The organism is Methanocellales archaeon (genome assembly GCA_028715985.1).
In the GTDB taxonomy this organism is placed as follows: Archaea; Halobacteriota; UBA148; order UBA148; family UBA148; genus UBA148.
Genome location: JAQUQR010000004.1, coordinates 1 through 57671, shown reverse-complemented (window position 1 = coordinate 57671; position 57671 = coordinate 1). Strand labels below are relative to the sequence as shown.

The 57671-nt window shown below is 42.7% G+C and carries 60 protein-coding genes and 4 tRNA genes (1 of these 64 running past the window's edge); 28 read left to right on the top strand and 36 right to left on the bottom strand.

Features of this window, described 5'->3' with window-relative positions; all coding sequences use genetic code 11:
• The 5 genes from PHI74_05015 to PHI74_04995 all read left to right on the top strand — a co-directional run.
• On the top strand, positions 1-497 hold the 3' portion of the coding sequence (locus PHI74_05015) for a hypothetical protein (protein ID MDD5485362.1). 355 nt of this gene lie to the left of the window's left edge; only the last 497 of its 852 coding nucleotides appear in the window; its start codon lies off the left edge, out of view; its stop codon occupies positions 495-497.
• A gap of 169 nt (positions 498-666) precedes the next feature.
• Positions 667-1170, top strand: coding sequence for a 3-isopropylmalate dehydratase small subunit (locus PHI74_05010; protein ID MDD5485361.1), 504 nt, complete (start codon positions 667-669; stop codon positions 1168-1170).
• Positions 1157-2290 carry an isocitrate/isopropylmalate dehydrogenase family protein gene (locus PHI74_05005; GenBank protein ID MDD5485360.1) on the top strand — a complete coding sequence of 378 codons (1134 nt, stop codon included), beginning with the start codon at positions 1157-1159 and terminating at the stop codon, positions 2288-2290. Before PHI74_05010 ends, PHI74_05005 begins: the two co-directional genes overlap by 14 nt.
• Positions 2276-2359: transfer RNA gene (locus PHI74_05000), tRNA-Arg, on the top strand. The genes PHI74_05005 and PHI74_05000 overlap by 15 nt, the downstream gene beginning before the upstream one ends.
• Positions 2360-2819: 460 nt before the next feature.
• Positions 2820-4316 carry a PAS domain S-box protein gene (locus PHI74_04995; GenBank protein MDD5485359.1) on the top strand — a complete coding sequence of 499 codons (1497 nt, stop codon included), beginning with the start codon at positions 2820-2822 and terminating at the stop codon, positions 4314-4316.
• 187 nt (positions 4317-4503) lie between these two features.
• Here the strand turns inward: PHI74_04995 and PHI74_04990 are convergent, their stop codons facing one another.
• From PHI74_04990 to PHI74_04980, 3 genes are all read right to left on the bottom strand, one after another.
• Positions 4504-5082: a hypothetical protein gene (locus tag PHI74_04990; GenBank protein ID MDD5485358.1), complete on the bottom strand. Its 579-nt coding sequence runs from the start codon at positions 5080-5082 to the stop codon at positions 4504-4506.
• 176 nt (positions 5083-5258) lie between these two features.
• Positions 5259-5786: an archaeosortase/exosortase family protein gene (locus PHI74_04985; protein ID MDD5485357.1), complete on the bottom strand. Its 528-nt coding sequence runs from the start codon at positions 5784-5786 to the stop codon at positions 5259-5261.
• Between the two features lie 201 nt (positions 5787-5987).
• Positions 5988-6710 (bottom strand): helix-hairpin-helix domain-containing protein, encoded by a 723-nt coding sequence (locus PHI74_04980; protein ID MDD5485356.1) that lies wholly within the window; start codon positions 6708-6710, stop codon positions 5988-5990.
• 673 nt (positions 6711-7383) lie between these two features.
• Between PHI74_04980 and PHI74_04975 the strand changes: the two genes are divergently transcribed.
• Positions 7384-7671 carry a signal recognition particle protein Srp19 gene (locus PHI74_04975; GenBank protein MDD5485355.1) on the top strand — a complete coding sequence of 96 codons (288 nt, stop codon included), beginning with the start codon at positions 7384-7386 and terminating at the stop codon, positions 7669-7671.
• A gap of 4 nt (positions 7672-7675) precedes the next feature.
• Here the strand turns inward: PHI74_04975 and PHI74_04970 are convergent, their stop codons facing one another.
• Entirely contained in the window at positions 7676-8014 is a 339-nt protein-coding gene (locus tag PHI74_04970) for a helix-turn-helix transcriptional regulator (GenBank protein ID MDD5485354.1), read from the bottom strand.
• Between the two features lie 83 nt (positions 8015-8097).
• Between PHI74_04970 and PHI74_04965 the strand changes: the two genes are divergently transcribed.
• The 3 genes from PHI74_04965 to PHI74_04955 all read left to right on the top strand — a co-directional run bounded on the left by PHI74_04965 (position 8098) and on the right by PHI74_04955 (position 9984).
• Positions 8098-8238, top strand: coding sequence for a hypothetical protein (locus tag PHI74_04965; protein MDD5485353.1), 141 nt, complete (start codon positions 8098-8100; stop codon positions 8236-8238).
• Between the two features lie 4 nt (positions 8239-8242).
• Positions 8243-8896 (top strand): histidinol phosphate phosphatase domain-containing protein, encoded by a 654-nt coding sequence (locus PHI74_04960; GenBank protein ID MDD5485352.1) that lies wholly within the window; start codon positions 8243-8245, stop codon positions 8894-8896.
• Positions 8897-8988: 92 nt separating this feature from the next.
• A complete protein-coding gene (locus PHI74_04955) occupies positions 8989-9984 on the top strand; it encodes a transcription initiation factor IIB (protein ID MDD5485351.1) in 996 nt (331 codons plus the stop codon).
• On the opposite strand, the gene PHI74_04950 is transcribed toward PHI74_04955, so the two are convergent.
• Positions 9979-10578 (bottom strand): small multi-drug export protein, encoded by a 600-nt coding sequence (locus PHI74_04950; protein ID MDD5485350.1) that lies wholly within the window; start codon positions 10576-10578, stop codon positions 9979-9981. The two genes, PHI74_04955 and PHI74_04950, sit on opposite strands and share 6 nt — an antisense overlap.
• Before the next feature lie 146 nt (positions 10579-10724).
• Between PHI74_04950 and PHI74_04945 the strand changes: the two genes are divergently transcribed.
• Positions 10725-11459 (top strand): glucose-6-phosphate isomerase family protein, encoded by a 735-nt coding sequence (locus tag PHI74_04945; protein ID MDD5485349.1) that lies wholly within the window; start codon positions 10725-10727, stop codon positions 11457-11459.
• 517 nt (positions 11460-11976) lie between these two features.
• On the opposite strand, the gene PHI74_04940 is transcribed toward PHI74_04945, so the two are convergent.
• Together PHI74_04940 and PHI74_04935 are read right to left on the bottom strand one after the other, a co-directional pair.
• Positions 11977-12417 carry a hypothetical protein gene (locus PHI74_04940; protein MDD5485348.1) on the bottom strand — a complete coding sequence of 147 codons (441 nt, stop codon included), beginning with the start codon at positions 12415-12417 and terminating at the stop codon, positions 11977-11979.
• A gap of 213 nt (positions 12418-12630) precedes the next feature.
• Positions 12631-13368, bottom strand: a complete 738-nt coding sequence (locus PHI74_04935) for a YkgJ family cysteine cluster protein (GenBank protein MDD5485347.1) — start codon at positions 13366-13368, stop codon at positions 12631-12633.
• 199 nt (positions 13369-13567) lie between these two features.
• Here PHI74_04935 and PHI74_04930 point away from each other — a divergent pair, with 199 nt between their 5' ends.
• Positions 13568-14233: a DUF4145 domain-containing protein gene (locus tag PHI74_04930; GenBank protein ID MDD5485346.1), complete on the top strand. Its 666-nt coding sequence runs from the start codon at positions 13568-13570 to the stop codon at positions 14231-14233.
• Positions 14234-14306: 73 nt separating this feature from the next.
• Here PHI74_04930 and PHI74_04925 read toward each other — a convergent pair whose 3' ends face one another.
• Complete coding sequence (locus PHI74_04925) at positions 14307-15101, bottom strand: NAD+ synthase (protein MDD5485345.1); 795 nt, start codon at positions 15099-15101, stop codon at positions 14307-14309.
• Positions 15098-15664 (bottom strand): adenylate kinase, encoded by a 567-nt coding sequence (locus tag PHI74_04920; GenBank protein MDD5485344.1) that lies wholly within the window; start codon positions 15662-15664, stop codon positions 15098-15100. Before PHI74_04920 ends, PHI74_04925 begins: the two co-directional genes overlap by 4 nt.
• A gap of 291 nt (positions 15665-15955) precedes the next feature.
• Here PHI74_04920 and serB point away from each other — a divergent pair, with 291 nt between their 5' ends.
• Positions 15956-17446, top strand: a complete 1491-nt coding sequence (serB, locus tag PHI74_04915) for a phosphoserine phosphatase SerB (protein MDD5485343.1) — start codon at positions 15956-15958, stop codon at positions 17444-17446.
• A gap of 123 nt (positions 17447-17569) precedes the next feature.
• Here the strand turns inward: serB and PHI74_04910 are convergent, their stop codons facing one another.
• Positions 17570-18445, bottom strand: a complete 876-nt coding sequence (locus PHI74_04910) for a CBS domain-containing protein (protein ID MDD5485342.1) — start codon at positions 18443-18445, stop codon at positions 17570-17572.
• A gap of 131 nt (positions 18446-18576) precedes the next feature.
• On the bottom strand, positions 18577-19440 hold the full coding sequence (locus PHI74_04905; GenBank protein MDD5485341.1) for a presenilin family intramembrane aspartyl protease: 864 nt from the start codon (positions 19438-19440) through the stop codon (positions 18577-18579).
• Between the two features lie 82 nt (positions 19441-19522).
• Here PHI74_04905 and PHI74_04900 point away from each other — a divergent pair, with 82 nt between their 5' ends.
• The 3 genes from PHI74_04900 to PHI74_04890 all read left to right on the top strand — a co-directional run bounded on the left by PHI74_04900 (position 19523) and on the right by PHI74_04890 (position 22108).
• Entirely contained in the window at positions 19523-19840 is a 318-nt protein-coding gene (locus PHI74_04900; GenBank protein MDD5485340.1) for a hypothetical protein, read from the top strand.
• Between the two features lie 180 nt (positions 19841-20020).
• Positions 20021-21040, top strand: coding sequence for a flap endonuclease-1 (gene fen, locus PHI74_04895; GenBank protein MDD5485339.1), 1020 nt, complete (start codon positions 20021-20023; stop codon positions 21038-21040).
• A 312-nt stretch (positions 21041-21352) separates the two neighbouring features.
• Positions 21353-22108 (top strand): hypothetical protein, encoded by a 756-nt coding sequence (locus PHI74_04890; protein MDD5485338.1) that lies wholly within the window; start codon positions 21353-21355, stop codon positions 22106-22108.
• Here the strand turns inward: PHI74_04890 and PHI74_04885 are convergent.
• Complete coding sequence (locus tag PHI74_04885; protein MDD5485337.1) at positions 22105-22746, bottom strand: protein-L-isoaspartate O-methyltransferase; 642 nt, start codon at positions 22744-22746, stop codon at positions 22105-22107. The two genes, PHI74_04890 and PHI74_04885, sit on opposite strands and share 4 nt — an antisense overlap.
• 43 nt (positions 22747-22789) lie before the next feature.
• Here PHI74_04885 and PHI74_04880 point away from each other — a divergent pair, with 43 nt between their 5' ends.
• Positions 22790-23227: a DUF371 domain-containing protein gene (locus tag PHI74_04880; protein MDD5485336.1), complete on the top strand. Its 438-nt coding sequence runs from the start codon at positions 22790-22792 to the stop codon at positions 23225-23227.
• Here the strand turns inward: PHI74_04880 and PHI74_04875 are convergent.
• Positions 23195-23572 carry a hypothetical protein gene (locus PHI74_04875; protein ID MDD5485335.1) on the bottom strand — a complete coding sequence of 126 codons (378 nt, stop codon included), beginning with the start codon at positions 23570-23572 and terminating at the stop codon, positions 23195-23197. The genes PHI74_04880 and PHI74_04875 overlap by 33 nt on opposite strands.
• A gap of 222 nt (positions 23573-23794) precedes the next feature.
• Here PHI74_04875 and PHI74_04870 point away from each other — a divergent pair, with 222 nt between their 5' ends.
• Positions 23795-24886 (top strand): hypothetical protein, encoded by a 1092-nt coding sequence (locus tag PHI74_04870; GenBank protein ID MDD5485334.1) that lies wholly within the window; start codon positions 23795-23797, stop codon positions 24884-24886.
• Here the strand turns inward: PHI74_04870 and PHI74_04865 are convergent.
• From PHI74_04865 to PHI74_04845, 5 genes are all read right to left on the bottom strand, one after another.
• The gene (locus tag PHI74_04865) at positions 24879-25469 is read right to left on the bottom strand and encodes a hypothetical protein (GenBank protein ID MDD5485333.1); all 591 of its coding nucleotides are present in this window, start codon (positions 25467-25469) and stop codon (positions 24879-24881) included. The genes PHI74_04870 and PHI74_04865 overlap by 8 nt on opposite strands.
• Before the next feature lie 156 nt (positions 25470-25625).
• Positions 25626-26273, bottom strand: a complete 648-nt coding sequence (gene deoC / locus PHI74_04860) for a deoxyribose-phosphate aldolase (protein ID MDD5485332.1) — start codon at positions 26271-26273, stop codon at positions 25626-25628.
• 4 nt (positions 26274-26277) lie between these two features.
• Positions 26278-26814 carry an aldolase gene (locus PHI74_04855; GenBank protein MDD5485331.1) on the bottom strand — a complete coding sequence of 179 codons (537 nt, stop codon included), beginning with the start codon at positions 26812-26814 and terminating at the stop codon, positions 26278-26280.
• A gap of 12 nt (positions 26815-26826) precedes the next feature.
• Positions 26827-27840, bottom strand: a complete 1014-nt coding sequence (locus tag PHI74_04850) for an alcohol dehydrogenase catalytic domain-containing protein (protein ID MDD5485330.1) — start codon at positions 27838-27840, stop codon at positions 26827-26829.
• A gap of 258 nt (positions 27841-28098) precedes the next feature.
• Positions 28099-28509, bottom strand: coding sequence for a hypothetical protein (locus PHI74_04845; protein ID MDD5485329.1), 411 nt, complete (start codon positions 28507-28509; stop codon positions 28099-28101).
• A gap of 151 nt (positions 28510-28660) precedes the next feature.
• Between PHI74_04845 and PHI74_04840 the strand changes: the two genes are divergently transcribed.
• Positions 28661-29200, top strand: coding sequence for an Hsp20/alpha crystallin family protein (locus PHI74_04840; protein MDD5485328.1), 540 nt, complete (start codon positions 28661-28663; stop codon positions 29198-29200).
• A gap of 274 nt (positions 29201-29474) precedes the next feature.
• On the opposite strand, the gene PHI74_04835 is transcribed toward PHI74_04840, so the two are convergent.
• The 6 genes from PHI74_04835 to lsrF form a co-directional block, all read right to left on the bottom strand.
• Complete coding sequence (locus PHI74_04835; protein MDD5485327.1) at positions 29475-30380, bottom strand: M48 family metallopeptidase; 906 nt, start codon at positions 30378-30380, stop codon at positions 29475-29477.
• Positions 30381-30397: 17 nt separating this feature from the next.
• On the bottom strand, positions 30398-30961 hold the full coding sequence (locus PHI74_04830) for a LemA family protein (protein MDD5485326.1): 564 nt from the start codon (positions 30959-30961) through the stop codon (positions 30398-30400).
• Positions 30962-31393: 432 nt separating this feature from the next.
• Positions 31394-32533, bottom strand: a complete 1140-nt coding sequence (locus tag PHI74_04825) for a toll/interleukin-1 receptor domain-containing protein (protein ID MDD5485325.1) — start codon at positions 32531-32533, stop codon at positions 31394-31396.
• Between the two features lie 209 nt (positions 32534-32742).
• On the bottom strand, positions 32743-33756 hold the full coding sequence (locus PHI74_04820) for a hypothetical protein (protein MDD5485324.1): 1014 nt from the start codon (positions 33754-33756) through the stop codon (positions 32743-32745).
• A gap of 137 nt (positions 33757-33893) precedes the next feature.
• Positions 33894-34316 (bottom strand): hypothetical protein, encoded by a 423-nt coding sequence (locus PHI74_04815; protein ID MDD5485323.1) that lies wholly within the window; start codon positions 34314-34316, stop codon positions 33894-33896.
• Between the two features lie 273 nt (positions 34317-34589).
• A complete protein-coding gene (lsrF, locus tag PHI74_04810; GenBank protein ID MDD5485322.1) occupies positions 34590-35387 on the bottom strand; it encodes a 3-hydroxy-5-phosphonooxypentane-2,4-dione thiolase in 798 nt (265 codons plus the stop codon).
• An 85-nt stretch (positions 35388-35472) separates the two neighbouring features.
• Here lsrF and PHI74_04805 point away from each other — a divergent pair, with 85 nt between their 5' ends.
• Positions 35473-35637, top strand: a complete 165-nt coding sequence (locus tag PHI74_04805) for a hypothetical protein (GenBank protein ID MDD5485321.1) — start codon at positions 35473-35475, stop codon at positions 35635-35637.
• Positions 35638-35739: 102 nt separating this feature from the next.
• Here PHI74_04805 and PHI74_04800 read toward each other — a convergent pair whose 3' ends face one another.
• From PHI74_04800 to PHI74_04790, 3 genes are read right to left on the bottom strand one after another with little or no spacing between them, the layout of a single operon-like run.
• Entirely contained in the window at positions 35740-36507 is a 768-nt protein-coding gene (locus tag PHI74_04800) for an ABC transporter permease (protein ID MDD5485320.1), read from the bottom strand.
• On the bottom strand, positions 36492-37478 hold the full coding sequence (locus PHI74_04795) for an ATP-binding cassette domain-containing protein (protein ID MDD5485319.1): 987 nt from the start codon (positions 37476-37478) through the stop codon (positions 36492-36494). Before PHI74_04795 ends, PHI74_04800 begins: the two co-directional genes overlap by 16 nt.
• A complete protein-coding gene (locus PHI74_04790; protein MDD5485318.1) occupies positions 37479-37970 on the bottom strand; it encodes a PadR family transcriptional regulator in 492 nt (163 codons plus the stop codon).
• Between the two features lie 185 nt (positions 37971-38155).
• Here PHI74_04790 and PHI74_04785 point away from each other — a divergent pair, with 185 nt between their 5' ends.
• The gene (locus PHI74_04785; protein ID MDD5485317.1) at positions 38156-39919 is read left to right on the top strand and encodes a DUF262 domain-containing protein; all 1764 of its coding nucleotides are present in this window, start codon (positions 38156-38158) and stop codon (positions 39917-39919) included.
• 289 nt (positions 39920-40208) lie between these two features.
• On the opposite strand, the gene PHI74_04780 is transcribed toward PHI74_04785, so the two are convergent.
• Together PHI74_04780 and PHI74_04775 are read right to left on the bottom strand one after the other, a co-directional pair.
• Positions 40209-40403 carry a YwbE family protein gene (locus PHI74_04780; protein MDD5485316.1) on the bottom strand — a complete coding sequence of 65 codons (195 nt, stop codon included), beginning with the start codon at positions 40401-40403 and terminating at the stop codon, positions 40209-40211.
• A 9-nt stretch (positions 40404-40412) separates the two neighbouring features.
• A complete protein-coding gene (locus tag PHI74_04775; GenBank protein MDD5485315.1) occupies positions 40413-41360 on the bottom strand; it encodes a Fic family protein in 948 nt (315 codons plus the stop codon).
• 244 nt (positions 41361-41604) lie between these two features.
• Here PHI74_04775 and PHI74_04770 point away from each other — a divergent pair, with 244 nt between their 5' ends.
• Positions 41605-42075 carry a hypothetical protein gene (locus tag PHI74_04770; GenBank protein MDD5485314.1) on the top strand — a complete coding sequence of 157 codons (471 nt, stop codon included), beginning with the start codon at positions 41605-41607 and terminating at the stop codon, positions 42073-42075.
• A gap of 152 nt (positions 42076-42227) precedes the next feature.
• Here the strand turns inward: PHI74_04770 and PHI74_04765 are convergent.
• The 4 genes from PHI74_04765 to PHI74_04750 all read right to left on the bottom strand — a co-directional run bounded on the left by PHI74_04765 (position 42228) and on the right by PHI74_04750 (position 44311).
• Positions 42228-42350 (bottom strand) — tRNA-Leu (locus PHI74_04765).
• Between the two features lie 393 nt (positions 42351-42743).
• Positions 42744-42815 (bottom strand) — tRNA-Thr (locus tag PHI74_04760).
• 28 nt (positions 42816-42843) lie between these two features.
• Complete coding sequence (locus PHI74_04755) at positions 42844-43824, bottom strand: class I SAM-dependent methyltransferase family protein (protein ID MDD5485313.1); 981 nt, start codon at positions 43822-43824, stop codon at positions 42844-42846.
• Between the two features lie 46 nt (positions 43825-43870).
• A complete protein-coding gene (locus PHI74_04750) occupies positions 43871-44311 on the bottom strand; it encodes a hypothetical protein (GenBank protein MDD5485312.1) in 441 nt (146 codons plus the stop codon).
• A gap of 393 nt (positions 44312-44704) precedes the next feature.
• Between PHI74_04750 and dph5 the strand changes: the two genes are divergently transcribed.
• The 6 genes from dph5 to PHI74_04720 are packed head-to-tail and all read left to right on the top strand — an operon-like array spanning position 44705 to position 50625.
• Positions 44705-45481 carry a diphthine synthase gene (gene dph5 / locus PHI74_04745; protein MDD5485311.1) on the top strand — a complete coding sequence of 259 codons (777 nt, stop codon included), beginning with the start codon at positions 44705-44707 and terminating at the stop codon, positions 45479-45481.
• Positions 45481-46989 (top strand): ATP-binding protein, encoded by a 1509-nt coding sequence (locus PHI74_04740; protein MDD5485310.1) that lies wholly within the window; start codon positions 45481-45483, stop codon positions 46987-46989. The genes dph5 and PHI74_04740 overlap by 1 nt, the downstream gene beginning before the upstream one ends.
• Positions 46968-47306: a DUF555 domain-containing protein gene (locus PHI74_04735; protein ID MDD5485309.1), complete on the top strand. Its 339-nt coding sequence runs from the start codon at positions 46968-46970 to the stop codon at positions 47304-47306. Before PHI74_04740 ends, PHI74_04735 begins: the two co-directional genes overlap by 22 nt.
• Complete coding sequence (locus PHI74_04730; GenBank protein MDD5485308.1) at positions 47306-48190, top strand: carbohydrate kinase family protein; 885 nt, start codon at positions 47306-47308, stop codon at positions 48188-48190. Before PHI74_04735 ends, PHI74_04730 begins: the two co-directional genes overlap by 1 nt.
• 22 nt (positions 48191-48212) lie before the next feature.
• Positions 48213-48881, top strand: coding sequence for a TIGR00289 family protein (locus tag PHI74_04725; protein MDD5485307.1), 669 nt, complete (start codon positions 48213-48215; stop codon positions 48879-48881).
• Between the two features lie 10 nt (positions 48882-48891).
• Positions 48892-50625: a DUF2070 family protein gene (locus tag PHI74_04720; GenBank protein MDD5485306.1), complete on the top strand. Its 1734-nt coding sequence runs from the start codon at positions 48892-48894 to the stop codon at positions 50623-50625.
• A gap of 684 nt (positions 50626-51309) precedes the next feature.
• On the opposite strand, the gene PHI74_04715 is transcribed toward PHI74_04720, so the two are convergent.
• A tRNA-Arg gene (locus PHI74_04715) sits at positions 51310-51384 on the bottom strand.
• Positions 51385-51397: 13 nt separating this feature from the next.
• On the opposite strand from PHI74_04715, the gene PHI74_04710 reads away from it, so the two are divergent.
• Positions 51398-51751, top strand: a complete 354-nt coding sequence (locus tag PHI74_04710; GenBank protein ID MDD5485305.1) for a DUF5611 family protein — start codon at positions 51398-51400, stop codon at positions 51749-51751.
• A 339-nt stretch (positions 51752-52090) separates the two neighbouring features.
• Here the strand turns inward: PHI74_04710 and PHI74_04705 are convergent, their stop codons facing one another.
• Positions 52091-54937, bottom strand: coding sequence for a PGF-CTERM sorting domain-containing protein (locus PHI74_04705; GenBank protein MDD5485304.1), 2847 nt, complete (start codon positions 54935-54937; stop codon positions 52091-52093).
• Between the two features lie 387 nt (positions 54938-55324).
• A partial coding sequence (locus PHI74_04700) for a PGF-CTERM sorting domain-containing protein (protein ID MDD5485303.1) occupies positions 55325-57671 on the bottom strand: 2347 nt, incomplete at its 5' end.

Below are 57671 nucleotides of genomic sequence, written 5' to 3'. Positions count from 1 at the left end.
TCATCTTATATCTGGCCGAACTTCTCCGACTTGGAGAAGGAGAAGAGGTCGATAAGATGCTGAGCGAGTTATTTTCTGAGGAAAGCGACGTATTTAACGAACAGGCACTGATCGTGCCGAATGGAACCAAGATCACTCTCGACATGATTCGAATCCCAGAAAAGGCGATCATTGGAGACAGCTGTCGAATGGTAGGCAATATCAGAGCCCATTCGATCAATGTCAAAGATAATACAACGCTCTTCGGCAGCATCAGAGCGAGGGGTGAAATAAGGATAGGACAAAACACCGAGATATATGGCGACTTGATCACAAGAGGGGAGGTGTATGTTGACAAAGGTAGCAGAGTTATGGGCGAGATCAATGCTGATGCCATAATAGTCCATGAAGAGGCCAAAATCGATGGGGCTATGAGAGCGTTAAGAGGGGTGTCCATCATGCGCGACGAAGAGGAGGAGCGTGAGATTGAAGTTACAAGTCAGCTGCTTTTCCATTAGAGCACCATAACAGGTCCTGTTTTTACGCTGACCATTTGAACTCCAAGATTGCTTTAAGGCTCTGCTAATTATCGCGGATAACTCAAAACTTCTCTATGGCAGAGCGCGTTATTTCATGAAATTCTTAAGATGAATTTAATAGGGTTTAAACACAATAATCTAAATCATTATGAAAAGAGGGAACGTTTGGAAATTTGGAGATGACGTTGATACAGATGCTATCATTCCAGGTAGATATCTCACCATCAATGATCCCAATGAGTTAGCAAAGTATGCATTTGAAGGAATACTTCCAGAATTTGCACAACAAGTGAGATCGGGAGACATAATCGTTGCTGGAAGAAATTTCGGATGCGGGTCCTCCAGAGAGCATGCACCACTAGCACTGAAGGGTGCTGGCATAAGCTGCATTATTGCAAAGTCATTTGCCAGAATCTTTTTTCGTAACGCAATCAACATTGGACTGCCAGTGCTTGAGTGCGATGAAGTCGATCAGATTGAAACGGGAGATCATCTCAAGGTGGACCTCGAAAAAGGCATGATATGGAACCAGACGAAAGATGAAAAATATCCTGCCACGCCACTACCAGAGTTCATAAGAAAAATAATTGAGCATGGCGGATTGATAGGATATACGAAAAACATATTAGGAAAATCACATGACCACGTATAAAGTACCAGTCATAAGCGGAGACGGCGTTGGTCCAGAAGTCATCGCAGAAGGCAAGAAGGTGCTCAGCGCCGCAGCAGAAGTTCACGACTTTGAGGTAGAGTGGGTCGATTACCCCCATGGAGCCAATTACTATTTAGAAACGGGCGAGCTAATATCAGAGGATACCTTAAGAGAGCTAAAAAAATATAAGGCGATATACCTTGGCGCAGTAGGCGATGAAAGAATCAAGCCAAGCATTTTGGAAAAGGGCATCCTGCTCACCATAAGATTCTACTTGGACCAATACATCAATCTCCGCCCTGTAAGGTTATTGGAGGGCGTCTGGACACCCTTGAAGAACAAGGGACCTAAAGAAATTAATTTCAAAGTCGTAAGGGAGAACACCGAGGACTTCTATATTGGAGTCGGGGGCAGGGCGAGAAAAGGGCTCAATAAGTATGAGTTGGATATCATAAGAGAGTTGTACAGCGTTAAATTCGGACTTGATATCGATTCCGACAGCGACGAGATAGCGTATCAAGTCGGAATGATCAGCAAGGAAGGCACAGAAAGAGTTGCTCGCTATTCGTTTGTGCTGGCTCAGAATAGCAAAAAACACCTCTCTAGCGTAGATAAAGCAAACGTGATACCGATGTATGGGTTCTGGAGAGAGATCTTGGAGAGGATAGCAGTTGATTATCCTGACGTCAAGGTCGATTTCAACTATGTGGATGCCATGGCAATGTGGTTCGTTAAGAATCCAGAGTGGTTTGATGTCGTGGTGACGCCAAACATGTTCGGCGATATTCTAACTGACCTCGGGGCGATGATCCAAGGAGGCATGGGGCTAGCTCCCGGAGGTAACATCAACCCCCAAGGAACGAGCATGTTTGAGCCGATTCATGGCTCTGCTCCAAAATACGCTGGAAAGAGCAAAGCAAATCCCATCGCTACGATATGGGCTGGAGCAATGCTTTTGGATTGCCTGGGAGAAAAAGAGGCGTCGAATACAATAGTAAGGGCAATAGAGCAGAGCATAAGCAAGGGCAACGTCAAGACCTATGACATGGGAGGCTCATCCAAAACGTCTGACGTGGGAGATGAAATTGCAAGGATAGTCCTAGAAGCCCCAGTAGGGTAGGGGATATCCTTTGGGCCTGCGGTAATCTGCAGAGAGCCTAAGACCTGGGTTCAAATCCCAGCTGGGGCATATTGGAAAGTTATGTTATGGTATGGATAACACTATTTAGCAGTGTTCAAAAGATTCCTTCTGCTTAACCCTTACATTTTAAGGTTTAAATAATCACATACTCTTCACATAAGGTTTAAATAATCATATACTCTTTACACAATATACTCTTTACACACATTTTCTAAAATCAAGAAAGAGGTATTAAATGCTATGTAAATGGCGATCAAGCCGATAACTATGCTGCCACAATTATGTAAGAAGAAGTTCTGCGAAAATCGATGTCAAAAAATCACCCATAGTTTGTTGTTCCAAAGAATAAGTAAATGTAAAATAATAATGACAAATAGTTAAAACAATAATGACAAATAGTCTAATATATAGCCAGTCTGATGATGATATTTGATGGTAGTAATTGAGTGATAAGACCAAAAACACGACCAAAATTAAAAGGCTAGAAAGACAAAAGGATGGGTATGAAATGACAAAGAATCAAACTGACGGCACTATCATAAATCAAAGTGATGGGCCCACAATAGATGACAAGCTCATCCAGCAGTACAAGGACATATTCTCCGCTTACATTGAAAATGGAGATGGGTATTCTCTATATGAGCTTTCAAAGTTGGTCCGAATGTGCATGGAACAGAGCTTTGGTCCTGAGAGACTGCTTGATTTGCATTTTTCTGTCGTAAGCGAATTCATGGAGGAGAGAAAGAAAAAGATTCCAGATTTAGTGAAAAGACTTGCAACTTATGACCTGATCTACTGTGAGCTTATTAAAGGGCTAAGCGATAAGGTAAAGGAATCGATGAAGGCACTTCAAAAGAGCGAGCAATACATTCGCTCCTTGGTTAGCTCAATGGATGATTTGGTTTTCGTCATTGGTATGGATGGCACTTTTAGGAACTATTACCAACCTTCACGTGAACGGGATTTATATGTCCCTCCAAGCGAATTTCTTGGAAAAAATTTCAAAGATTTGCTTCCACCAGAGGTCTCTCAATTACTGCAATCCGCTATGAAGCAAATTGAGATCTCGGGCGAGACCCAGCAATTTAGTTATGCCTTAGAAATAAAAGGTAGGAGGTCATGGTACGACGCAAAAATCTCACCCATCAGAGACCAATCGGGAGTCGTTACAGAGGCTATAAGTGTAGTTCGAGATATCACCGATCGCAAGCATGCGGAAGAGGCGTTAAGCGAGAGTGAGAGGAGCTACCGTCTGCTAGCCGAGAACGCTTCAGACGTTATTTGGACCGTGGATTTGGACATGCGTCTCACCTATGTCAGTCCTTCTGTTACCCGCCTGCTGGGCTACAGTGTTGAGGAAGCTATGGCCAACACTATGGAAGAAGTATTTACACCTGCCTCGTATGAGCGTGCCGTGAATGCTCTTGCAGAAGAACTTGAAATAGAAAATAGGGATCAAAAGGACCCGAACAGGTCGCGTAAGCTGGAGCTGGATTTATGTCGTAAGGATGGGTCTATAGTTACAGTTGAGGGTAATTTTAGTTTCCTACGTGAACCTGATGGGCATCCTGCCCAAATTTTGGCGATAGTCCGGGACATCACCGAGCGCAAACAGGCGGAGAAGACACTTAAAGAAAGTGAGGAGAAGTATCGCTACTTAGTGGAGTCTACCGACGATAATATATATTTGTTAGATAGAAATTGCAGGTTTATCCTCGCGAACAATAGGTATCTGTCAAGGCTTGGCGTGCCAAGAGATCAAGTCATTGGTAAGAGTTATGGCGAAATCCATCCTGCAGCATCAACGACGGTTAAGGCCGTGGAAGAAGTATTCAAAACAGGCAAGTCCATCAATCATGAACACAGGAGCCACCGAAACGGTAAATGCTTCCTCCAAACTTTTAGTCCTGTTAAAGATCCAAAAACAGGCAACATAATTGCAGTAACAGTGATTTCCAAAGACATCACAGGGTACAAGCAGGACGATTTCCATCAAAAAGGTTGAAAAAGAGAGGCTTTTTCACCAACATTTCCTGTGAATGTTTCAGTAAGTTTCAGTAGATCGCCCCCTATGTCTATAAAAAAACAGGAATACCTGCGCCGTTTTTGAGAGTTGCATAAGCAGAATAAATAGCATAGCAATGATGAGCAGAATAGATAAATAGATACTTTGAGTTGACCCGATAATTTTTCTAAATTAATTTCCTGACTTCCTCGCTTTTAAGTGCTTCTTCTCCGTGGGCATCTTTGATATGGTCAAGGATGCCAATCTTCTCTACACCGCAGAAAGGACAAAGATAAACATTTTTATCTGCCCCTTTTCCAGGGAACAACTGCTTGTACATGAGAGCGAGCCAGAGCAAAAAGGGTAATGCAACCCTGAAGGTCCCTGATAGGAAAATAACGAATATGGAGTAAAGCTCACCCTTGGGCGGGAGCAAGAGATAAACATAAGAGATTTGCAATATCACATGAAATATAAAAAGTATGAGAATGCCAATAATCACCCCTTTTAGAAAAATCTTTGATGGAAGATATAAGCGGTAAGCTCTACTAAAAATCTTTGGCGTATTGGTCCTTGGTAAAGCCTTCTTTTCCAAACAAAGATTAGTTGCCAACATCAAAGCGACAAAAGGGGGAATGCAACTTCTGATTCCTTGAGAATAGATGAAATCCTGAGAGGGGTTTGAAGATATCTCAATTCCAACAATTTCAAAATATGCGGCTGTTATCCTTAATATCAACGAGAAATAAGCTGAAGCAAATGGCATCCATAGGATATAAAGAACAGTGGACAAAACGAGGAATTTAATCAGGAAAGGGAGATATTTACCACTGCCACTTTTCTTTGGTTTATGAAGCGGAAATCTGCCCTGCTTAAAACTTTTACAAAAAGAGGTGACTGAGGATATGCTCCGCCGAATTATTTTAAAGAACATTTGTGAATTCACTCCTTTGGCACCTCTACCACCCTATCTCGCCAGATTAGAAAGAGAAGAACAACGAAGACTATTAGGAAAACCTGCCAGAGATAAGCATGAAAGAAATCAAGCAAAGAAGGCATAAAAATACCAACCAACGCAGTGGAGACTAACCTGACCAACGTAATTCCATATAATATTGGGATGCCAACCATTCCTATTGCTTTTTTCCTTAAATCCGTTGGATATGCAAATATGACCGAACAATAAACGATGATGGAAAAAATCCCAGTGCACTCACCAATTACGTCGATTGAAACATCATTCATCAGAACAAAAGTTCCATTTGATTTGGCAGGTAACCCAAATAAGTTCAGTAAAAAAGCAACCAAGGAAGCAGTAAAAGACCTTTGGGGTATTTGCTCTTCGAAAAAGAAGAAATAAGCGAAGTTTAGGATGAAACAGAGAATCAGGAATAATAAGATCGTTTTCAATATTTCTTTTTTTGCCTCTGACTGCCCTCTAAGGTATTTAAACTCTCTTTTTTTCCCCATATAAGCCACCGCATAACCAGCCCCTATCTGTCCATTCCAAGTTCCTTTCAAAGGGCCCGCTCTTAATCTTGACGTTCTCTCTAACTCTCAGCCAACATTTTCTGTCCGCAAGCATCAAAAGGATGCAAAATCTTACTTTTTTATCTTATCGTTATAAACTCCCTTCCATCCCATCATAAAAACGATCAGGATATAATAAAATCACTGTGAGTGAAATATTTCGTATATCTGAGCTGCCTTTTTCTTCCCAATTCCATGTACCTCTTGCAACTCCTCTTGAGATGCATTTACGATATTCACAATCGAGTGGAAATGATCCAAGAGACGCTTAGCCAGAGAGTCCCCGATCAAGGGTAATCCAGCCAACAGAAAGCACCTACTATCCTTTACAGGCAGATCAATTCTCTTTCTCTTCCGATACCATCTTGATTCTGGTATTTTAACGTTCTTACCATCCTCCTCCCTTTCCACCACCGTCTTCAAAAAGGCATAAAAAGCCTCATCATTCTCCACAACCAATAAAGGGGTGTCATAGACGAATAGTGTCTCAAGCTGAGCACCCATCATGCTCGACCAAAATGCCTGTAATGCCCTCTTGGGATACATCGGCGGGATAAAATCCAGATAGTTTTCGAAATCTCCCTGTATCACAAGTATGCGACGTTTGATCTCATACCCCCAGATTTCATCGATTTTCAGGAATCTGAGAAGCTGCTCCCAAAGCCTGTTCGATCTGACAGAGTTCACGAAGTCTGCGGAAGTTTTCCGCTCGATTACAACGGCACCGTCAACGCCAACTATCAAGATGTCTCCGATTGGAAGCTGCACTATCTCTAACTCGCATATCTGCTTTACAAAATCAATCACCCTATTGCCTTCCCTATGATCGATGAACACCTTAATTTCTGACAATTTGTATCCCATTTATTACTTTTACTTCTCTCTTTTTATTTCTCCCCTGCATACTTGGTCCAAATAGTTCTACTTAACGTGATATCAGATCGCCGGAAATCTGAGACTCACTGAGGAGGCGAAGTCACTAACTATATATTAGTGTGCCTCTTCTGTCCAGAAGTCCGAGCATAGGGGATTATGACCGTGTTCGGTTCTAAGTCTGCTCTGATGGAGCTTTTCAACATAAGAGCTTTCACCATATCTAACATATAAATGTTAACAAATACCCACACAACACGCTTATAGACCAAAGCCTGCAATTCTACCCAGCATTATCGACATCAACTCTGGACTTTATTCATATTTTTCATCGAAGTGTTCGAAAAATGCTGTAGGGTGTTGTCAAACCCAGGATAAAGCCTTTTGTGACCAGTCAGAACAGAAGATGACATTTTTAGGTATGCCCTTTTACCAGCATTCCATTCATCATTGGAGGCTCTTGATCAAAATCACCAAATTCAACTCCCGTCTAGCTCGCAATCAATATATCTACGTATGTTGATAGAAGTGGTAACTAAAATTTATCCTCAGATCTCATTTTCTTATGTCATGGTACTTTAAAATGGCTTGCATCGAATAGCCATCAAAACGATCTTTATCTTGACCAAACGCTTATTATGGTGGATAAACGCCATAGTTATGTATGAAAAATAAGGGAAAACGGATCATCTGGCCCGCTAACATCGATGGGACCAAGTCCAAAGGCCAAGGTAGAATTATTTCAAAAAAAGACTCCGTCCAATCGCCGGAACTAGATGAAATTAAAAGGTCTGCCGAAATGTTAGGTCTCAATCCAGAAATGGAGCCGGATAAAGCATATCCAAGATCTTGGTGGGAATTCAGAGGAAGAGTGCTCGTCGACGATAAAGGGTCAAAATCCTCAATCGCGAGGAAGATAGCGGATAACATTAAAAAATGGAGAGTGAACTAATAAATTAAAACTCAGATAACTTTTTATTCCTCGCTCCCCTTGATGCAACACTTTCACTACGCAGCAATCCGATGGTCATAACCACCATGTCATCGGATGCTACGCAGGGAACAGCATTGCTATCAATGTAACCTAGCAGTGCATCTCTCACCCGTATCATGGTCTTCACAGTAGGATCTTGTCTATCGTTTTCTATGTTGGAGATGCTTGAGCAACAGATCCCTGTAAGGGCTGCAAGCTCCTTTTGGGTTAATCCAAGAGTTTTTCTGATATTTCTGAGGCCTTTTCCATACAGGCTCTCCAAGCTCAGAAAACGATGGCAAATGATTTTTGCTTGGGTCATCACATCACGACACGAATACATATCCCTTTTAATAATACAAACTTTCGGTGCGGTGCAGGAGAGATGCAAAAGATTAAAATCATATGAAGTTCAAGTATGGATTGGGATGGGTAGCATGTAAGTCCACATCACCTGCTACACTATCAAAGTGTGACAAATTGGGAAATCTGATTGGCATTGCGCCAGGAATCCCATCGCCTGCCCATCCCATTTGGCTTATGTGATATCATGATAGATTTGCATACACATACCCTTTTTAGTGACGGAGAGCTGATACCCAGCGAGTTAGTTCGGAGAGCAACAGTTCGCGGATATACCGCCATCGGACTGACTGACCATGTGGATTTCACGAACATAGAGTTCGTATTAAAAAATTTGAAGCAAGCGAAATATCTCGAAAAAGAGCTGAATGTTCATGTGCTAGTGGGAGTTGAGCTGACACATATACCTCCAAATAAGATAGAAAAGCTGGTCAACAAGGCGAAACAACTTGGCTCAGAAGTGATAGTAGTTCACGGAGAAACGATTGCGGAGCCTGTCATTCTGGGAACCAACAGTGCCACTGTACGCCTAGAAGGCGTGGATATTTTAGCTCACCCTGGATTCATCTCAATCGAGGATGCGGAAACAGCCAGTAATAATGGCGTCTATCTGGAGATAACTTCTCGTAATGTACATGCCCTAACCAATGGCCATGTTGCAAAGATTGCTAAGGAAACGTCTGCAACATTAATAGTTTCCACAGATGCGCATGGTCCAGAAGACCTTGTAACAAAGGAGAGGGCAATAGATGTCGCCAGAGGTGCAGGCCTAGATAAAGAAGATGCCGATAGAGTGGTCAGCGCCAACTCCAGAAAATTATTAGAAAGGATTATAGGTTAAATCTATTACGAAATCTTTATATATAAAGATCATACCTCATATATAATGATTCCGAAAAGATTTTTGGTAGGTATTCACTGAGAGATGAAGCTATGTACGCTTTACAAGATGAACAAATGGAAGAGACCAAAAGGTCGAATGAAATAAAAAAAGGACGCAAGGGTCTGGGCGAATACGAGGAAACCAAGACGGAATGCCCGGAATGCGGAAGCACTCAACTTGTGCATGATTATGAGAGAGCCGAGCTAATCTGTGAAGAATGTGGTCTCGTCATCGAAGAGGACTTCATAGATATGGGACCTGAATGGCGAGCCTTCGATTACGATCAACGAATGAAGCGTTCCAGAGTAGGAGCACCGATGACCTACACCATACATGACAAAGGGCTGAGCACGATGATCGACTGGAGAAACAGAGATTCATACGGTAAGTCGTTATCATCGAGGAGTAGAGCCCAGTTGTATAGACTGAGAAAGTGGCAACGCAGAATAAGAGTGAGCAACGCAACAGAGCGTAACTTAGCTTTTGCGTTATCAGAATTGGATAGGCTCGCATCAGCCTTGGGACTTTCCAGAGATGTTCGAGAGGCTGCTGCAGTTGTTTACAGGAGGGCAGTAGACCAAAATCTGATCAGAGGTCGCAGCATTGAGGGAGTTTCAGCAGCCTCATTATATGCAGCCTGTAGACAATGCAACGTGCCCAGAACATTGGACGAAATATCAGAGTTCTCACGAGTTGGAAGAAAGGAGATCGGGCGCACTTACAGATTCATATCAAGGGAGCTTGGACTTACTCTCATGCCGACCTCCCCCATAGATTATGTTCCAAGATTCGCATCAGGTCTAAATCTGAAGGGGGAGGTACAATCCAAGGCAGTCGAGATCCTAAGACAGGCAGGAGAGAAAGAGCTGACCTCAGGAAGAGGGCCGACAGGTGTTGCAGCAGCAGCTATCTACATCGCATCCCTTCTTAGCGGAGAAAGAAGGACGCAAAGAGAAGTAGCAGATGTGGCAGGCGTTACTGAAGTCACGATAAGAAACAGATACAAGGAGTTAGCAGAGGAGCTTGGCATTGAGATCATCCTATGAGCCGGGGATGGCAAGGTATGCGCCATAAACAGGAATTGCGACAAGTAAACATCCTAAAACCGAGCCCATCGCTACTGCTGACCACGCATACCATGGCTTCATACCAATGATCCTGCCGATAATAGACCCTATCACGGCATTGGTTCCATTGAAGGGAAGCGCTATGAAAAGTGCGATACCTAAAAAGGCTAATCTACTGATAAAAGGATATTTTTTCAAATACTCTCGCCCTTGTCTCTCTGCTTTCGAGATCAGCTTGCCCAGAAAGGGAATTTTTAGGGCTATATCAAAGTTCAACACCATAAAAAGGCTAGTAATTAAATCTACGAATACGACTGCAATCATGGCTTCCCATAGGCTTAGGCCCAATCTCAAACCGAAGGGTATCGCCCATAGCCTACCCAACAGGGATGTAGGCGGAAAGAAATAGCTTAGAACTACACCACCAAATTCAAAAGAATCAGTCCAGATGATCAACAGGGCAACAATGCCTGCTATGCCGAATGGAGCGAAGAACTTAGCGAGAGTTAACCAAGCATACTCTGACTTCTCGACAAAATACTCTTTCCGTTTAGATAGTTTTATCAGGTCCATGTACCAAGTCCACAGGTCTTGATTTGTTTATATCATCTTACAACACCATACATAATATTAATTATCTGTGAGTTAAGCAATGTTTTATCCCCATCAGATACTTAAGAGGAAAGATTTTTCTACAGTGCCATTTCAGTTTATATAACATGGTAAGCTTAGAGTTTGGAGGCAGGATAGCAGAGCCAAGCGTAAGGCGAGTAGATGACATGAAAGAAGTCATCTACGATAAAAGATGGTTGAAGAGCGCTGGAAATCTTGACCTGTATTATATGTATAGAGACCTGTCCCTGAGCAGAAGGGATGGGGAGATCATAAAAAAAAATCACCTGAGATATGATATCACTATAATCCCACCACGTGTTTTAGGCGTGGAGTATGTGAAAACAATCGGACATTATCATCCCCCTTTGCCAGATGCAAAACTGTCCTATGTAGAGGTCTATGAAGTGCTTAATGGTGAGGCGCATTATCTGTTGCAAAAGTGCCAAAATGATGATGTCAGGGACGTCGTGCTGATAAAGGCTGAAAGAGGGGATAAGGTGATCATACCGCCCGATTATGGCCATGTGACCATAAATCCCTCCAACAAAGAGCTTCGAATGTGCAACTGGGTTGCCCGCGATTTTTCATCCATCTATGAGCCAATAAAAGAAAAGGGCGGGGCTGCCTACTTTGAGTTGGTTATCGGATTCGTAAAAAATGAAAATTACGGAAATGTGCCAGAGCTACGGTTTCTGGAGCCTACAAACTTCTCAGAGGTCGGGCTGAGGAAAAACAGGGAAATGTACGGATTGATAAGGGAGGATCCGGCGCTGCTGGAGTTTCTGACCAAGCCGCAGGATTATGGGTGGTTGTTTGAGAGAGTTCTGGGGGATGAGTGAAAGATTTTTCTTTTGTATAGGGTTTTGTTTACAAAAGTTATAAAGGAATGATTGGTGAGTCTGATACAAAGTTCGGATTCAATAATCTTTTTTGTAAGCAAAAAATGACAGATCATCCATTTCACAGAAAACGACAGAAAAAACCAATAGCAATTAAAAATAAACCCCCAAAAGTAAACCATCTTTTAACTTTTGAAAAGGGATCGCATGCCTTGAATAGAAAAGTAAATTTATTCGCTAATAGACATACCAATCTTGGATAGCAAGAACCTAATAAAGTAGGTGCACCTAAGAAAAGAGTTCCTAACATAATCAATAAATCACATATTATGGTGTTCATAACTAATCTTTGTTTGAATAGATGCTTTAAATATTTTTGTATTCATCACAGAAAAAAGACCTCGCAGGAGGCGATATAAGGCATTTCTTGCTATGCTAAGATATAAAATAAATTCTAAAGTTTGATTGTATTTAAGAAATTTAGTTAATGTATGTCTAGAATAGACTGGCTAATATCTTATAGTCTGATCATTAGCAATATAAAGATAGAAACTGGAAGATATACCAGATGTAATAATTTTATTGGCTTAGGTGCTTTCTTTTGTTCAAATAACGTGCCTATCACTACTGTATGGATATATGCCATAATGTGAAAAATAACTCCACTCACTATCCAAAAAGTAGTCCAAGTAGGACTCATATTAAAAAAGCTAATTTGAAATAAAAATGAGCCATTTATATCACTTAGCGAAATTAATGCTGCTAAGTCGAATGCGAAACAACCCAAATAAACGTGATGCAAGAACAAACTCCAGTGAGATAGAGTCTTTTTCCATCCTTTAAAAGGTAAAAATACATCACTTAGTACTGGACCGTATTTGGTTATGGAATCAACTACACCAGCCAAAAAAGCTACTCCAATTGTTATTATGAAAGGCGATAAGAATTCAATGATCATTTTATTGCATAAAATATAGACTTTAACTTTATTTAAGTGATGGTGTTCTATTGAAAATATGTTTGTTGAGGGACTTTAGTCCCATAGGTCGTTACAACACGATTTTTCAAGCCGCTCCTATCTCCAGCGCTTTCTCCCGTTATCCTTACCCTCCTCACCCCACCAAAAACCTCTCAAAATAGGGGTTAGGTTTGATTATTAGGTTTGATGAGATCAGTATTTGCTAAAATGGGATTTTATAGAATCCATATCATAAATTGATTTTCGTGGATTTCCTGTAATTTCCTCATATAACTTTGAGAAGCCGATAGCGTCTGAATTATTTATTCTTTTTAGTAAATATTTTAAGTCATACCCTTTTCTGGCTAGTTTAATCTTGCCCTCCTTCTCTAAATTGATCAGAAATATGTTTGAACGTCTGCTATATGCAGCACCCTCTAAATTATAGAATAAAGAATCCCCATATCTTTTTTTTAAAAAAATAACAATGTCACTTCTTGATAGCTTCCCCTCATCACGATTATTAAGATCAGGTTTCAATTCATTCTCTCTTTCAAATTTGCATCCTGTATTTTCGTAAAGTTTTATCTCTTGACCCGATATAAGCCCACTTAAATCGTACATGCAAGGAAATTGCTTGCATGCTATTGGTCTTTTTTCATAAATATTGCATTTATTATTGGAAAGAAAAGGACAATCTTGTCCATCTAATGTGTACTTGTGTACAATTGTTCTTTCGCTCTTCAAATCGAAGGAAACCTGAACAGGAACTATTTTTCTCGTTGAATTTATTTTTTTTAACTCCTGTAAAAAATCATCAATTTCCCAATCAAAAAAAGGAAGATATATATCACTTAGGTTAATAATAAACGAATTCATAATAAACGGATTCCGTTCAGCAGATTTTCCAATTTTTTTATCCATAGATGCATCGAAAGAAAATTCTGACAACACTCACCGCAACGGAGACACTTAAATGTTTTTACTTCATCCAGATTATACATTCTGATTATATTTGTACTTCAATAGATTATAATCTTTTTTAAAGATAAGGCTGAAACTATAGGGTATGAAAAAGCATTTTAAGCACGAATATCTTATTATATAAAACAGTGGAGAAGCAAAGTGGCATTACAAAGGAGAGAATAAAATGAAATGCCCTCATTGTTTAGTAGAAATTCATGCAGATGAACATTGGACATATCTTGGAAAAGATAGTGAAGGTCATTGGGGTATTAAACACTATTTGTGTCCAAACCCTGATTGTAAGAAGGGAATATTTTATTTGGTGATAGGTAGCGCAAGATTAGATTCTTCGGATCGTTTTTTAAGATTCAATGAAATACATAAGAGTTTTTTAGTTTATCCTAAAGGGTCAAATCGTCCTCCAGTTCCTCCTCAAGTCCCCGAAAAAATAGCAGAGGACTACGTGGAAGCATGCATAGTATTATCTGATAGCCCTAAAGCAAGCGCAGCCTTAAGTCGCCGTTGTCTTCAAAACTTATTAAGAGAAGTAGCTAATGTTAAACCCGGAAATCTTGCGGATGAAATACAAGAAGTAATAGATAGTAAAAGTCTTCCATCGTACCTAACCGAGGATTTAGATAGAGTCCGATTAATCGGCAATTTCTCAGCCCACCCAACCAAAAGCAAGCAAAGCGGGGAAATTATTCCTGTTGAGCCCCAAGAGGCAGAATGGAATTTAGATGTGCTAGAAGGTCTATTCGACTTTTATTTCGTTCAACCAGAAATTATGAAGCAAAAGAGGGTGGCATTAGATAAAAAATTAGAGGATGCTGGTAAAAAAGGGAATTAAGTAAAATGTTTTCACGCCCACCTATCTCCAGCGCTTTCCGCCCCGTTATGGCTCGCTACAATTTTCTACCAATTCAATCAACCCAAATCTTGGTCGTCGGCGCCGTCTCTCTTTTGTGCTTGTTCTCTTCGACGCGTTGGATGAATTTTTCTATAGCCTCCCTCGAAATATTCAGCTCCTCTTCGATTTCTACATAGCTCTTCCCTTCATCGATCCATTTTTTCAAAATGGCATCGACCAACTCGTATGAACACCCAAACTCTTCCTCGTCCGTCTGACCGACCCAAAGGCCTGCTGACGGTGCTTTACGGATAATTTGCTCGGGAACCCCTAGATACATAGCAAGTGCTCGGACCTGCATTTTGTACAGCTCTCCAAGGGGAAGTATGTCCACACCTGCATCACCGTACTTGGTGGTATAGCCTAAAAGGATTTCAGTCCTGTTGCCAGTCCCAATCACGAGGCGATTTAGCAGATTGGCATAATAATAGAGGATGCACATCCTTATGCGCGCTTTAAGGTTGCCATGACACACCCTTTCATTAGGATCGTAATTTGGGAGAGCGGATTCAAGGATGTCCATTATCTCGGAAATTTCAATGACCTTATGCTCTATGCCGAGCTTTTTTGCTATTCGCAGAGCGTCTTCGACATCCTCTTCCCTGGTTATGCCCTTTTCCGGGAGCAGGATGCCTAAAACGTTTTCATTGCCAAGCGCTTGGGCAGAAAGAAAGGCTGTGACGCTGGAATCTATGCCTCCACTGAGCCCTAATATTGCACCTTTGGCATTTGCATTTTCTACGCTGGTTCGGATAAACTCGGTAATCTTCTCCACTATCTCCTTAAGATCGATACCCATTGTTGTCATATACCTTCCAGCACCTTTCTGAGTTTATCTCCGGCTTCCTTGGCTTTACCCTGCTCGTTTTGAAAGATGAATAAGGGCACGCCCGTGATGACAGAGCATGCAGCTGCATACATTCGATTGAGGCGCTGCTGCTCAGTGATGGGCTCCTCCCTTTTTCTGATGCACTCGTCCTTTATTCTTCTAGCGGTTATGCCTTCCTCACTGGATTCCACCACGACGAGTAGGTCCAAAGGCAGTTTTTTGAGCACATGATGTGGCAAACCAGGATAATAGCCTTGGGGCTTGAGAACACTGCAATGAGTATCCAATATGATGTTCATATCCTTTGACTTGGAGGATATCTTCTCGGCAGCCAACTCCTGTATAACTTTATAACGCTCAAGAGGCATTTGCGTCCTCATCGCATCCCTATGTTCTACCAGCCCGGCCTCCTTAGCAGCATCAAACATGTAGTCTCCGAAGTTTATTATCTCGTATTTTTCTTTGATGCCTTCGAGCGCAAATTGCACCACAGTGGATTTTCCTACGCCGGGCACTCCTGTTATTGCAACCAGTTTTCCCATTCTTATCCCTCGGAATAAACTTTTAAACTTTTGAATATATTTTGATCCGATCCAAAGTCCCAATCCAATTAACATCAAAGCAGCCCCACTGGATAGGATCACTTTGAAATCAATAGATCGATCTTTGGCTTCATCATTTCTTAATTAATTAGAGTTCAAATCAATATAATATATCTTGTGATGGAAAAAATATTTTATGACGGAAAAGGTTAAAAAGACGGAAAAGGTTAAAAAGGATGTGATATATGTAAAAGAAAGCATCATACCTATTACTGCTTTGATGGTGGTGGTTTGCTAATAGTATTTGACATGGATAACACCCTCGTCGATGTTGAAATAATCGATGAGCTTGCTAAAGCTGCTGGTGTGGGTGAAAAGGTTGCCGAAATCACCAGAAAGGCTATGCAGGGCGAAGTTGATTTTGGAACAGCCCTTATAGAGAGAGTGCAACTTCTCAAGAATTTACCTGAAAAAGACGTCATAAAAATAGCAGATAGCATACCTATCATGAAAGGTGCCGAGCGGTTAATCAAAGAAGCAAAATCCATGGGATACAAGACAGCGATGATATCTGGAAGTTTTACGATTTTTGCGCAAAAGGTCGGAGAAAAACTCGGCATAGATCATGTCGTTGCTAATGAGCTGGTAATAAAAGATGGCATTGTAACCGGGGAGGTAACAGGGCCCTTGATGAAACAAGAGTCCAAAGAATCTGTGCTCGCAGAAATCGTAAAATCAGAGGGATTAGAGTTTAAGGATTGCGTGGTCGTGGGAGACGGAGCAAATGACATACACATGTTTAAGAATGCCGGGCTCTCGATAGCATTTGGCCATAATCCAGTATTACGCGATATTGCAGATGTGGTGATAACTCAGAAGGACCAAGAAATGATAATCCCCTTGCTAACTAAGCCAAGACAGGACATGCTAGAAGAACTACAAGAAAAGATGGAAAAACTGAAAAGCGAATCAGAAAGACTCAAAGAAAAGCGAAACAAACTTAACCAGACTGCATCTGAGCTATCGATGAAAAGGGATGAGCTTAACCAGAAAGCAAGAGAGCTCGTGATCGCTGCCCAAGCCTACAAAAAAGAAAGGGATGAATATAACGAGAAGGTGAGTGAGCATAAAGCAAAGCGAGACGAGCTAAACGAAAAAGCGAACAAAGTCTATGCTCGATTGGATAAACTGCGCAAAAAGAGTAATGCAAAGGGGTCATCTATCGAGGAACTCAAGCGAGAAATCGATAAGTTGGAATTTAAACAACAGACGGAAGTACTGAGCATCAGCAAAGAGCGTCAATTGGTTGAGCGGATTTCCTCCCTACAGGAAAAATATCTGAAGAGAAAGGCTCAGTTGGAGCAGGATATAGAGCTCAAAGCACTTTTGGAGGAGGCACAAAATCTCTGGAACCAAGCCTCAGAATATCATGAGAAGGTCACTGAGTACGCAAATTTGGCGCAAGATAGGCACGAAAAAATGATTGCTGCATTCAGAGAGGCTGACCAAATGAGGACTGATGCAGATGCCATCCATAAGGATTTCGTAAATGCGCAAGAAAATGCCGATGAGATGCATAATGGATTCATAAAGACACAAAAGGAGATTCGTGACTTTGATAAGCTAATAGGCAGCTTAAAGAGAAAGAGTCAAAAAGATAAAGAGGATAAAAAGAGGCGTGATACCCAGAAAAAAGCCGAAGAGATATATGATCAATTCAAAAAAGGTGAAAAATTAAATACAGAAGACCTGCTTTTGCTTCAGCGATCGAAGCTGCTTTAGATGCTTACTTTACTTAATCAATTAATTTTTGAAATTCCTGATCTCAATAGAGTGGTGTAATAAACGGCGCCAATGATAAATGAGACGCCGATGGCTTCGTTATGCTCTCTTTCTTTACGCCCACTAATACACTGCTAACTCATTAAGAATGTCCGTTTTTGAAATGATTCCTATCGCCTCTTCCCCCTCAGTTACCATCAGAAGCCCTACCTTATGCTTATCTAAGACCTTGATCGCTTCATAGAGTGGTCGGTTACCATCGATCGAGATGGGGGACGTGGCCATTACATCCCTGACTTTAGACTTTATCTTTCCTTCTGCTAAGGCCCTTCCGATATCCCTGAACGTAACGACTCCAATAGCTTTCTCATTCTCCTTCACCGGAGCGCCATGGATGTTTCGTTCAGTCAATATAAGCGCTGCTTCCTGCAAAGTTGCATTGGCCTCAACATAGAGAATTTCTTTGGACATGTACTCTTTGATAGGCTTTTTTGGCAGTGAGACCATCTCGTTTATATTGCACAATACCACGTTATCGGTATCATCCCGCCCATACACCTCACCCCTGATGATCAAATTATTCACTGGCGTTGGTCCTACCTGGAGTTTATCCCCCATGTGGAAATCATGTGTATCCCCAAGAACCTTTACAGCGGCACGACATAAAATAGGATGTCTTAGGGAAATAAAATCAATATTTGAGACCGTTGCACCTTCGATCAAGATGCCGTTTCGATAGATGCAAACTATCGCCTCCTTATCCAATTTATCAAGATTAATGGCTTCGTAAGCATTTCCAGTCGGCTTGTATCCACCCTTCGGTCCCGGAATACCCTCCACCAATTCAAGTGCTTTCATTGATTGCATCTGATTTCGAACTGTACCAGGACTGCGACCGATAACTTTAGCTATATCCTCGCCTTTAATCACTTCATTTTTCTTTCTGGATAGGTTTATCAAAGCAGTAATAATTTGTTTTTGAACTGGCGTAAGTTCCATGGTGATGCCAAATTATAATGATTAATAGAGGCATATATACTTAATCGATGGATATATTTAATTGATCGGGTTTGAGGATAGAGTCAATGCTCGGGCCAAGGAATGAACCTCTGGCGAATCCTGCCTTCATCCTATATTTGCAAAAAATATCCGATCATAAACCCCATTATGGTGCCAGTATTTAAGAAAGGCAAGCCAGCTTGTGGTTTCTCCCCCCATGAGAGACCTATCAAAGCTGCAAAGCCCACCAGCGATCCGATAATGGCGCCTAGTGCCGGAAGATTAACGAACCGTGTGGAGATAATGAAAGCCTTAGCAGATACCACCAAGATCGTAGGCACTACGACGTCGCCCAACCCCATGAAATAGGCGTTTTTTTCATCTTTCGGGGTTTGATCTAAAAACGAATAATCCCATCTCTTGGGAATGATGAATAAAATTGGAGTCCGAAGATCTAATATGCCCTCAGCAAGCAGGACCATATGTTTTGTCTGATATACTGCGATGGCATCATATACAGCCAGCGCGATCAACAAGATCAACGTAGGTAGGATCGCAAGCGAGATGCCAAACAGAGCTGCAGCCCCAGCCCCTATCAATACACCAGTGATGTCGATGATGTACCACTCCGGATATTTATATAGCAGGAGGGTGAGCGCTGTCGTCAGCATAATTGAGCCGATAAAAGAGGTGGTTGGCGGTGCGATCATAGACAGCATCACAAAAAATACAAGATATAATGTGAATGCCACAACTACCAAGATGATGAGATGAATAACCCATTTTAGGTCTAGTCTTATTATCAAGAGCATAAAAAGCGTGAAGGCTAGGATCATGCCCATGTACCATATCGGATTCAAAACAGATTGTGGATCTTCAAAAGCTTGCATATGTTGGGCGTTCAGCGGATCAACCAGCAACAGTGCAATGACCTGCACGGCTAAAAGGAAAACACACATGCTGCCCAGCAGTAAATGGTCCTTGATTCTTTTCAAGCTGTTACCCCATTATTATTAAATACCTTGGAGAATATGATAGCATGGTCAAAGTTAAACTTTACCGAATGGGGTGGAAAAGATGGAGTCAAGAGACCTAATATTTTCAATTGTGATGGTGGCGTCTGCATTCGTGCTCACTTTTAGATGGATAGCTCAGTATGGCATGGGCGATGCAGTAGTTATATTATCTGCAATGGTCTTGGTCGGAGCGTTAGCTGCGATGATACTGAGTGTGAACGTCAGGCTGAAATCGATAGAAGACCAGATAAATTCCAAAGAAAGATCACTACGAGTTAACGTCCAAAGCGTTGAGGAGGGGGTAGAGCGCCGGTTAAACATGATAGTCAACAGAGTCAATGAGACAATGGAAGAGCTCTCAAGGCGAGCATACCGGTAATTGTCCCCTTTTTCCAATTATTTTTATCTGAAGTGTCAATTAATTTACCTGTCAAAGATAGTGTTAGCTTGCACATAGCATAGTTGATTAATTTAATATCAAACCCATAGCTACTAACAACTGTATCTCCTATTAATTATGCATGCCTAAGTAAGTCTACCAATAGGTCGAGAGAGAAATATGGGAGCAGATCTCAGGGATATCATCGAAAAAAAGGAAATCGAACTAAAGGAGTTGTTCGGGAAAACCATAGCCATAGATGCCTACAACACCTTGTACCAATTTCTTAGCATCATCCGCCAACCAGATGGGACTCCGCTGATGGACTCGCAGGGGAACATTACCTCGCATCTCTCTGGACTCCTGTATAGAACCACAAACTTGATCGAGTCTGGCATCAAACCCGTCTTTGTTTTTGATGGAAAACCACCAGAATTCAAAGCTCAAACGATCAGGGAAAGGGCAGAAATAAGAGACGTGGCTGAAAGACGGTGGATCACGGCAAGGACTCTCGGCGAGGAGGATGCGTTCAAATATGCCCAAGCATCTTCAAAATTGGATTCTCAAATAGTCGGAGATGCCAAAACTATTCTGGGTTATATGGGAATTCCATGTGTCCAAGCCCCATCCGAGGGAGAGGCACAAGCCGCATTCATGGCAATCAACGGTGATGCAGATGCAGTCAGTTCTCAGGATTATGATGCGTTGTTGTTTGGTGCACCAAAGCTGGTCAGAAATTTGACGATCACCGGGCGCAGGAAATTACCGGGAAAAAACATATACATCGATGTAAAGCCAGAAATGCTCGAGTTAAACTCAATATTGGATACGCTGAATATTACATCCAAGCAGTTGATAGATATCGCCATACTCATAGGCACAGATTACAACGATGGGATCAAAGGCATAGGACCGAAGACGGCATTAAGATTGATTCAAAAACATGGAGCGATCGAAGGAGCGCTTGCAGAGTTAAATGAGAGCGTTGAGAGTTTTGACACTATTCGGGAATCTTTTCTCTATCCAGAGATAACCGCTACATACGAAATAGATTGGGAAAAACCCAAAGAAGCGCTTATCATAAAATTCCTCTGCGATCAACATGATTTCTCTGAAGAGCGAGTTGAAAAAGTATTAGAGCGCTTGATTGAAGCGTCCGCTCAAAAGCAGAAGACATTGGACCAGTGGAGCCGTAAATAAATGTAAAGTAAACGGCGGGAATTGACCCTCGAAGTACTTTTCGATGAATCGTTTTTCATTCTTTGGGTCTCTTTCCTACGTATCTCCCGTCATACCTTACCGCTAAGGTATTTATTCGAGTCCTTCCCTGATTATCAACTCAGGTTATAAACGACCCTCGTCGCCCGTAAGCGATGATTTTGGTTTCATCGTAGGCTTCATCCCGCCAATAATCATCATAGTTTGCTGATATTAAAAATTTTTTGGTACACATTCTGGTATGTATTTTGGTAACAAATTTTAAGTACAGCCCGTGCATTTATATATCTGGGGATGACCACGAGGCGTAGGCAGATTGCATTAATAACCGAAGATTTTCTGGTTCATCGATCCATCGTGGCAGAGCTGAAAGCACGTAACTTGAACTTTATAACACTCTCCCCCAAGGACCCGATACCCTTTAGCGTCAGAGCGGTCATCACAACAGAAGATGAGCGCGATGAGATAGATTTTGATGTTGATAAGATCGTAATTGCCAAAAAACCCTCTGCGACCATAGATAGGGCCCAACTGTTACTGGAGAGACATAAATACGAAAAAATCATAATCGGCATCGATCCGGGCAAATATTCCGGCATCGCTGTAATCGGGGATGGCATGGTCATATCTGTGCATCAAGTATCATTTGGTAGAGTCGAAAAGATAGTACGTGAAATTTTAAATGAAAAATCAACCCAAGATGCAGTTATAAGGATCGGACATGGGGTTCGCCTTTTGAGCACGCAGATAATAAATACGCTTCTTACGTTAGGAGTGTCCATAGAACTTGTAGACGAAAGTTTTACCACCCCCATTTTGGGAAAGGGAGTTAGAAATCAGATTTCTGATATAGTGGCAGCAATCAACATAGCCCACCTGGAGGGCATTCCAATAGACAAAAAACAAATTGAACCTTCCAGAAAGGAAATCCAGCTTGTCCAAGAGTGGAGTCGGGAGCGATCCAATGGCAGGTCCACTATTTCCCGGAGATTGGCCCGGCAGGTCGCCAAGGGAGAGCTAACCCTGGATGAAGCGATAGCACTGAACTAGACCTTAAACCCATATTTTCCGATGAGTGGAACAAATACCACTCCTCCGCTATCCTTTTTGATAATTCCGTTTCTTTTCTCAACCAAGTAGAGATTTTGAATATGTCTTCCAATGGGGATCACCATCTTTCCACCGGATTTTAGCTGGCCTATCAGAGGGGGAGGTATGTCCGGAGCCGCACATGCCACGCTGATTCGGTCATAGGGCGCATGGTCCGGGAGACCTAAAGTGCCATCTCCTACAAAAACAGTAACGTTTGAATAGCCTGCAATCTGGAGGTTTTCAATCGCAGAATTAACCAGCGAAGATAGTCGATCAACAGTATAAATATGTCCTTCTCCAACCAACTCAGCCATAACAGCGGCATGGTAACCACAACCAGCACCTATTTCCAGTATGCTCATCCCACTTTGTATATCCAATAGATCGCACATCATTGCGACCATGTGCGGCGCTGAGATGGTCTGGTTTTCACCTATTGGAAGGGGGTGGTCAGCATAGGCTTTTTCCCTGTAGATTGAGGGGACGAACAGGTGGCGTGGGACTTTTTTCATCGCATCCAACACCCTTTCGCTTATCCCATAAAACCTAAGCCCTTCCACTAGCCTTGTCCTTTCAGTCTCGAATCCCGTTGACATTGATATGATAATAAATAAGAGCGGAGAATACAAATAGTTAGTTGTGGCTACAGAGATCATTCACGCACGTGGGCATCCGAATATCCTAGCAAGACATAAAACCACTTTTGAGATCACCAAGGATGATGAGATATCTGAGCGTGCGGATTGCATCATAGCCGTATCAGCAGATAAGGGCGCAATGGATCTTTCAGCTCAATTTAAACGGCTCGCGAGGCTGCCAGATACACGGATAATAGCGGACCTCAGTTCGGAAGGGTTGCATGAGCGGATAATTGGGCGTGGACATCCGAATTTGACGTTTTCGCACGAAAAGGACCTAGTCGGAAGAATAGGGTCATACACCTGCGGTAGAACGCTGATGATTCATGCAGATAAGGCTGCACTTCACCTTGGCCAAGGTTTTGTAAAAAAGATAAAAGCGAGAGACGTTGAGATCATTATCAAGTTAATCGCGGAGCCTATACAACACGAATTCTAGGATGATCATTGAGGCAACCATACAAACCGCTAACATGGAAACCAGCATTTCCCAACTAGGTCCACCGGTTGTACCATATATGGCATACGCATATCGGATGCTACCCACTATCGATACGATGACAAATGTGGATGAGAATCCAATAACACCCCCGCCAATTAGGGACTTAAGTTGATGTGCGCCTCTGCTATTGAAAAACGCGGAGCCCATAATGAAGGAGATCGCTCCGATCATCAACACAAAGGCTGGGTGAATGGGACTCTTTTCAGACTCAAACATATATATGATTCCAAATGCGATTCCAAGCATGACCAGTGCCATGGCAACGGATATTGCCAGTGTCACGACAAAATAGTTGTCCCGAATTTGCTTCAGCAGTGTACCGCCGAGTTTATCAGTCCGGATTTACCTCCCTCCCTCAAATTATGTATGTCGTTATGGTTTATAAATTAAGTTATCTTATCTAATCTTATCAATACAATATAGATAAATAAATCTGTACCGTATAATCGATCCTATAAAGATTCTGCAGAGTGTCAGGGTAATCACCCATAATAAAGGGATAACGTGTACAGTAGAAGGAGTTTTATTAAAAGCGCATTTGCTGCTGGAGCATTAGTTACTACGGGATATGTGGCATTTCTGAAATATTTTAAAGAACCACCTGTTCCAACTCCTGCTCCTACGCCTGTTCCTACTTCAACTCCTGCTCCTACGCCAGCAGAAACATTAGAATCAAAGATAAATAGAGACCTGTTATCCTATGTTCCTGAAATCAAAAACCATGATGAGAGAGTAATAAATGCGGCTGTATTGCAGATAAGGGATGACATATACCTTAATAATCTGGATACAATTGAAGTGAAGATAGGAGAGACTACATACAATGCATGGGATTACATTAAAGGAGCTATTGGTTTTGTTCTTCCCGGGCTGGAGAATGTGGAGTTAAATGACAAATTAAAATACTACAGCGATATGGATTTGAGGCAGATTTTACTGCCTGCAAACCTCAGAACAATTGACATAAAAAGCATTTTGGATGGCAATCGTAAAATAGAGTATAATCTCGAGGGATTGGGTTATGGATTAAAGAACGTTACGTCTGAATCTCCCGATAAAAAGTCGCCTCAGGAAGTGTTGGGAGAAAGAGTAAGGAATTTTTATAGCGATAAAGAGTCCAAAGATTATGAAGAAGCTAAATACTTTTCCAAGGGTGCAGCTCCAGGTTGGAAAAATAGCACTGCTGCTTTTTTAGAGGTAAGAGATAGTATGTTTGATAATGGAGAAGATGCACCATTGTTTGTCATTGGGTGGTCTGGATACATAGTTGGCGAACAAAACTCTTCTCAATTTTCTTCACTTGTTAGCAGGTCAATGGAAGTGCCCCTAGCATCTTATTATAGTAGTGCAGATTATCCCTCAGGAAGGACCATTCACGGCAACCCATTGACTCATAGCGAACCTTTGGTATCTTATAAAAAGAGATTAACTGGTGTTTGGATGTTTAAAGAACCATTTTTAGCGGATTATATAGGTGGATTAAACGAACCGAATATAACTTTATCAACACCATACGGACTTTACGATCTTCTTACTCTTTCAACACCAGATGGATTTTACAATTCTTTTACCTTTAAGCCAATTAATCCTAACTAGTGCAAAGATATTTTTTATTATATATCTGGTTAGTGCATTGCCCGGTGCCTCTATTACTTACAGGCAAAGTAGTATCTTGGTCACAACAGAAGTTATTTTCACAATCTGAGTTAGTATAACATGGACCACAAATAGAACAGGTATAGGTATTGGGTCCCTCTGGCTTATTAGTTGGATTATTACATCTAGCATATCTATTAGGGTAAATTCCTAGTGGAGGTCCACAAGTTATACCAGCATCAATACAATGTGTATTTGTCAAACACTCCACGCACTGTTTTGTATTAGTGTTGCATATTGGCTTGGTTGGGCTGTTGCAGTCTGCGTTACTAGTGCATCCTCCGCAGCTTGTATCATATGTTATCTTGCAGTTGGAATTGCACCTGTAGTTAGATGCTGTGGAGCATTCTTCTGGCTTTATTTCATCGCATTCCGGGTCAGCGTGATTTACTGGCCAGAATGGCATCTCGGCATCTGTGCCAATCAGAGCAGGATCGATATTTGTCCATGATTCACATGTCTGCTCGCATTTAGGAGTACTGCATTTTTCTCCTACTTCAGAGCAGCCAGAGCATACGCTCATATTGCATCCTAACGGAGCGCATTCCTGGGTTTGTATAGTATAGTCACAAACAAGATTCCATTTGCGATACCAATGAATATAACTATAGGTGCATTGCTCTTCTCCTACACGTGAACACGCTGAAAATAGCGCTAACCACACCCTACACAAAGGCATCTAACCCTTGACAATCGAAAGTGCATCACTCGTGCCTATTCGTGTAGCACCGGCTTTGACAAGAGCAATGGCATCCTCGTATGTGCGGATTCCACCAGATGCCTTAACACCCTTTCCGAATGCATCTCGCATTAGCTTGACATCGCTGACGGTCGCTTTGCCAGAAAAACCAGTGGAAGTTTTCACGAAATCTGCACCTGCCTCTTTTGCAAGCTTACATGCATGCACCTTCTCCTCATCTGTCAAAAGCCCTGCCTCGATGATCACTTTGACGACAGAGCCTCCGGCAGAGTTCACGACTGCCCTTATATCCTTTTTAACTACCTCATAATCGCCGGATTTCAATGCGCCGATGTTCATCACCACGTCCACCTCTTGCGCTCCGTTTTTGATAGCGTTTTTCACTTCGAATACCTTGGTCTCAGTGGTACTCGCCCCAAGCGGAAACCCTATGACGGTGCACACCTTGATGTTCATCCTCTCCAGCATTTTCGCAGCCAAGGAGACATGAATGGGATTGACACAAACAGATGCAAAATTGTGCTCGATGGCCTCAGCGCAAATTCTCTTTATGTCCTTAGCGGTCGCATCTGGCTTTAGAAGGGTGTGGTCGATCATACTTGCCAGCTGCTCTCTCGTGATCTTCATCTCATCACCATTGAGTCGCCATTGAAAGAAGATATTTTACCTTACAGCTGTGCTCGATCATGGATGTTAGAACGTATGCTTCTTCTAAGGATTTCCCTGCTGTGAAAGTGCCATGCCCCCTTACTATAACGCCCTTGTAATCCCGAAGCACACTGGATACGTTATCGGCAAGTTTTTTTGAACCTGCCTTGCCCTCGACTATAGGTATCTCACGGAGGTGGTACAAACCTTCACAGTCCACGGGTATTATCTTATCTTGGCTCAAAATCAACGACTCGACCACCGCATATACGGGATGTGCATGGATTACGGCAAGTGCGGATGTTCCTCTGTATATCTCCCTGTGAACCTTCGCTTCCATCGAAGCTACCCTACTTTTTGATTCTTCAAGATCGACCTCGACAACACTGTTCTTAGAGAGCCCATCCAGCATTGCACCTCTTTTGGTTATGAGCATCTTGTTGTCGATCCTAACACTGATGTTGCCAAAGTGAGATCTCACTAAACCGTCTTCTGCAAGCTTCTTTCCGAACTTCACCATCTCTTTTAACATTTATCTCTGGGGCTCAATAATCACCTTAAGGGATTCCTTAGCCTCTGCCACAAGCTTAAAGCCCTTCGATGTGTCTTTCAAGCCGAATTTATGCGTTATCATATCCTTAACATTGACGGAGCCTATCAATTCGAGAGCTGTTTGAAGGTCTTTAGGTCCTGCGCCATAGGATGTCATCAGGGTTATTTCATCGCGCCAAAGCTCGTTCATGGGAATGGGGACGTCAACACCAGGCACTGCAAAAAACAATACAGTGCCGCCCTTGTCTACTGACCGAATTGCCTGCAAAGCAGCTGGAAGTGCCCCGGTGCATATTATAACACGATCTACCGGCCTTCCTTCATTCATCTTACGCACTTCAACCGGCACATTTTCCTTGGCGTGTAGGGTCGCATCTGCTCCGAATTTTTTTGCCGCCCTGAGACGATAGTCAATCACATCCGTAGCGATGACTCGAGCTGCACCAAGTGCTTTAGCCAACTGTATGTGCAGCAATCCAGAAACACCGCTGCCCATGACCAACACGCTCAATCCTGCTTTCATATTTGCCAGTCTCAATCCTCGCGCAACACAAGCCAACGGCTCGATGAAAGTCCCTTCATCAAAGGACATCCCTTCAGGAAGCAAAAATACACCCCTGTCAACATTTATTTGCGGCACCCGGATAAACTCTGCAAAACCACCGGGATCATAGTTCGTCTGGTGCAGAGTTTCACAAGCAGTTTGATGGTCGCTGAGACAATAACGACATGTGTTGCAAGGAACATGATGAGAAACGAAGACCCTATCACCTTTTTTGTATTTTTTTACATCCTTTCCCATCTCAACGATCTCCCCCGTAATCTCATGACCGAGCACCAGAGGGGCTTTTCTAATGCGGTACCATTCCATTACGTCACTGCCACATATGCCACTTGCAATCACCTTTACCAATATCTCGCTGGAGCCGATTTGTGGGATAGGCATCTCCTCTAAGCGAACATCATCGTTACTATAATACATTGCGATGCGCATCAACAGCTTTAATGGTTTCTGGATTAAAGGATTTTTCGGCGCTTTACAAGATGGCGCACAAAATCTTGCGGATAAAAACAGAAGTTCGTGGAGGGTTTTCGGCAGAGCGCTAAAGGCTACGCTGCTAGCTGATGTGATGTTAATATGCTATGTTAGTCTTCTAGTCGCAATCAATAAAATAAATAACAACCTTCAAATTTCAAGCATTTTATTAAGAAAGACGATCTTACAACCCACTTAACCCTTAATTACTGGTACTCATCGGTAATAATGACCTAACTTATTGTCGATATCTTTAGAGATTTTTCGCATTTGATTAAGCATCCTGTATATATCCTCTTGGACTTCATCGATGCATTTTTGCAGACTTTGGGATCTCAAACGATACGTATTATTCTCTCTGATCACCAAACCCGATGAGATGAAACTATTCAAATGGTAAACAATGGTCCCTCTCGTTAGATGTAGTTTATCGGCGATATCATCGCTGCTCAAACCGTTAGATTCCTCCGCAACTTCTTTGACGAGTAATCTGAAGATTTTTCCAGCAGTGTCCTGTTTATCTCGTTGGGTAAAATAGCCGAAAGACCTGCATATGAAGTCTATATCGTCGTTTAGGTCTCCAGTTACAGGATAATCAAATTTTTTTAATATTATTCTCCCTGCCATGTAATAACATAGATAATAACAACTATTTAAATATTTCTAAATGTTTGCTATTTAGTTTATTTTAAATCAACAAAAACGAAAAGTATTTAAGGAAGTTTGTATTATAATACATACGACGCCTCTAATAAATGCAAAAAGGAGGTGAAGCCATATGGTTCTAAGAAAAGATAAAGAAAAAGATAAAGAAGACAAATTGGCCGTGAGGCCAAAAGAAAAAGAGGGAGAGATTACTTCAGTGAGGCCCTTTGACCTCTGGACCGAGATGGACAGAATGTTCGACGATTTCAGATCAGGCTTTTATGATCTCTTTGTGCCATTGGGTTTTGGTAGCCGGAGAGCTATCAGTGCCCTTTCAGAGACCAGAATGCCACTAACGGATGTCGCTGACCTGGGGGACAGATTCGAATTGCGCGCGGAAATGCCTGGAATGCCCAAGGAGAATATCAACATAGAGGTGACCCCAACTGGAATAGAGATATCAGCAAAGCATGAGGAAGGCAAAGAAGATAAAGGGAAGAACTGGCTAAGACGCGAACGCAGCAGCATGAGCTTCTTCCGTAGCCTTGAATTGCCTGAGGAAATCAAATCAGAGGATGTTGAAGCGGAGATGACCGATGGTGTGCTGAAAGTGATGCTGCCCAAGCTTGAGCCGAAGCCAGAGATCAAGACCAAGAAGGTTGAGATTAAGTAGATACAGCCCCCCTCCCACCTTTTTATTTTTTTATGGCTTATATCATTTTTGATTTCTAAATTAAGGAAAACATAAAACACCTTTTTTAACTGCAAAAGGTTCTAATCGTGTTACAGGCATAATTTTTGGTTTGTTTTACTTTACGTTGTATCCAAAAATTTATCTTTTTTGAAAATGCCAATGGATTTCAAAAATTTGCATATTTTTTAGGTATTATCGGGCTTGGAATTACAACTTGTTAGTTGCTTATGGAAGATCAACTAAAATAGTAATTTTACATCGATCTTAATCTTCTTATTCTTTCATCCAAGGGTGGATGGGTTGACCAAATTGAGTTACGTAAAGCCCTCTTAAATGGATTTGCAATGTAAAGCGGAGCAACCGTTTTAGAGCCTTTTGGATCATCAGGCAAATCATTCTTTATTTTCTCCAAAGCCGCCGCAAGACCCTCGGGATTACGGGTAAGATATGCCCCATCTGCATCAGCAAGGTATTCTCTTCTCCGCGAAATGGCAAGATAAGTGAGCCTCGAGAACAGCGGCGCTAAAACAATGAAAATAACAGCGGCTATAATGAGGACTATTCCACCGCTGCCTTTTTTGCTTCCTCGTCCACCACCGCTCCAGAATAGAGACCTCAAGGCTATTTCGGCGAGAATAGCAATGGTTCCAACCACTGCCACGGTAACAGTCATCACAAGAATATCCCGATTCTTTATATGGCTCATCTCATGACCAATAACGCCTTCAAGCTCCTCATTGTTCAATTGCCGAATAGCACCGGTAGTAGCACAGATAATGGATTCTTCCGGCTTCTTACCTGTCGCAAAGGCATTGATGTCCTTTGAATCCTGAACATAAACCTTAGGCGGCGGCAAACCCGCAGCGATAGCCATTTCTTCAGCTTTATAAATCAGCAGTTTCTCTTCACGAACTTGTGGATTTGCGGGTCTAGCACCGGCAGCAGAAATGACAGTCTGAACGGAAAAAGAATAGGTGATCATAATGTAAAACAAGGCTATGGGTAAAGCGATTGCTATGGTAAAATAAGGAGGGGAGCCTAGTGCCAAACCTATGGCAAATATCACGCTAAAAAGAAGAAGGACCATGAACATACAGATAAGTACAGTGTCCCGCTTGTTTTTCCTTATGTGGTCCTCTAACAGCATTTGTTTTTCCATGGTATCAAAGAAAAAATTTAGAATGCCACTTTCGGTACTTCTCTGGATGCTTCCGGGATTTGTAACATCTGCTTTTCTTTTTTGCCCATTCTTTTAGCAAATACCACTCCGGGGAACGTCTCTATGGTATTGTTAAATACTAATACTGAATCGTTGAAGTGTTGTCTTGAATAGGCTATTTTCTCTTCGGTATGTGTCAATTCGTCTTGAAGACTCAGGAAGTTCTGACTTGCTTTAAGATCAGGATAACTTTCTGCAACAGCAAAAAGTGTTTTCAATGCTCCGGTTAACATATTGTTTGCATCCATGCTTTCCTGTGGCGTCTTCGCACTCATTATAGAAGCCCGCGCTTTTGTAACAGCCTCAAGGGTTCCACGCTCATGATTCATGTAGCCTTTGACGGTTTCCATCAGATTTGGGATGAGGTCCGCTCTTCGTTTAAGTTGTACGTCGATTTGTGCCCATGCATTATCTATGCGATTCTCAGATCTAATCATTCTGTTGTAAAAGCTCCATAACCAAAGTAATATGCCGACAAATATCAGCACTATTATTACTGCTATTGTCAATAACCAATTCATATCTAATTGCCCCCGTTATTTTTAATGAGGGGTAATATCGTTTTTTATTTAAATGTATCGTAACCAGAGAGAAAGATACAACAGAATTATTTTTTATTTGATTGCTGCTAAAACAAAAGTTGGATCATTAAAATAAAAGAAAAACAGCATTATTGACTTCATATACCTGGCATTTTTAAATCTACCTATGTTCCAAAACCTATATTTTTACACCCACCGTATATTTATTTAAATTAAACTAATTTATAATTCTTGCGTCCCGAAGCCGATTGTATATAACGCTCCTAGCATATACGATGTTGCGACCGAAGGGAGCAATGTCCCGAAGGGCAAGGGCGAAGCCAGCAGCGTATATGCTGTGTTATCTGCTGTTGCGGGCATATCCTTTCAAAATGATATTTGAGAGTTTGACTATCACTCCACTCCCACGTGTCAGTGCAACCCGAAATACCATTTGGATAAATCCAACAGATTGTCTCCATGAGGATTTTCAATTTGTCTATCCTTAGCTTTTATTACCTCACAGACAATTTGCGGGATTGCTTTATATAGTAACACATCGTCTGGCAATTCAAGGACAGTCCATCGCGCTTCCATTTGAAAAGTTATGCCTGTTGGATCTAGTTTGCTTACCAAGGCATCCTCTTCTTGATTCAGCCAGATGGTAGTAGACAACTTGGGTGAACGGAATCGATATAGGTCATACCCTGTAAAGCCAAGCTTCCAAGGGTTAAAAGGAGTATGCGCCTCCCTAGAAAACAACCAAAAGTATCCCATAATACATCTAGTGATTCTCCTACTCGAAGATGTGTAAGGCTTCAGAGACTGTTCACAAAGGATGTATAATACCCCGCGCTTAACGCGATCTCTGGCATCAAGAAGCCGATCTAATTCTTTTTTTAGATGGATCCTTTCTCTCCGATCTTCAGGTGACGGGGAGACTTTCTGACTTATCTCAGCAAACTCGCGACTAACATTGTCTACCGCAGCAATCTCTATTGTAAATGGTGGATCATAACCTTGTTCAATCCTATATAAGGCTTCATCTACAGTTGCTTCTATATCCTCTATGGTTCCGATCAAATTGGCTTCATTTCCTACGTGGAAAGAAGCTTCTAGATGGGCTGAGTTTTGCACTTCGGGGGTATCGGATTTCCCTTTCTTACTTTGTTGGATAGCCCGAAACAGCTCAGTAACAACATATTCCAAGCCTTTAGAAGTGGATACAGCAACACGATCAGCAAGCATGGGTGAGTAGCGGGCAACCTCTTCCTTCCCAATATTGTGCCAAACTGGTAGTATAACTTTGACTCCACCTGTTTCACGAGTGACTAAACCATCCACTTCTTTTTGTGGCCATTCCTTCTTAAAAAAGTGCGTACTAAGCACAACGATGCCAAATTGAGATTGCGCTAAACCACGATCTATCGATCTTCGTAGACTATCGCCGACTGTGAGTGAAAGCTCATCATACCAAACCGATAGACCTCTACGACGTAGCTCGTCAGCAAGCGGTCGTACGAGAGATTCTTTGTCCTCACTCGCATAGCATATAAAAACATCCCAAGGCATATAACAGCCTCCTGTAACAAGTTATGACCCTCATCTTATGTGCGTACAGTTACCCTCCGTATTCTTCCCTTATTTTGCCCGCAATTGCAGATAACGGCTGAGCGTATCTGAAGTTCCGAGCGTAGCGAGGAATTGGGGCGGAGTGCCGAAAGCACGAAGCCAGATACGATCTGTTAGGCGAAGGTATCGTTATTTTATATTGGTGCATATTAACTGACGTTCATTCCTACCTTTCTAAATCTTTCCTTTATGTTTTCGATTTTTTCTTCTTCTAAACCTGCACCTTCTAAACGGTCAAGATAATTGTTGAAAAATTTTCGGTCTTTACTTTCTAATATGTTGCCGATATCATCCCAATAAACTTTGATAATACAGCTAGGAATTTGCCTTGCGAATAATTCAAATTCCGAGTAGCATTCTTTATTGATTGAAGATTCATACTCATTGTTTATAATTTCCCTAAAAATAGATATACTTTTCTCAATAGAATTTAATACCCAAGAATAACGCGTCAACCTATATTGATCAATTTTTCTTGGACATATGAAAACATATCTAAATTTCCAATCTTTGTAGAGACTGTTTCGATGATTAGTTAAAAGAAAAGCAGATTCAAGATTTCGCATAATTTGATTGATATATGGATATTTCTTTGTATTTTGAGAGATATCGCTGGTTAATTTTGATTCAAAGAAAATAAATAATTTCTCGTTGGGTACTATAAGCACAGCATCAAACTTAGACCATTTTCTCATATTTCTAATAGCAACGAAAGAAAGATCTTTAAATGCCTTACGTTGCACGGGATGAAAGGCACTATTCATCATTTCGAATTCAAACAAAAGAATTGATCTGTGGATGTCTATTTCATCACTCCCGAAAATTTTCTCTTTAAATTCTCTGTTATAAAGCCATAAATTATCTCTTGAGGGGATATTATTGAAAATATTTATGGATGAACGAATATTATCAAAAAAAGTTTTATTCCATTTAGAATCCTTATCTCTTGGGAAAATATTTAGTGTTCCAATTTGCTTCCATCCGTCTATATTCCCAAGTAAGAATAGTGTTAGCGCTGTTTCTGAAAGTGGATTAAAAAAGGAATGTTTAGGACTGGTGAGTAGTGCATCGCTTCGGTTTTTTGTGATACCATAGGAAAGGTTCCAATCATCTGTCAAATCATTGTAATTTAGCAGGTATTTGAGCGTCCTTAAATTGGTCATGTTAGTTCCCTTCCATTAATTGGAGATACTTTCGCCTAACGGTTTCAGCATAAAGGAAGTCCTGAGTATGAGTGAAGGATTTGGGTGAGTGCCGTAAGGCACGAACCTTTTATGCTGTGTTATACGCTGTGTTCTTCTTACTTGCATCCGAAGATCTCCACTTGGGTGGTGTTCTCCTCTTGACTCCGCATTCCACCAACTTCAATTACCCTCACGAAATCAATAGTATCATCTTCAAAGAGACCTAGTTTTATATACTCTGACGCATCTTTCTGAATTTGCCATTCGCAGAACGCATCTACAATAAGCTTGGGAACGTTTTCAATATCGAAAGGCCTATTGCCCGATTTTTTGACAGAGATACGAAATGCCCACCATTTAACAGGAGGAATGTTATTAGGAAAATCTTCAGCAGCTTTGGCTCGGATACGTTCTCTTTTATCCTTGTCAGTCTGGCCCTCTCTTGTATCCGCATAGGTAAATGCTTCAGGCAAAGTAAACGAGTGCACTTTCACGTATTTAGTTTCGTCATCCAGATGCCACATTGTATTACCCTCCATTTATATTGATGAGAACATTGCGTATAACTCCTTATATCAGAACTTGGTTCGTATATCATTCCATTTTGGTGTTATATCTGAACTATTTCTTCGTTTTCACCTCTTCACACCTAAACTATCTAAAGGACTCTTTATCTTGCTTAGGTCTTTATCTCTGCCATGCTTTATTCGCCTGTATCGCCACAACATTTTATTACTCCTTCACCCAAACACCTTTGATGGAGTATTTATGGTCGGGCACGTGGCCTTCAGTCGTTCCGTGCGCATTATTAACTACTGCTTGCCCTTCTTAAGGCTGTTGAACAAATCATGCGCCTCTTTCGGGGTGCAATCTTCATGAATTATGGATCGAATAGCCCTGATCATTGCTACCGGGTGTTCATTTTGCCATACGTTTCTTCCCAAATTTACGCCTATGGCGCCTTTCTGGATGCCGTCATGAATAAACTCGAAGACCTCCAGCTCGGACTCCACCTTAGGCCCACCAGCGATAACCACCGGTACGGGGCAGCCATGGACCACCTTTTCAAAACCTTCTTTACAATAGTACGTTTTTACCACCCTTGCGCCCAACTCGGCAGCAATCCTGCAACATAAAGCAAGATATCGTGCCTCACGCTTTTCCAGCTCTTTACCCACGGCTGTGACCGCCATCACTGGAATGCCGTACTCCTCGCACTCGTTAACCAGGTTGGAAAGATTTAGCAGCGATTCATGCTCGTATTTGCTGCCAACGAAGATGGAAAGAGACACTGCGCTCGCATTGAGCCTGATGACATCTCTCACGGAAGTGATAATTCCCTCATTAGCCAAGTCCTCTCCGACCATGCTCGTGCCACCGGATACCCTGAGAATAATCGGTTTGGAGTTCATGGGATCCACACACGTACGCAGTATTCCCCTTGTAAGCATGATGGCATCTGCATAAGGTAGCAGGGGTTCAACCGTTTTGCCTGGCTCCTCTAATTTACGTGTCGGTCCTTGAAAATATCCGTGATCTATGGGCAAAAAAAGAGCCCTACCATCAGGTTGAATTAGCCTTGAAAGCCTGTTTTCCATACCCCAATCCATATTATCCACATCTCCTTCACATGTTTTATTTTATGGTATTTTAGTCTTCAGGTCTAACGATTAAATAACCCTTTTCAATAAGCCAATGATGAAATTGCCAGGTGGTAAATTTGCAATCGGTTTGACAGGTTTGCCTCATTTTTTGATATTCTTCGGAGTCCCGTTTTTGGGCGTTCAAAGCCAACTGGACAGGACACATCACATCGTTACAAAATTCTCTCTGCTTGTAATCCACATACCCGACGACTGACATGATGAACGATAAATATTCTTGATGCCGATATTTAAAGATAGCTCTGCTAGCTTTCTAACATTTGAAGCCTTTTAATGTAGAGCGGGCTCTCCAAAAACCTCATATCTGAATTTTTCTAAACAGATAAGAGCCGAAGGTCATCATAAAAATGGTGAATCCGGCCAGCACGATCCAACAAAAATAGGGGTTTATCTGAGAAGTTCCCAACAGGCCGTATCTTATGCCTTCAACGCCATAGGCCAATGGGTCCATCAATGTAAGGGGCTTAATCCAAGATGGTAGGCTATTCAGAGGAAATAGTGCCCCTGAAAGCCCGAAGAGGGGAAAGATCACGAAATTCATAATGAGCTGAAAGCCATGCATATCCTCCATTCTTGAGGCTATCGCTATGCCAAAAGCAGTAAAAGAAAGTCCTATAAGCACCATAAATGCACATGCAACGAAAAATCCATATAGGTTTGATATGCTCAATCCCAAAAACAATGAGAAAACAAGTATGATAAGCCCCTGAATAAGTGAGGTTGTTGCACCGCCCAGCGTCTGACCCAGCATGATCTCCATTCTTGAGACGGGCGCAACCAACGTTTCTTTCAGGAACCCAAACTGCTTGTCCCAGATTATTTGAATGCCTGAGAACACCGAGGTGAATAGGACGCTCATAGAGATTATTCCTGGAATGAGAAATCCCATATAATCCTGCCCCATACCTGGAAGGTTGACAACTGAGTTAAGCCCGAAACCCAGTACCAGCAAAAAGAAGAGGGGCATTCCCAGACTACCAACGATCCTGCTTCTGGAGCGAATATAACGTTTGATGTGCCTTAGCCAGATGGTGTACACTACATCCACTGTTATCTCCTCCTCCATAACCTCCGACGCATTAGCATGTGTTCTCTGCCGTTGACTTCTTGGTCCCTTATGGTTTTGCCTGTAAAGTTCAAAAAGACGTCTTCAAGGGTGGGCTTGTGAATGGAAAGGGACTCAATATCAATATCATTACGAGACGAGAGATTAACGATTTCAGTAATATGTTTTTCTGCATTTTCCAGGTTAATTGTGACAAAGCCATCATTGCTCTCAATATGTTTAACCCAAGAGACTTTAATCTTAGAATAAATTTTATCCGCATCAGGGGATTTTATGGTAATAACATCCCCGCCCAGATCTTCTTTTAATTTGTGCGGAGTGTCCAGGGCGATGATCTTTCCCATATCTATTATTGCAACCCTATCGCAAAGCCTGTCGGCTTCATCCATGTAATGGGTCGTTATTATGATGGTTATGCCCTTCTCTTTGTTCAGGTCCTCGATATACTGCCAGAGGCGATTTCTTGTTTGCGGGTCCAGGCCAAGGGTGGGCTCATCCAGAAACAGCACTTTCGGATGGTGCAGCAAGCCCCTCGCTATTTCCAAGCGGCGTCTCATTCCGCCGGAAAACGTTTTCACCAGCCCGTCCTTTCTATCTTCCAATTCGACAAGTTTCAAAAGCTCCTCTATCCTTTCTTGGCGTAGGTTTTTGGGGATGCGGTAAAGGCGACCGTGAAAATCCATGTTCTCGTAGGCGGTCAGCTCCTCATCCAAGCTAGGGTCCTGAAAAACGATCCCGATGGATTTTCTCACGCCGTCCTCGTCTTTCAGTATATCCATGCCATTCACGACGGCGGTGCCAGAGGTCGGCTTCAATATCGTCGAAAGCATGGAGAGTATGGTGGTTTTGCCCGCCCCGTTGGGACCGAGCAAGCCGAAAATTTCCCCTGCTCCTATGTCAAAGGATACGTTATCGACTGCGATGAGCCCATCAAATTCTTTAGTCAGGTTTTCAACCTTTATGGCAAACATTCACTGAATCCCCTTTAAATCCTCAAGACATTTTTCGAGGATTGCAACAGCTTGATTCTTTTTGTCCGGAGGCAGGTGAGCTATGATATTCCTCATATCAAAAATCAAGCCCTTCGTTGTTATTTCGTCTTCCCCTTCTTCCCCGAAGATGTCAACAAACAGATTTTTAAACTGGAAAAGTTTTTCTCTCGATTCCCTCCTGTGCTCCCTTATGCCGATCAGCGTTTCTTTTCCTTTGGGGGTTAGTTCAAAGATATTTTTGGAGCGCTTTCCTTTTTCAACCACCTGTATCAGCTTTTCATCCTCCAACTGTCTCAAAATAGGATAAAGAGTGCCCTTGCTCGGCACCCATAATCCTTTGGTCTTTTGCTCCATCTCCTTGAGCAAGCCATAGCCTGACTTGGGCTCTTTGTTCAGAGAGTGAAGAACAAACAGGGTAAGCAAACCTCTTCCTTTTCCATTATGGGACGAAAATCTCCAGGGACCCAACATGATGCTATGTAGTATCAGAACAACTATTTAAATATTTCGTGTTCGAACCGTTCGATGTCGAAATAATAAGGTGGTGGGGTTGAAGAACCTATACCAGAAAAGTTTTAATGAACTGATTCTAATAAAGTGATTAAAAGAAAAGTGATTAAAAGATGAAAACGCAGAAGTATTCAGTCAATCAACATTTGGTAGAAACGATTCTCTCGTGGGTAAAAGCAGGCGAGATAGCAATACCCGAAATTCAAAGACCTTTTGTTTGGGATGCAACAAAGGTGAGAGATTTAATGGATTCTTTATACCAGGGATATCCAATAGGTTATTTAATTGCCTGGCGTAACCCAAATGTAAAACTAAAAGATGGTACTACCGCAGAGGGTAAGAAAATCCTTATTGACGGACAACAACGTGTAACGGCACTCACTGCTGCGATTTTGGGAGACCATGTAATTGATAAAGAGTATAAAAGAGTGAAAATAAAAATAGCTTTTAACCCTTTAAAAGAAAAATTTGAGGTGCTTAACACAGCCATTGAGCGAGATAGTAGCTGGCTGCCAGATATATCTAAAATAATTTCTGGAGATGTGGACGTATTTAATTTAGTCGAAACATATTGCTCCAAAAATGAGAATATTGACCGTAAATTCATTTTTGACAAGATAGAATATCTAAGGAAAATAACACAAAAACAACTTGGATTAATCGAGTTGGATTCTGACTTGGATATCGAAACTGTAACAGAAATTTTCATACGAATTAACTCACAAGGGGTTGTGTTGAGCCAAGCAGATTTTGCTATGTCGAAAATTGCAGCGAATGAAAGTTACGGTGGCCCAACTCTTAGAAAGTTTATTGACTACTTCTGTCATTTGGCAGTTGCTCCTGAATTCTACTCCCATATTACTGAAGTAGACAAGGAGTTTACCACCACAAACTACTTCCAAAAGATGTCATGGTTACGAAACGAAAAAGAAGACCTATATGACCCTGATTATAACGATTTATTGAGAGTGGCTTTCACATCCGAATTTAATAGAGGAAAATTAGCCGATTTGGTTAGTTTACTCTCAGGTAGGAATTTTGAGACAAGGACATACGAAGAAGAAATAGCGAAGGAATCATTTGCCACTCTTGAAAAAGGCATACTAAACTTCGTTAATGAGACCAATTTCAAGAGGTTCTTAATGATAATTAAATCAGCAGGGTTCATTTCTCCTAAGCTTATCCGCTCACAAAACGCCCTAAACTTTGCATATATGCTGTATCTCAAACTAAAATCCCAGAACTATAATCCTGCCGAGATAGAAACATATGTGCGTAAATGGTTTGTTTTGTCAATTCTGACTGGTAGATACTCTGGTTCTCCAGAATCTATGTTTGATTTTGATATAAAAAACATTTCAAGTAAAGACTTTGAAGAACATCTTAAAAGCGTTGAAAATGCTGACTTATCTGATGCTTTTTGGGATGCCGCCTTAGTACAGAATCTCAATACTTCTGTGTCAAGTAGTCCTAACTTTAATGTCTATTTAGCTGCACAAGTAAAATCAAATGATAAAGGCTTTTTATCAAAAGACATAACAGTGAAAGATTTAATTTCTCATAGGGGAGACATACATCACGTATTTCCCAGAGATTACCTAAAGAAAAGTGGATTGAAAAGATGGCAATACAACCAGATTGCTAACTATGTTTATATGCAATCAGAGATAAATGTCCAGATAGGCAATAAAGCACCGAAGATATATTTTGATACGTTAAGAGAACAGTGCAATGGCGGCGAGCTAAAATATGGCGGTATAGGTACTTCCCAATCCCTTAAAGAAAATTTAACGATGAATTGCATACCTGAAACTATTGTTGCAATGGATGTTGATAATTACGATGAGTTTTTAACGGAAAGAAGATTGCTAATGGCTAAGAAAATAAGAGATTACTATTGTTCTTTATGAAACGCACGAAAAGAAACGGCATCCTGCTGTTGGAAAAATCGCTTTAATGGTGAATAATTAATCACATTCAATCAACTACAAACTCTGGGAAGAAGGCAGAGAGTATTCTTAATTCAGCTTCGTTAAGCATTTTAATCAAATGTCGCTTTATCAACTATATAGTTGATTAATCAACTATTTAACCTATAGTTTTAAATGTGCCTATCATTTTAAAGGTGCTAAAATGGCCAAGATCGAATTAACCAATTCCGGATTATCCTTTAATCGATATTATGAAAATCGGGATATCCTACCGTAGAACTTCTTTCACTCTTCCGACTTCGCCTGACATAAGGCGGACTTTGATCCCATGGGGATGTTTTGCGGAATTCGTGAGAATGTCCTTAACTATACCCTCGGTTAGCTTTCCTGAGCGCTGATCCTTCTTAAGCACAATTGCCACCCTTATCCCGGGCTTGATATTCGATCTTTTAGTTCCATCCATATACGTCCCTTATAAATTAGGTCCCGATACCTTTTGACTCAGCTGCTCCATCAGCACCCTTGCAACATAATGCACTATCGCCTCATCATTGCCTTTGTCCCCTTCTTCGACCGCTTCATAATATTTCATCTTGTCCCTCAGCTCTATGTAAAACATCGGAAATTCGTTCTTCATCAGTATCCAGTTCATTACAACTCTGGACGTCCTCCCATTCCCATCGGCAAACGGATGGACCCTTACCAGTTTGTTGTGCAGGATCGAGCCTAATTCAACAGGGTGCAGTTTCTTCCTGGCGGAATAATACCACTGGAAAACTTTCCTCATTTCTTCTCTGACCTTTTTGTGGGTGGGAGGGATCCATTCAGAACCTGAAATCCTGACCTCATAATCTCTGTAACTGCCTACAATTTCGCAGTCAGTGTTCCTCGTAAGCAGCTCATGAATCTTCAGCAAAAACTTCTGATTGAATTCACCAGCATACCTTTTCATAAATTCATAGCAGTGTTTTGAGTTGACCGCCTCATTGTAATCATTGGGAGCAACGCCGGCAGGGATCATGTTCTCGGTTAAAATCATGCTCGTTTCACGAAGGCTTAAACGGTTGCCTTCAATGGCATTCGAGTTATAGGTAAACCTCACGACAAAGTCTTCTTCGTATTTCCTTTTCTCAACAGCACTTAGTTTCCCGCGCCATTCGTTAAAAACTTCTTTTAAATCCTGCAATTTCTCTGCTTCCTCATCGCTCAGGTAAGCGTATTTAGAGAGGGGTTTCAGGAGCCCTTTTTTCAGTGCATCTGCCTCAATCTCTTCAATCGCTTTCTTGGTCTGCTCTTTAGAGGGGGGGTTGCCACCCACATACTTCCTTAGTTTCTTCCACCCTTGTCCACTAACTCTAAAATTCTTCGTGAGATAGTAGTAGGTCTTGCTTCCCCTCTCGATCTTCTCCAGATAGACCATGCATGTTGTATGGGCACAAGAATATATAAAGTCATCGGATTTTATTAAAAGAAGTGCCCGTATAAATTTCTTTGGTATAGTATATGGGCACAAAGTACCATAATTATCACTATTTTTGTTTAAAGTTGTGCCCTTATAAGTTCGTCAAGCATCCCAGCAAAAGCTTGCATTCATCTAAAATTTCTGTACCTAAATGGCTTCAAAAAGAGCAAAAATATAAGATTATATTCAACAGAGATATATTGTGCAAAAAAGAACCGCATTAGTCCTTCTAGTAGTTGCAGTTGTTTTAGTTGTGGGAATATTCTATTATTATACTAGCCAACTGAGAGGCTCAACTTTTGGAATTTATCTTTTAAAGAATGATGAGTTGGTGATATCTGATGAGGAAATTGTGTGGTATGACAAGAATAGCCACGAAATCAAACTGACTGAAGAAGGGGTTAAGAAAATACAGGCATTAAAAGTTGTAAATGTAACTTATGGGGAGCCTTTTGTAATTAAATTAGGTAACCAACAGATTTATAATGGAGCCTTCTGGACTCCGATTTCATCTATGTCCTATGGGGGAACAGTTATAGAAACTTTTGTTATAACTGACAATACAATAACGCTGAAAAAAGGTTACCCTACTCCCAATTTTTTTGAAGGCATAGACCCTAGAAGCGATCCGAGAATTCTTGACCACTTTCAGAGACTAAATAAGCTGAAATAGACTTTCAAGATGGAAATTAACTACAACCTTGGAATTGAAAATCAATTTCTTATCAAATTTCAAAAGTGGGCATGTCAAGCATGGCGTCTTAATCGGCATAGGCATATATCTTAGAATCCTCTTGGCATTGCTCTTATAACGCTCAAGTTTGATGCGGGGGGAGGGATTTGAACCCGCGAACTCCTATGAGAGTAGATCTTGAGCCTACCGCCTATGGTCCCACTTTTGGTCAAGCTCAGCCAAAAGTTCGTTTGACCAGACTTGGCGACCCCCGCTTGTTTATATAGATGATTCTTTACTTATTTGAATATTTTTCTTTATTTGAACGTTAGCCTTCCCCCATAATTCTGACTGCATATATTGATATTAACGGTCCTTTTTCTCGGACCGTCCAATTCCTACCAAAAAGATGCCCTGCCACGTCCCCAGCGATAGAGAGCCATTTTCGATAGGCACTACGACGCTTGATCCCAAACCGAGGTGAGAGGGCGCATTAGGGTCTGTTTCGTCGTGTTCGTGTGAATCCTACTATCTAATTCGTCAAGCATGTTCAGAATGTCTTCTTTAGTCTTGGCTCATTTTCATTAGTGGTTTTGAAACGCAAAAGCCGTTCTCTGATTCTATCGGTGAGGGCTCGGTCTCTTTCGATGTTTGAATCTGTTTGCATAAGCCGTCGGAGGGGATTGAACCCTCGACCTGCCGCTTACGAGGCGGCCGCTCTACCACTAAGCCACGACGGCTGGGTTGTAAGATAAGTATCCCGTCAACTTAAGAATTTTGATCCTGCATCACCTGAAAATCAACGCAGATATTATAACTTTTAGGGGCATAGGACCTTACCTTTTTTATGCCCAATACGTTGATCTTGCGACCGTTACGTGTTGTAGCTTCCCTGATCGTTTCAAGGGCTTCCTCAAATGAATTCTCTGGTTGGATATCATAATAATGGACCGTAGCCGTGGGTTTTGCCATGACCAGCGCATCATCTAGGTACTCTCGTGCATTATGGGGCAGGTTCATGATGATCCTATCCCCTTGACCTTTTAGGTGAGAGGAGACTTCATGCACATCATCTCTGATGACCCTAATGTTAGTTATAGAATTAAGAGCCACGTTCTTGCTCAGAAACAGGATGGCATCTGGATTCTTGTCGATCGAAACTACGTGCTTGGCGCGCTTGGCGATTAAAACGGAGAAGGGGCCAACACCTGCAAACATGTCTATGACAGTTTCTTTTGGTCCAACCAGAGCAGCGACCCTGGCGCGTTCTGTGGCAAGACGGGGGCTGAAGTACACGCGCTGAAGATCCAATGCGTATATACAACCATACTCCCTATAAACAGTCTCGGTTCGATTTTCACCCGCGAGCACCCTGTAACGCCGTACACGAAATTCACCTTCCACTGGCGAAAGGGCAACTAGAACCGTTTTCACGTTCTTATGTACCTTCAGAATTGCTTCGCCAACGTCAATGCTTCCTTCCTGGAGAATCGCTATATCGCCGATGATCTCATAGGAAGGTGAAAAGCCAAGAATTTCCTCGATTGACTTTGGTTTTTGGACGGCATCAAATTGCTCAAGGGTTACATCCGCTCCGGCCGGCGCAAGTGATTCATTCACTATGGGAATATACAAAAATCTGTCATCTGACTTGATCTTCAGAGAAGTATCCACAGCGCCAATTTTGATCAGTTTTTTACGAAAGGTCTCGCTATTTGACTTTGGAACCTTAACACATGAAGATCTCACGATATGGCCTCAAGAATAGATGTCCCTGATGAATAATAAAGTAAAGCTAGAGATGCAGTGCCATATTTTGGGCCACTGTTTGGTCAGTTGGCCCCTCATGGATAAATCGGTATTCCCGTTGAACTCGGTTGCCCCGGCGCTCTAGAATGCCTTCTCTGTACATTCTCGCCAAATAGGTGGAAACGGTGCTCAAGGGTATCTTTCCAAAGACGCGCCCATAATGCTCTCGCACCTCTATAGATGTGAACCAAATCTTTGGATATTCGTACCTTAGAAAGAACCTCAGTCTTTCCTTGACCGTCAACTTCTCATCAGCTATCTTCAAGTCCAAGGAATCAGGGGGGGTGCGTGAAGAAGTCTCGGTGGATGTGGGTTGGAAATCCAGAGCCTCAATAAGCTGAAGCACTCTTTTTTTACCGAGATCTCCCTCAAAGGTGACGGTGGTTTTCATATCGCCATCAACGATTTCAAGATTTATCTTCTTCATGCACCCCTCTTTGGTGACCCATCCCCTCTAGAGATGTGAAACTGTTTTGTGAACAGCATGTGAATAGTAATATGGGCCATCTATATATACTTTTCAGCTGAAATAGAGGTTCTAACAAATTAAAAAGCGATTATGGCCTTAAAATACTCCTTTTAAGCATTAAACAGGTATATTATACCTTATTTTAGTATTCACATGACCACAAGTTGTGAATAGTTGTGAATAGCTTTGTGAACTGATAGATTGTTTTTCCATAAGAAGTAGAGGGGTAGCCCTGTTTATCCTAAACACACCTATTTACATAGTTTAATTACTAATAAGCCAATAGAGTTAATATCATACGAAAACCAAGGTATCTGACGCCTATATTCACAAATGTGGTGAAGGGATGAAATGCTTACATTTGTAGGTTTGGGATTATACGACGAAAAGGACATAACGCTGAAGGGCCTTGAGGCGATAACAGATGCGGACATCGTTTTTGCTGAATTCTATACCTCTGCCCTCACAGGAACTACAATCGGAGCCATGGAGCAGTTGTATGGGAAGAGGATAGTTGTGGTCGACAGAGAGGATGTCGAACAGGCAGATCAAATCCTGGCCTGTGCGAAAGACCAAAATGTGGTCTTCCTATCGAGCGGCGATTCCATGATTGCAACAACACACGTGGATCTCAGGCTCAGGGCCATAGATAAAGGCATCAGGACCCGAATAATTCATGGACCCTCGATATACTCTGCTGTGTGCGGACTGACAGGACTGCAGAACTACAGATTTGGCAAGTCGGCCACGGTTGCCTTTCCCTACAAAAAACAAATATCAGAAGCCCCCTACGATACAATTAAAGTCAACAAGGAACATAACCTACATACATTACTATTCATGGACATAAAGGAAAAGTACATGACGATAAATCAGGCGATCGAACTCCTATTTAGTGTCGAGAGGGTGAGGAAAGAAAAGGTTATAAACGGGATAGCGGTCGGGATATCACGTGCTGGCTCAGAAGACCCTGTGGTGAAAGCGGATTATGTAGATCAACTGCAGAAATATGACTTTGGATCATCCCTTCAGAGCATAGTCTTTCCAGGAAAGTTGCACTTTTTAGAGGCGGAGGCTCTCATAAAGCTTGCTGGAGCACCTTCGGAGATAATAGAGGAGGTATCGTAATGCCTAGAGGTCCAATCGGAGTCATATTCGGAGAAACCGGATCGCTTGGTTTCAAATTTGCCGTTGCAGAGGGTCAAGTTATCAGTCAAACAGGTTATGTGAAGGTATGGCATGAATCAAATGGCTGGGTGCTGGCGCAAGTCATCTCCGTCACCAGATCCAGCGAGACCTATTCCCTTGATGCAGCCATCAGTGCCGCAGATGGTACGCGAGTGAGAAGCTCAGATGAGAAGATAGTCGCAAAGGCAAACGTAATAGGATCTAGGAATGCCCAAGGGATGCTCATGACACCAAAGACTCCTTTCTCCCCGGGCGACAGAGTATATGAGGCAGATAGGGAGTTGATACAGAGCACGCTTGGTCTCGCTCATGAGGGCATTTACCTCGGATTGCTACAGGGACAGGATGTGCCAGTACACTTGGATGTGAATAAACTGGTACAAAAGCACTGCTCCATTTTGGCAAGAACTGGCAGCGGGAAATCATACACTGCGGGCGTCATAATCGAGGAGTTAATGGAGCAGGATGTTCCGCTTCTGATAATCGACCCCCATGGAGAATATGTCTCTTTGAAGTATGAGAACACAGATTTGCAAGGCGCGGAAAGATTTGGCGTCACTCCTAAAAACTATAGATCACAAATTGTCGTATATACGCCCGCGAATTTGACATTAAATAAAAATGCTGACAAGGTGTTCCGCTTGGATGAGATCAATCTCAGCGCCAATTCCTTGGCCCAAATGACCACTATCAGTTCTAACATACAAATGGGGATTCTACACCAAGCCATCAACAGGGTAAAAGAAGAAATAGAATTGTACACGATAGACGATATCATAAGTTTCTGTAAAGAGGAGGAGAGCAGGGCTAAATGGAACGTTATCAATGCATTGGAGTCTCTACGTGAAACCGGCATACTATCTTCCAGCCCAACAACAATAGAGGAACTGATTCAAAGGGGGAGGGCATCAATCATAGACATGGGGGGTGTAACGCAAGAACTACAAGGCATAATCGTCGCACGTCTCTGTAATGATTTGTTCCAAGCAAGAAAAAGGGGGAAGATACCGCCAGCCATGCTTGTAGTAGAGGAAGCACATAATTTCTGCCCGGAGAAAGGGCTCGAGAAAAGCGTGTCTAGCAACATTCTTCGGACCATAGCAGCAGAAGGAAGAAAATTTGGCTTGGGCATCATGGTCGTATCACAGCGACCAGCACTCATCGACAAGAGCGTTTTATCACAGTGCAATACACAGATAATCCTCAAGGTGACTAATCCCAATGATCTAAAGGCTATCAGCAAAGGTCTGGAGGGATTTTATTCCGGTATGGAGGAGGATATAAAGAGGCTTCAACCTGGAGTGGCATTGTTGGTCAGCAATGACATTGAGCACCCTATTCTCGTGGATATCCGAACTCGAAAAAGCAAGCATGGGGGAAAATCGACCCCAATCGTAACCAAAGAGGATAACAATAGAGGTAAAAGATGGACTATTATGTCACGTTAGAGGCTGCATGGCTGGTTCGAGACGTTGAGAGTGTAAATGATGCGATGAGCATAGCTGTTTCGGAAGCTGGAAAAAGACTGAACCCGAAATTGGATTATGTGGACATAGAGGTCGGATCGACGACGTGTCCGGCATGTGAAGAGGAGCTGGATAGCGTGTTCCAATCCGCAAATACGGCCCTGGTGGGATTAACATTGGGGATCAAGATTTTTAATGCTGAAAGTGATGAACACGCATCCCGCATAGCAAAAACGGTGATAGGAAAGGCATTGAAAAATGTCCCACTACAGGTAATCGACGTCAGCGAAGTGGTCTGATGCAAAAAATTTCAGTCGTTGGGCATGTGGCCCTGGATTACATCTTCAGCATCCCGGGCTTTCCAGAAATGAATTCGTCCACTTATATTAGTGACTATGAAAGATGTTATGGCGGCGGTGCAGCTAATATCGCTGCAGCCCTCGTAAGTTTGGGCGGGGAATGCGAGCTCACATCCCCTGTAGGCATGGATTTCAGCCATTCCGGCTACGAAAGCCATCTGGAAAGTTTAGGCGTTAGATTGGACCATCTGGTCAAATTTGAAGGAGAAAAAATGGCGAGGTGTTATATATTCAATGACGAAAAGCAAAATCAGATCACTTATTTTTATTGGGGGGCATCTTACCGCTTTCCGGAATTGGAGGCCCCTAAAGCAGAGATCGTTCACATAGCTACTGCTCACCCCATATTCAACGTAAAAATGGCTAAGACTGCGGAATTCGTTTCATTTGATCCCGGACAGGATCTGATAAAATACTCTGCGGAGGATTTGGGCTCAATACTCAGTAATACAGATATATTATTTGCAAACAGACATGAGATTCAACGACTATGCACCATGACCGCCAGATCATTCCCAGATATCCTGGATGAAGTGGGGACGGTGGTGGTTACCTACGGAGTGGATGGCAGCCAGATATATGGAAGTGAACAAATCGAAATCCCCCCCGTTCAAGTGGGTTCGGTAGATCCAACCGGCGCTGGCGATGGGTATCGGGCCGGATTTCTAATTGGATTTGTGAAAGGTCACGACCTAGAGGCCTGTGGGAAAATTGGAGCCACAGTTGCATCCTTTGTTGTGGAAAAGAGGGGAGGCCAGACCAACCTGCCAAATTGGGATCGGATGAAAGAGAGATACGAACGATTTTTTCATGAGACGATATGATATGATATGAAAATGAGACGATATGAAACTAGCAGCGCTCATTTCAGGGGGAAAGGATTCTGCCTTTGCCATGTACAAGGCACTCCAAGAAGGGCATGAGATAACCGATCTCATCACTATAAAATCCAAAAATCCAAGCTCATATATGTACCACACGCCAAATATTCATCTGACAGAGTTGTTCTCCAGATTAAGCGGAATTCCTCTCCTCATCGAAGAATCGCCTGGTGAGAAAGAGTGTGAGTTGGGAGATCTGGAAAGAGCGCTATATAAAGTAGATGTGGAGGGCGTCGTTTTAGGGGCGATAGAGTCCGAATATCAGGCATCGCGCGTAGAGCGAATCTGTAATCGAATGGGTCTCGAGGTATATGCCCCACTATGGCATCAGGATCCAGAGGTGCTACTCAGAGAGATGATAAAATCTTTGGATATCCTTATAACGCATGTGGCTGCCTTAGGTTTAAATGAAAGCTGGTTGGGTAGAAAGATGGATGAAAAAACGATAGAGGACTTAAAGATTTTAAACCAGAGGTATGGCGTACATATCTGTGGAGAGGGCGGTGAATATGAGACATTGGTGACGGATGCCCCGTTCTTCTCCAAAAAAATCGAGTTGGTCACAACCAAAAAAAAGTGGTATGGTGATCACGGAACTCTTGAGATTTTAGAGACAAGGCTGGTAGACAAGTGATGTGATCCCCATGAAAAAGGGAGTGGACAATCGGGTTTCTGAACTTTCCAAATATCTATTTAAAGCGCCGCAATGGACATATTCCATTCTTTTTCTGCTGCTCTTCTCCCCCATAATAGGCATAAGCTTCGACTATGGGGGGTGGTCTGATATCAGAGCTGGCCTACTTTTGATAGGCATGCCAGCAACAATCTCTGCATTGACCTCCTCGCCACTAACCAGGACATTTGGCGGGAACATGACGCTTAACAGATCATCGTTGCTCTCCCTCATAGGCACCATCATCATTGGAATTTTCTGTATAACAGGAGCACTTTTTTCAGCAACACTTGAAGGGTACATAATGGCACTGGGCGTCGTTTTTGCAATTAGAACGGTCATACTTCTGTTGATATCAAGCAATAGCGTATGGAAAATGATGATCCCTGCGTCACTCCAAACGCTTTTTGGGGGCGTCTTTCTTTCATTATACACTCATAGTGGGGCCCACTATACAAACTTAATTTTTGGATGCATAATATTTGTCCTCGCATTCTACTTATTTGCAAGATACATCGATGCACCGATGAAGAAAGCATTTGGAGTGAGTGGTCTTGATTTTATCAGGGGTTTTATCACCCATACGGCCGATGGATCCTCCGGTATAGAAGACTTTTTCAGGGAAATGGGGGAATACGTGGATGCGCCTGTCACGGTTCTAAACTTTAAGAGAGATGACAAGGACAAGGCAACATTTGTGATTCCTAATATCCATCCTGGATTGATGGGGGAGATCGGGGGGGGTAATTTACCAGCCATGATAACAGAAAACTTTGATAGCATGGTCTTTGTACCCCATGGTCCTGCATATCACGATTTCAATTTGGTGTCAGCCGACGAGATACCTAAGGTAGTGTCTGCCGCAAAAAAGGCGTTGAAAAATGTGGCATATACTGACTTGGGATCCAAGTCTGTCAGGGTAAAAAAAGGCACTACCACAATTTTGGGTCAGCGATTCGGAGATTCCATATTGCTCACATCCTCCCAATGCCCGGCGCCTACTGAGGACATAGAGTTTGCAGTGGGATTGACAGCTATGGCAGAGACAAGGGTCAAAGGTGCCAAGTACGCTGCGCTCATAGACGCACACAACTGCACTGAACCTTATGCAAAAGTGATAACGCCTGGAAGTCACACCTCCTATGACATCATCAAGGCCTCTTCAGAGGCTACAGAAAGGTTACTGGAAAATAAAAATGGAAGAATTAAGTTAGGGGTTTCTAAAAGGAGTGGTATTTACTCACCAGACAAAGGGGTAGGTGCCCTCGGAATTAGGGTTGCAGTCGTTGAAGTGCTTGGTCAAAAAAGTGCCTACATATTAATCGATGGCAATAACATGGTACCTGGCTTGAGGGATGCCATCATCAAAGTGCTACCAGTCGATGAGGCAGAAGTGATGACCACTGACACGCATTCGGTGAACTTTGGTGGAAACAATTTCATTGGAGCCAAAATCGATCACGCTGGGTTGATCCAAACGATCAGAGAAATGACCGAGGAGGCAATAGAGGACCTTGAGCCTGTGCAAGCAGGAATGACCACCGAATTCGCTGAAGATGTCCTAGTATTTGGATCATACCGGACGGCGCAACTCGCAAGCACGGTCAACGCCATCATATCCATGGGAGGAGGACTAGCGATATCGATCATAGTTGCTGCTCTTGCACTGGCGATATTTGTGTTTGCGCGGAATCTTAGGATATGAAGGGTCAACGGATGGTTTAAATTCCTTTCGTTAATTAGTACCACATGCTCTATAAGGTCGATCCCATTGAAACATTCGAGTTCCAGAGAAAATTTGCTCCAGCATAAGTTCCAAGGTTTGAGACCGTGGATGCTTCTCACTTATTTCACTGTTCTTGAGTGCCACTGGAACCCATGAACGTGTTTATGTTTATCGACCCCTTCAAATAGTATCGTTAGGATGAAAGCAAAGAGAAGACGATTCAGATACAATAAATAGGATATTTCACATCGAAATTCTCGAATATCTCAAACCTGCGACTGCATCAGCAATCAATCAAGGGATATGCTCATTTTTCGTTTTTTTTTTTTTTTTTCATCCAAAAAGTCGTAAATACCATAAATTGTTATGTAAACCAACTACGGAGAGGGTCGCAAGAGTTAATTTTGCAATGAGCGCGGCGACTCCATACCATATGAATGAATAATCAAAATCTGGCTGTCTTTGCCCTATTTTGAAGCCGACAATAAAGATCACTGATGGTTGAATATCTTAGAGTGCTAGGTGAACAGAATTTGTGATTAGAAATTGTACTTCTTCGACAAAGCGCCTGCGATGAACATGAAGATGGTCAGCAATATATTTTGGGATAGCACACCTTTTTATTTTATAGCCGATTTTATGTCAGAATCTCAGTCGCTCTCACGGACCCGGGGGGATTTGAACCCCCGACCACCGACTTAGAAGGCCGGTGCTATATCCGGACTAAGCCACGGGCCCATACATAAAATATATGAGTCATGTAAAAAGACATCTATACATAAAAAAGATTTGGGGTGAAATAATCCAAGAATACACCTTTAAAAAAAGCTTCAAGCCAGATAAAGATCGAATACTCATAGTTCTAAAAGATTGTTTTCAGACTAGGATCACCGAGGTAGACGACAAATACACGTTGAGTTACGGTGCGATGAAACAGATGACCGTATGGGTAAGTAAGAAGCTATTCATCGATACCAAGTCTGATTTAGGCGCAGATGAGGCAACGATCCTGGATACTAACAAGCGTTTTCGTGATTTCTTGTTAAAAGCGACCGGGTACACAGCTAAGCAACGCAGGGACATGGCTAAAAAAGGTTTAGAATAGCTGAAGTATCACTTCCATCACATGATCCCATTGGTAACAATGTCTTGAACTTTCATGATAAAATCTCAAGTAGATATATTGGGAGCGCAATTGCGATTGTGGGGCATAAGCTCTAGCAGCCCAATTACTCATGAAAAATTCGATTTGATTCAGTGAAGGTTCTAGAGTGGTACTACTTTTTATTTTTATATAACTCTTGTTGGTCATTTAAGGTATATAACTCTTGTTGGTCATTTAAGGTATACAAAAAAGGGTTGTAGCCTAGTTTAAGGATATTAAAGTTAACACTACACTAATAGAAATAAAAAAGGGTAGAAGGGATTGCTCCCTTCATTTAGTTCACTCTTTTCGCTTTAGAACCAGATATGCTACCGCCAGGAGTCCAACGATTGCGAAGGCTGCCTCAAATCCAGGTACTGGTTCTGGTGTTGGTGTGGGTGTTGGTGCTGCTGGTGCGGGTGCGGGTGTTGGTTTCGGTGTGGGTGCGGGTGTGGGTGCTGGTCTGGGTGGCAGTGTTGGTGCTGGGGTTGGTGCGGGTGTTGGTGCTGGTGTTGGTGCAGGTGTTGGTGCTGGGGTTGGTGCGGGTGTGGGTGCTGGTGTTGGTGCTGGTGTTGGTGCTGGGGTTGGTGCTGGGGTTGGTGCGAATGTAGGTGATGGGGTTGGCGTTGGCGCAGGTGTTGGGGTTGCTACTGCTTCTGAGGTGAGTTTCACCGTTGTGGTCGCAACGACGTCATCAGAGGCTGCCATTCGAGTGGTGATAGGTTGCATTGCAACTGGTGCGTCAGCGTTTTCCAGCATCTTGTCAGTTACCTTCAACGTGTAGTCGCCTGCAAGTAGTCCAACCGTGTTAAAGGTGGCTGTGTACATTCCATCCGCAGTACCGGCCGTAACTGTACGCGTTAAGCCCAAGCCCTTCAGCTCGATCTCTAGCTGTGTGCCGTCCTCTCTGTTGCATGTTCCGGTGATGACTAAGTCATTACCAACCTTGGTCGCCGATACTGGGTCGACGGTTAGTTTTGCTGCCTCAACGATGACAGTCGTTTCTGCTGTCGCAGTTGTAGGCGAGGTAGATGTTACCTTGATGGTCAGAATGCCTGGTATAACTGGCGTTATGAGCTCTTTATCGTCATCCCATTCAGCCATCGCTGAGAGCTCATAGGTCAGATCAGTGGTTCTCATGGTTCCGGTGTCAAAGCCACCTGGAACGGTACGAATGATGTTAGCTATGGAAAGTCTGACGGTCCCTTGGGCATTCTTCAGACCGGATTTGACCGTGAAATCAACGGCGTCGTTCTGAGCCACTTTCGCTGGTGCCTCTATGAAAATCGTTGCCTCTGTCAGTACTGCAGTGCTTGAGACCTCAATCGTGGTGGTGCCGTAGGTATATTCCGCTTTCACGGTATAGGTTCCTTCGAGAACTTCTCCGACAGGCCCATTACGTGAGGTATCCCATGTGTAGGTGTATTCGTTTCCTATCACATTGGCCCAAACGTTCAGTCCCAACTCATCGATCTTAATGTTGACTTTTGCTCCAACCTTGTCATCTTGGTTCAGCGTTCCTGAGATCTTGACATCTTCTGCTCCGGCTGCATCTTGAGTGGCCGTGAGAGTTAGTGTCGGTGCCTCTATCAGAATGTTGGCACTTGCTTTTGCCTCATCTGCATCATATACTCCATCATTGTCAGTGTCCAGTACTGCAGTTATCTTATAGGACCCTGTGGTAGTTGATGCCGTTATCTTCTTGGAGTATGCTTTAGATGAATCCAGTGTTGCTGAGTTAATATACGTCGCGTGGGTAGTATCATAACCTGTAGACGGGGTGTCTTTGAATAACAGTATGTTTGTGCCTATCGCTTGATTGGCGGTTCCTGTAACCGTATACTCATTGAGCACCGTCACTTTACTTGGCAGGGTTATGGTTATCTCTTGATCTGAAACATCAAAGCTCGCTGCAGCTTCTGCATACCATTTGTCGCCTAAATCTGTCCATGCCTTGACCTTGTAAGTGCCTTTTTCGGTCAGATAAGCCCCGGGAATCTCCCACTTGTAGAATCCATCTGCCTTTACAAGTGTGGCATGGGTATTGTTGAACTTGGCAGTACCATTTGGATAGGTGACTTCTATGAACACAGGGGTGTCCTTCTGCCTGTTTGACGCACCCGTTATGTCTGTCTTCAGCATTAATACGGTGTTCTGGGCTGATGCGTTCAACGTAGCTTGTACAACCTCAATAGTTGCCTTTTGCTCTAATTCTGTACCTGCTATCACCGCCTTGACCTCATAGGCACCTGGTGCTGCTTCTTGGCCAACCGTTGCATGCTGAGTGCTCCACTTTACGCTGTAGCCTTTTGTATCGAGACTATACTGTTGCTCGGTGAGAGTGCCTTTGGCTGGATTAACCGTGACCGTTGGCGCTGCAGACGCAGTGCCTGTGACCATGACGTAATTTCCTTCTACCACTGTGGTTGGTACGCTCATCGTGAGTGATCCTGATGTGATGGTGAATGTATCTGTAGCTTTGACATCCGCGTTATCAAGTACGACCTTTGCCTCGATTGTATAGCTCTTTTCCTCGATATCTGAGTTAAACATTAAACATGAGAACGTGCCACCGGTAATTGTTGCAGTTAGAGGAGACTGTATCGGGCTTGTACCGTCATACAATTGCACGGTTACGTTGTAGCCTTCCAAGTTAGAAGTCCCGCTGAAGCATACCGTATCCCCCCTAAACACTGTGTCGACGTCCTGTTCCATAGTGGTTCTGTCGTTCACCTGCACTGTCAGAGTTGGTGGAGATAGAAATACTGCCATATCTTCAGTGAGTCCATCCGTATTAGTATCTTGTATGAGGTAGTAACCTTTACTTTCTGTTCTTGTTTTCCATACCGTAAAGTTGCCAGCAGGCGTCAAAAAGACCGAGGGATAAAGTTCGTAATCTTCACACTTAGTGTTTGTGAAAGAGCCTTCTATCTTCATGCTGACAGTCGCTGCAACGTCAGCAAATACGATGCTTATGTTCTCTCCGATAAACACTGCCCCCCCATGGGAGACGGCCTTTCCTAATTTTATACGTGTAACTGTCGGCGGGTTATCCCCTACAGCTGCTGCTGTCGGCGTCACAAATGCGGCGAACATCGATAGTACCATCAGTGCCACCAAAAGCATAGCTGTAATTTTATTCTGCATTATCCTCTTCAACCTCCATTTCTATTCCAAAAATACCGAATTTTATAAAGTATTAAACAGTATATATAACTTTTTATCATGATAAAATCTCAAGTAGATATATTGGGAGCATCTCAAGTAGATATATTGGGAGCGCAATTGCGATTGTGGGGCATAAGCTCTAGCAGCCCAATTACTCATGAAAAATTCGATTTGATTCAGTGAAGGTTCTAGAGTGGTACTACTTTTTATTTTTATATAACTCTTGTTGGTCATTTAAGGTATATAACTCTTGTTGGTCATTTAAGGTATACAAAAAAGGGTTGTAGCCTAGTTTAAGGATATTAAAGTTAACACTACACTAATAGAAATAAAAAAGGGTAGAAGGGATTGCTCCCTTCATTTAGTTCACTCTTTTCGCTTTAGAACCAGATATGCTACCGCCAGGAGTCCAACGATTGCGAAGGCTGCCTCAAATCCAGGTACTGGTTCTGGTGTTGGTGTGGGTGTTGGTGCTGCTGGTGCGGGTGCGGGTGTTGGTTTCGGTGTGGGTGCGGGTGTGGGTGCTGGTCTGGGTGGCAGTGTTGGTGCTGGGGTTGGTGCGGGTGTTGGTGCTGGTGTTGGTGCAGGTGTTGGTGCTGGGGTTGGTGCGGGTGTGGGTGCTGGTGTTGGTGCTGGTGTTGGTGCTGGGGTTGGTGCTGGGGTTGGTGCGAATGTAGGTGATGGGGTTGGCGTTGGCGCAGGTGTTGGGGTTGCTACTGCTTCTGAGGTGAGTTTCACCGTTGTGGTCGCAACGACGTCATCAGAGGCTGCCATTCGAGTGGTGATAGGTTGCATTGCAACTGGTGCGTCAGCGTTTTCCAGCATCTTGTCAGTTACCTTCAACGTGTAGTCGCCTGCAAGTAGTCCAACCGTGTTAAAGGTGGCTGTGTACATTCCATCCGCAGTACCGGCCGTAACTGTACGCGTTAAGCCCAAGCCCTTCAGCTCGATCTCTAGCTGTGTGCCGTCCTCTCTGTTGCATGTTCCGGTGATGACTAAGTCATTACCAACCTTGGTCGCCGATACTGGGTCGACGGTTAGTTTTGCTGCCTCAACGATGACAGTCGTTTCTGCTGTCGCAGTTGTAGGCGAGGTAGATGTTACCTTGATGGTCAGAATGCCTGGTATAACTGGCGTTATGAGCTCTTTATCGTCATCCCATTCAGCCATCGCTGAGAGCTCATAGGTCAGATCAGTGGTTCTCATGGTTCCGGTGTCAAAGCCACCTGGAACGGTACGAATGATGTTAGCTATGGAAAGTCTGACGGTCCCTTGGGCATTCTTCAGACCGGATTTGACCGTGAAATCAACGGCGTCGTTCTGAGCCACTTTCGCTGGTGCCTCTATGAAAATCGTTGCCTCTGTCAGTACTGCAGTGCTTGAGACCTCAATCGTGGTGGTGCCGTAGGTATATTCCGCTTTCACGGTATAGGTTCCTTCGAGAACTTCTCCGACAGGCCCATTACGTGAGGTATCCCATGTGTAGGTGTATTCGTTTCCTATCACATTGGCCCAAACGTTCAGTCCCAACTCATCGATCTTAATGTTGACTTTTGCTCCAACCTTGTCATCTTGGTTCAGCGTTCCTGAGATCTTGACATCTTCTGCTCCGGCTGCATCTTGAGTGGCCGTGAGAGTTAGTGTCGGTGCCTCTATCAGAATGTTGGCACTTGCTTTTGCCTCATCTGCATCATATACTCCATCATTGTCAGTGTCCAGTACTGCAGTTATCTTATAGGACCCTGTGGTAGTTGATGCCGTTATCTTCTTGGAGTATGCTTTAGATGAATCCAGTGTTGCTGAGTTAATATACGTCGCGTGGGTAGTATCATAACCTGTAGACGGGGTGTCTTTGAATAACAGTATGTTTGTGCCTATCGCTTGATTGGCGGTTCCTGTAACCGTATACTCATTGAGCACCGTCACTTTACTTGGCAGGGTTATGGTTATCTCTTGATCTGAAACATCAAAGCTCGCTGCAGCTTCTGCATACCATTTGTCGCCTAAATCTGTCCATGCCTTGACCTTGTAAGTGCCTTTTTCGGTCAGATAAGCCCCGGGAATCTCCCACTTGTAGGATCCGTCATCCTCGACAAGCGTTGCATTGGCATTGTTGAACTTGGCAGTACCATTGGGATAGGTGACTTCTATGAACACGGGGGTGTCCTTTTTCCTATTGGATTCACCTGTGATATCTGTCTTCAGCAATAACACGGAGTCCTGGGCTGATGCGGTCAACGTAGCACCTGTAACCGTGATCGTTGCCTTTTGCTCTAAGGTTGTGCCCGTTATTACCGCCTTGATCTCATAGTTACCTGGAGCTGCTTCTAGGCCAACCGTTGCATTCTGCGTGTTCCACTTTACGCTGTAGCCTTTGGTGGTTGGATTATAATAGACATCTTGTAAAGTACCCTTAGCCGGGTCAACCGTGACCGTTGGCTTTGCAGTCGCAGTGCCCGTTATTGTGACCTCATTTCCTTCCACCACTGTTGATGGTACAATCAGTGCAAGTGTCTTTGATGCAATGGTGAAAGACTTTGTTGCTACAACATCCTTATTGGCAAGTACGACCTTTGCCTCGACTGAGTAGCTCTTTTCGGTGATGTCGGTGTCAAATGTGGTGGCTGAGAACTTGCCGTTCTGTACTGTAGCAGTCATCTGTGCGCCTATTGGGCTCACCCCATCATACACCTGAATCGCCACAGTGTAGCCT

Coding starts and splice junctions, on each gene's coding strand:
- PHI74_04735 (MDD5485309.1), top strand. CDS start 46,968: ATGGACTATTATGTCACGTTAGAGGCTGCATGGCTGGTTCGAGACGTT.
- PHI74_04825 (MDD5485325.1), bottom strand. CDS start 32,533: ATGCCTTGGGATGTTTTTATATGCTATGCGAGTGAGGACAAAGAATCT.
- PHI74_04990 (MDD5485358.1), bottom strand. CDS start 5,082: ATGCCATTTGCTTCAGCTTATTTCTCGTTGATATTAAGGATAACAGCC.
- PHI74_04705 (MDD5485304.1), bottom strand. CDS start 54,937: ATGCAGAATAAAATTACAGCTATGCTTTTGGTGGCACTGATGGTACTA.
- PHI74_05010 (MDD5485361.1), top strand. CDS start 667: ATGAAAAGAGGGAACGTTTGGAAATTTGGAGATGACGTTGATACAGAT.
- PHI74_04845 (MDD5485329.1), bottom strand. CDS start 28,509: ATGGCAGGGAGAATAATATTAAAAAAATTTGATTATCCTGTAACTGGA.
- PHI74_04920 (MDD5485344.1), bottom strand. CDS start 15,664: ATGGGAAAACTGGTTGCAATAACAGGAGTGCCCGGCGTAGGAAAATCC.
- PHI74_04740 (MDD5485310.1), top strand. CDS start 45,481: ATGCCTAGAGGTCCAATCGGAGTCATATTCGGAGAAACCGGATCGCTT.
- PHI74_04815 (MDD5485323.1), bottom strand. CDS start 34,316: ATGGAGGGTAATACAATGTGGCATCTGGATGACGAAACTAAATACGTG.
- PHI74_05005 (MDD5485360.1), top strand. CDS start 1,157: ATGACCACGTATAAAGTACCAGTCATAAGCGGAGACGGCGTTGGTCCA.
- PHI74_04800 (MDD5485320.1), bottom strand. CDS start 36,507: ATGGAGGAGGAGATAACAGTGGATGTAGTGTACACCATCTGGCTAAGG.
- PHI74_04940 (MDD5485348.1), bottom strand. CDS start 12,417: ATGATCATTGAATTCTTATCGCCTTTCATAATAACAATTGGAGTAGCT.
- PHI74_04985 (MDD5485357.1), bottom strand. CDS start 5,786: ATGGGGAAAAAAAGAGAGTTTAAATACCTTAGAGGGCAGTCAGAGGCA.
- PHI74_04795 (MDD5485319.1), bottom strand. CDS start 37,478: ATGTTTGCCATAAAGGTTGAAAACCTGACTAAAGAATTTGATGGGCTC.
- lsrF (MDD5485322.1), bottom strand. CDS start 35,387: ATGGATTGGGGTATGGAAAACAGGCTTTCAAGGCTAATTCAACCTGAT.
- PHI74_04980 (MDD5485356.1), bottom strand. CDS start 6,710: ATGGGATACAAATTGTCAGAAATTAAGGTGTTCATCGATCATAGGGAA.
- fen (MDD5485339.1), top strand. CDS start 20,021: ATGGGAGCAGATCTCAGGGATATCATCGAAAAAAAGGAAATCGAACTA.
- deoC (MDD5485332.1), bottom strand. CDS start 26,273: ATGAAGATCACGAGAGAGCAGCTGGCAAGTATGATCGACCACACCCTT.
- PHI74_04840 (MDD5485328.1), top strand. CDS start 28,661: ATGGTTCTAAGAAAAGATAAAGAAAAAGATAAAGAAGACAAATTGGCC.
- PHI74_04995 (MDD5485359.1), top strand. CDS start 2,820: ATGACAAAGAATCAAACTGACGGCACTATCATAAATCAAAGTGATGGG.
- PHI74_04910 (MDD5485342.1), bottom strand. CDS start 18,445: ATGGAACTTACGCCAGTTCAAAAACAAATTATTACTGCTTTGATAAAC.
- PHI74_04885 (MDD5485337.1), bottom strand. CDS start 22,746: ATGTCAACGGGATTCGAGACTGAAAGGACAAGGCTAGTGGAAGGGCTT.
- PHI74_04865 (MDD5485333.1), bottom strand. CDS start 25,469: ATGAGCGTATGCTCTGGCTGCTCTGAAGTAGGAGAAAAATGCAGTACT.
- PHI74_04780 (MDD5485316.1), bottom strand. CDS start 40,403: ATGGATGGAACTAAAAGATCGAATATCAAGCCCGGGATAAGGGTGGCA.
- PHI74_04925 (MDD5485345.1), bottom strand. CDS start 15,101: ATGACAACAATGGGTATCGATCTTAAGGAGATAGTGGAGAAGATTACC.
- PHI74_04730 (MDD5485308.1), top strand. CDS start 47,306: ATGCAAAAAATTTCAGTCGTTGGGCATGTGGCCCTGGATTACATCTTC.
- dph5 (MDD5485311.1), top strand. CDS start 44,705: ATGCTTACATTTGTAGGTTTGGGATTATACGACGAAAAGGACATAACG.
- PHI74_04955 (MDD5485351.1), top strand. CDS start 8,989: ATGTACGCTTTACAAGATGAACAAATGGAAGAGACCAAAAGGTCGAAT.
- PHI74_04725 (MDD5485307.1), top strand. CDS start 48,213: ATGAAACTAGCAGCGCTCATTTCAGGGGGAAAGGATTCTGCCTTTGCC.
- PHI74_04900 (MDD5485340.1), top strand. CDS start 19,523: ATGGAGTCAAGAGACCTAATATTTTCAATTGTGATGGTGGCGTCTGCA.
- PHI74_04720 (MDD5485306.1), top strand. CDS start 48,892: ATGAAAAAGGGAGTGGACAATCGGGTTTCTGAACTTTCCAAATATCTA.
- PHI74_04710 (MDD5485305.1), top strand. CDS start 51,398: ATGAGTCATGTAAAAAGACATCTATACATAAAAAAGATTTGGGGTGAA.
- PHI74_04970 (MDD5485354.1), bottom strand. CDS start 8,014: ATGACCCAAGCAAAAATCATTTGCCATCGTTTTCTGAGCTTGGAGAGC.
- PHI74_04965 (MDD5485353.1), top strand. CDS start 8,098: ATGAAGTTCAAGTATGGATTGGGATGGGTAGCATGTAAGTCCACATCA.
- PHI74_04820 (MDD5485324.1), bottom strand. CDS start 33,756: ATGACCAATTTAAGGACGCTCAAATACCTGCTAAATTACAATGATTTG.
- PHI74_04930 (MDD5485346.1), top strand. CDS start 13,568: ATGAAATGCCCTCATTGTTTAGTAGAAATTCATGCAGATGAACATTGG.
- PHI74_04960 (MDD5485352.1), top strand. CDS start 8,243: ATGATAGATTTGCATACACATACCCTTTTTAGTGACGGAGAGCTGATA.
- PHI74_04775 (MDD5485315.1), bottom strand. CDS start 41,360: ATGGTCTATCTGGAGAAGATCGAGAGGGGAAGCAAGACCTACTACTAT.
- PHI74_04750 (MDD5485312.1), bottom strand. CDS start 44,311: ATGAAGAAGATAAATCTTGAAATCGTTGATGGCGATATGAAAACCACC.
- PHI74_04790 (MDD5485318.1), bottom strand. CDS start 37,970: ATGTTGGGTCCCTGGAGATTTTCGTCCCATAATGGAAAAGGAAGAGGT.
- PHI74_04805 (MDD5485321.1), top strand. CDS start 35,473: ATGATGAAATTGCCAGGTGGTAAATTTGCAATCGGTTTGACAGGTTTG.
- PHI74_04830 (MDD5485326.1), bottom strand. CDS start 30,961: ATGAATTGGTTATTGACAATAGCAGTAATAATAGTGCTGATATTTGTC.
- PHI74_04890 (MDD5485338.1), top strand. CDS start 21,353: ATGACCACGAGGCGTAGGCAGATTGCATTAATAACCGAAGATTTTCTG.
- PHI74_04835 (MDD5485327.1), bottom strand. CDS start 30,380: ATGGAAAAACAAATGCTGTTAGAGGACCACATAAGGAAAAACAAGCGG.
- PHI74_04950 (MDD5485350.1), bottom strand. CDS start 10,578: ATGGACCTGATAAAACTATCTAAACGGAAAGAGTATTTTGTCGAGAAG.
- PHI74_04850 (MDD5485330.1), bottom strand. CDS start 27,840: ATGCGCATCGCAATGTATTATAGTAACGATGATGTTCGCTTAGAGGAG.
- PHI74_04975 (MDD5485355.1), top strand. CDS start 7,384: ATGAAAAATAAGGGAAAACGGATCATCTGGCCCGCTAACATCGATGGG.
- PHI74_04945 (MDD5485349.1), top strand. CDS start 10,725: ATGGTAAGCTTAGAGTTTGGAGGCAGGATAGCAGAGCCAAGCGTAAGG.
- PHI74_04855 (MDD5485331.1), bottom strand. CDS start 26,814: ATGGTGAAGTTCGGAAAGAAGCTTGCAGAAGACGGTTTAGTGAGATCT.